We start from the raw sequence: 54,880 nt of genomic DNA, 5'->3' as shown, positions 1-54,880 counted from the left end.
TGGAAACACCTATAACCAACTGATTAACAAGGAGTTTTAAGATCAGGCCGCGCCGGAAGTGGCGCGAATTATAGGCATACAAATCAATCCGTCAACTCTCTTCGTGACATCTCCCACCTTCACGAATTGCGCACTCACCACCAGACCTGGGTAGAAACGCCCCCCCTGTAGGCACTTTTACCGCTTAATCAGGTCACACCGCAAACATGAAACAAGCACCCAGTTAGCTGAAGGGATAGATCCATGCGCTACTCGGAAGATCACAAGGCCAAGACTCATCAACGCATCATTGAAGAAGCGGCACGCCTCTTTCGACAAAAAGGTGTCGGCGCAACCGGATTGCAACCCCTGATGAAAACTCTCGGCCTGACTCATGGCGGCTTCTATGCCCACTTCAAGTCCAAGGACGAACTTGTCGAAACCGCATTACGCTACTCCGCAGACCAAGCCGGAACGAGCTTCTTCAAAGACGCGCCACTAGCCGAATACATCCACAGCTATCTATCAGCGACTCACAGAGAAGATGCCGGGACAGGATGCCCCCTGACAACACTGTCAGTAGAACTTGGACAACGCGGCACGCCCAGCCCGGTTACCGACGAGATGATCGACAAACGACTGCAGGCTATAGAAAAGAGACTGGATTGCGATAACGCTGACGAGCAAAGCGTGCTCATGCTCTGCGCCATGGTCGGCGCACTGATGCTGTCACGCAGCGTAAACGATAAAGGACTGTCGGACAGGCTTTTGCAGACAACCCGCGATGCACTCATGGAACAGATAGAAGAAGCGCAATACGCCTGATTCCCTCAGGCAACGATCAGAGGCGCGGTGGAACACCGCTATGAAAACGGAACTCCGCATCAGAACTCTCGATCAACTCACGCTCGCTTGCGCGAACCCGCTCTATCGCCCGATCCACATCTTGCGCATCACCGTATTGATAGGCAAAGCGCAGATAATTCTGGAAGTGACGCGCCTCGGACTTCAGTAGCCCGAAATAGAATCGAGACAACTCCTCATCCAGATGTGGCACCACCGCCTCGAAACGCTCGCACGAACGCGCCTCGATGAACGCCCCGACCACCAGGGTGTCAATCAGCTTATGCGGCTCATGGGTTCGTACGACTGACCTCAAACCCGACGCATAACGGCTTGCGGAAATCGGACGCAAGCCGATCTTGCGCTTCTTGAGGATACGCAACACCTGCTCATGATGGACAAGCTCCTCACGAGCAAGGCGCGACATGTAATTGATCAGGTCGACATGCTGCCCATACTTGGCAATGAGGCTGAGAGCAGTGGAAGCGGCCTTGAACTCACAGTTCTTATGATCCAGAAGCATGACATCCTGCTGTCGCAGCGCTTCCTGCACCCATGCGTCGGGTGTTCGGCATCCAAGAAAATCGTGTATTTCAGGAAAGCTCACTTCCCGTCCCCAACAGTGACCATTGAACCAGCACAGAGTCGACGAGATAAGAATGAGGGCATGATCGGTGCGATATATGAGGTAAAGCGCGGCATTATACGGTGACATCCTTTCCATGCCAGCCTGCTGAAAAGCTGCAAAGAATCAGACTCGAAGCTCCATCCCCTCACGTAGAAAACGAGGTGCGATATAACGTTCGTAATGAGCCTCTGAGAGCAGGAAGAATTCACGCTCGATAGCCTCTCTCAGGACAGGCAATTCCCACTCACGAAATTCGGGAAGTAACGCAATACCATAGGCATCCAATCGATTGATCATGCGCGACGCTCTCGCGATCAGTTGGTAAGCCCAGCAATATGGGGATTGCTCCAAAACGAAACGAACCTGACGTTGCTCAAGCTGAAGGCGCAAACGCTCAGCATCGAAGACTTCAAGCTTCGCTTGCATGACCTGGCTAAGCAGAACCTCGAGCCGTCGCCAAACTGCCTGCTTCTCCTGGTCTTCGTACAGATTCCAATTGACGATCTCATGGTGGAATCGCTTACAGCCCCGGCAGACCGTGTCGCCGAATACCGTCGAGCAGAGTCCTACGCAAGGCGTTTTGATTCGCTGATTAGACATGGCGAATGGAAACACTAAAGTAAAATACAGGTGAGCCATCTTAACGACTCAGGCGCCCAGGGTCACCCTGAATGACCGAAGCGGCTTCGCATGACCATTAGCGTATAGTCGCAGACCATATAGTCATTTGCTTCGGGCATGTCACTTAACTTTGTGCCCCTTCTCCGGTAGACTCAGCTCGCCTTTTTAGGCATCGATGTCCGTTAGAAGCTGTTTTCAAAGCGTCACGAGCACAGTTCATCCGCCCGGAACGACGTTGGCTCGGATCACCGCAAAGGTATCCGCGCCAACCCCCTCATCAGCCCGTCCGGCGGCGTAAAACTTTGAAAGCAGCTTCTGTTATGGAGTTACCGACACACCGGCCCAAGCGCTCAAAAAGCGCCGAAGCGCAGTGTGCGGCAGCTTTCTGGATGAGCATCGCGGGGCCACCCCGTGATCACTGATGAGGGTAATAACTGTGCTTGAAGCCTATCGCAAACACGTAGAAGAGCGTGCCGCCCTGGGAATCGTTCCCCAGCCGCTGAACGCCGAGCAAACCGCAGGTCTGGTCGAACTGCTGAAGAACCCGCCCGTTGGCGAAGAGGAATTTCTCCTCGACCTGATTACCAACCGCGTTCCGCCAGGCGTTGACGAGGCCGCCTACGTCAAGGCTGGCTTCCTGTCTGCCATCGCCAAGGGTGAAGCAAGCTCCCCATTGCTGAACAAGACACGCGCCGTCGAGTTGCTCGGCACCATGCAGGGCGGCTACAACATCGCCACGCTGGTCGAGTTGCTGGACGACGCCAAGTTGTCCAGCATCGCAGCAGAACAGCTCAAACAAACCCTGCTGATGTTCGACGCCTTCCACGACGTTGCCGAGCGTGCCAAGAACGGTAATGCCAATGCCAAGGCCGTGATGCAATCCTGGGCCGATGGCGAATGGTTCGTGAATCGCCCAGCGGTGCCGGAGAAAGTCACCCTGACCGTGTTCAAGGTGCCGGGTGAAACCAACACTGACGACCTCTCCCCTGCGCCGGATGCCTGGTCGCGCCCGGATATCCCGCTGCACGCCCTGGCCATGCTGAAGATGGCCCGCGACGGCATCGAGCCCCAGCAACCCGGCTCCGTCGGCCCGCTGCAACAGATCGAGGACGTCAAGGCCAAGGGCTTCCCGGTCGCCTATGTCGGTGACGTGGTCGGTACCGGTTCGTCGCGCAAGTCCGCGACCAACTCCGTGCTGTGGTTCTTCGGTGATGACATTCCGCATGTACCGAACAAGCGCGCCGGTGGTTTCTGCTTCGGCACCAAGATCGCGCCGATCTTCTACAACACCATGGAAGACGCCGGCGCCCTGCCGATCGAATTCGACTGCAGCAACCTGGGCATGGGCGATGTCATCGACGTCTACCCGATCAAGGGCGAAGTCCGCCGCCACGACAACGATGAGCTGATCACCACCTTCAGCCTGAAGACCGATGTGCTGCTGGACGAAGTCCGCGCCGGTGGTCGTATCCCGCTGATCGTCGGCCGTGGCCTGACCGAAAAAGCCCGTGCCGAGCTCGGCCTGGCTCCGTCCACCCTGTTCAAGAAGCCAGAAGCTCCAGCCGACAGCGGCAAGGGCTTCACCCTGGCGCAGAAGATGGTCGGCCGTGCCTGCGGTCTGCCGGAAGGCCAAGGCGTACGTCCTGGTACCTACTGCGAACCGAGGATGACCACCGTCGGTTCCCAGGACACTACCGGCCCGATGACTCGCGACGAGCTGAAAGACCTGGCCTGCCTGGGCTTCTCCGCCGACCTGGTGATGCAGTCCTTCTGCCACACCGCCGCCTATCCGAAGCCGATCGACGTCACCACGCACCACACCCTGCCGGACTTCATCATGACCCGTGGCGGTGTCTCCCTGCGTCCCGGCGACGGCATCATCCACAGTTGGCTGAACCGCATGCTGCTGCCTGACACCGTCGGCACCGGCGGCGACTCGCACACCCGCTTCCCGATCGGTATTTCCTTCCCGGCCGGTTCTGGCCTGGTGGCCTTCGCCGCCGCCACTGGCGTCATGCCGCTGGACATGCCGGAATCTGTGCTGGTTCGCTTCAAGGGCAAGCTGCAACCAGGCATCACCCTGCGCGACCTGGTCCATGCCATTCCTTACTACGCGATCCAGCAGGGCCTGCTGACCGTCGAGAAGAAAGGCAAGAAGAACATCTTCTCTGGCCGCATCCTCGAGATCGAAGGCCTCAATGACCTGACCGTCGAGCAAGCCTTCGAGCTGTCCGACGCCTCTGCCGAACGCTCTGCAGCCGGTTGCACCATCAAGCTGCCGGAAGAAGCGATCGCCGAGTACCTGAAGTCCAACATCACCCTGCTGCGCTGGATGATCGGCGAAGGTTATGGTGACGCTCGTACCATGGAGCGCCGTGCCCAGGCGATGGAAGCGTGGCTGGCCAAGCCTGAACTGCTGCAAGGTGATGCCGATGCCGAGTATGCGGCGGTAATCGATATCGACCTGGCCGACGTCAAGGAGCCCGTACTTTGCGCACCGAACGACCCGGACGATGCCCGCCTGCTGTCCAGCGTCCAAGGCCGCAAGATCGATGAAGTATTCATCGGTTCCTGCATGACCAACATCGGTCACTTCCGCGCTGCCGGCAAGCTGCTGGACAAGGTCAAGGGTGGCATCCCGACTCGCCTGTGGCTGGCTCCGCCAACCAAGATGGACCAGCATCAGTTGACCGAGGAAGGCTACTACGGCATCTACGGCAAGGCCGGTGCGCGCATGGAAATGCCAGGCTGCTCGCTGTGCATGGGTAACCAGGCTCGCGTACAGACCGGCTCCACCGTGGTGTCGACCTCGACCCGTAACTTCCCCAACCGCCTGGGCGATGCAACCGATGTGTTCCTGGCATCGGCTGAGCTGGCTGCGGTCTCCTCCATCCTCGGCAAGCTGCCTACCGTCGAGGAATACATGGAATACGCGAAGAACATCGACAGCATGTCTGCCGATATCTATCGCTACCTCAGCTTCGACCAGATCGCCGAATACAAGGATGCGGCTGCGAACGCCAAGATCCCGGTGATCCAGGCCTAAGCCTTAGCATTGAAGAGAGCCCCGCCCCGTGCGGGGCTTTTCTTTTTCAGGGCCCTTGCTGGGCACATGGCTTGCTAGAACAAAACATGCATGTGCCCATCAATGGCGACGGGCATGGATCGACAACGGCGTCGTTCTCGGCGATCAACCAAGGTTGATGGCTGGAACGACGTTTTCGTTCTTGGAATGACCATGAGCAAAGACAACCCAACTCGCAGTGACAACCTGGCCTGGATCACCGGATCGGACGCGCCGGAAAAGCGCGTCCTCGACCTGGGGTTCATGCCTCTGACCGACGCCGCGCCGCTGATAGTCGCCGCGACGCAGGGCTTCGCCCAGCCTTATGGGCTGACGCTGAACCTGAAGCGCCAGGCATCCTGGGCAGGTTTGCGCGACAAGCTGATCGTCGGGCAACTGGATGCTGCTCATGCCCTCTACGGACAGGTCTATGGCAGCCACTTGGGTATCGCCAGCACGGCCACGCCCATGGCAATCCTCATGGGAATCTGCCAGAACGGCCAGGCCATCAACCTGTCAGAGCCGCTGAAACGGGCCGGCGTGACCACTATCGAAGCACTTCGCACAAGAGTGCACCAGAAAGGCGCAAAACTCATCTTCGCCCAGACATTCCCTACCGGCACCCATGCCATGTGGCTGAACTACTGGTTGGCCGCGCATGGCATCGACCCGCTACGGGATGTCAGCAGCGTGGTGCTTCCACCGTCACTGATGGTCGAGCACATGGCTTCCGGGCGTATCGACGGTTTCTGCGCTGGCGGCCCCTGGGGGGCCCTGGCTGTCGATGAGCAACAAGGATTTACCTTGGCCACCAGTCAGATGATCTGGCCTGACCACCCGGAAAAGGTCTTGGCAACAACAGCAGACTTCGCCGAGCAGTACCCGAACACCGCCAGGGCCTTGTGTATGGCGGTGTTGGAAGCGAGCCACTTCATCGAAGAGAACGAGGAAAACAAGCGAAGTACCGCAAAACTCATCAGCGGCCGCGACTATGTGGACGCCCCGCTCTCCGCCATCGAGCCACGCTTCCTCGGGCATTATCAGGATGGCCTGGGCAATGCCTGGCTCGACGAGCATCCACTGCGCTTCTTCGACCATGGCTCGGTCAACATGCCTTGGCTGTCGGATGGCATGTGGTTCATGACCCAGTTCCTCCGCTGGGGCCTGCTCAAGGATGATCCCGACTATCTGGGTGTAGCCAGGACGGTACAGCGTCTGGACATCTATCGGGACGCAGCCGGCGCGTTGGGGATCGATGTTCCCGAGAACAGCATGCGCAGTGCCAGGCTAATCGACGGCAGCATCTGGGATGGCAGCGCTCCAGCCGACTATGCGCGGAGCTTCGCCATCCATGCCATCGATCCGCTACGTCGAAGCACGCCTTGAGGAAGTCGCCATGTTACGCATCCTCCTGATCGACGACACACCGAAGAAAGTCGGGCGCTTGAAACACGCGCTGATCGAGGCCGGTTTCGAGGTGATCGAAGAGTCCGGCCTGACCATCGACCTCCCTACCCGGGTCGAAACCGTGCGACCGGATGTGGTGCTGATCGACACCGAGTCGCCAGGCCGCGACGTCATGGAACAAGTGGTCATGGTCACCCGAGACCGGCCACGCCCCATCGTCATGTTCACCGACGAACATGACCCCAGGATCATGCGCCAGGCGATCCAGTCGGGGGTCAGCGCCTACATCGTCGAAGGCATTCATGCACAACGCCTGCAACCGATCCTGGACGTGGCCATGGCGCGTTTCGAGAGCGATCAGGCGTTGCGCGCCCAATTGCATGCACGCGAGGCCCAGTTGGCTGAGCGCAAGCGGGTCGAGCTGGCCAAGGGCCTGCTGATGAAGATGAAAAAGTGCAATGAAGAAGAGGCATACACCCTGATGCGACGCCAGGCCATGAGTCGTCAGCAGAAGCTGATCCAGGTCGCCGAACAGGTGATCGCCATGCATGACATGCTCGGCCAATCCTGACCTTCGGTCGTGTGAATCCCGGATCGGAGAACCTTCCGTGCATTGTGCCAGTCAGTGAAAGGCTCGCCACGCGGCGGGTACATACCAGCCATTGGGAAGGCACGCCCACCTCGAAGGAGCGCAGTCTTGAGCGAAAACGTGCAATCCGCGACAAGGAATAGAGACCTATGCATACACGCGTCACCACTCGCTGGCTTGGACTATTCGGCTGCCTGCTACTGACCGACGCGAGCGCCGAGCTCTACAAAGGCGTTGCGCCTGGCGGCAACTTCGCTCTGGAAAACTGGAACATCACCGTGCCCCAGGACGAAGATGGCGGCACAGCCGGCAAAGCGATCACCGTACGTCCGGACCAATTGAGTGGCCCGGAGGGCTACCAGTCGCGCTGGTTCCGCAGCGACCCGGGCGATGGAGCCATGACCTTCTGGACGCCCGTGAACGGTGCAACCGCAGGTGGTTCCAGCAGCCCGCGCGCCGAGCTACGCGAAATGCTCGACCCCAGCAACCTGGCGCTGACCTGGAACGGTGCCGGAGAATCGGTCCAGGATGCCCTGCTCAAGGTTCTGCAAGTTCCCAGCGATGGCCTGGTCATCGTAGGCCAAGTCCATGGGTACGGCAGTGCGCCGTTGATTCTCCTGTATTACCGCTACGACGCGAACAAACAGACTGGCCAGGTCATCGCCAAGCTGCAGGGACTGCCGGAACAGGGGCTACCCTATACCACCCACGTACTGGCCAGCGATATCGAGCTCGGCGAAACCTTCAGCTACCAGATGAAGGTCAGCGACAATGTGGCCATGGCTTCCGCCAATGGCGGCCCGGTGGCACGCATGGAAATGGATCCGGCGTGGAACAGTGAAACCTTCTATTTCAAGGCCGGCGCCTACTTGCATATGCATGGCGACAGCGCAACCGAAGGGGCTCGTGTGAAGTTCTATCGCCTGGCCGCCAGCCATCCCAATGACAACCTGAAGATCAGCACCGCGGCGGCCCTGCCCAATGCCCGTGCCGGACAGGATTACCAGGCACGCCTGAGCAGCGGCGGCGGACTGGGCGGCGCGACCTGGAGCCTGGTAAGCGGCCACCCGCCGGCGGGCTTGCAACTGGATCGCGATGGCGTGCTCGGGGGTACGCCACAAGACACGACCGTATCGGCAACCGCGCACTGGTTCGTTGCCCAGGTACGCGACAGCAATGGCAGTACCGCAGCGAAGAAATTCTCCATCCTGATCAGCCAGTAGACTCGAAAGCCAGGGAAGGCATCAGGCAGTTCTCGACAACCATCCACCGCTGCGTTTATCTTCGCCGCCTGGCCACAACAGTGGCCAACGTCGCTCGGACGGTTCCGGGCGCTTACGTATTCGAGGACAGCATGGCTGATCAAGCTAAGCGCCGCTTTGCGCGCATCGATCGTCTCCCCCCCTACGTTTTCAATATCACCGCTGAACTGAAGATGGCTGCGCGCCGTCGTGGCGAAGACATCATCGACTTCAGCATGGGCAACCCCGATGGGGCGACACCTCCCCACATCGTCGAAAAGCTCTGCACCACCGCCAAGCGCGAAGATACCCACGGCTACTCCACCTCACGAGGTATCCCGCGTCTGCGCCGCGCCATTTCCCGCTGGTATGCCGACCGCTATGACGTGGAGATCGACCCCGAGGACGAGGCCATCGTCACCATCGGCTCCAAGGAAGGCCTGGCCCATCTGATGTTGGCCACCCTGGATCATGGCGACACAGTGCTGGTGCCCAACCCCAGCTACCCGATCCACATCTATGGCGCAGTCATCGCTGGCGCCCAGGTGCGTTCAGTCCCTCTGGTGCCTGGCATGGACTTCTTCGCCGAACTGGAGCGAGCGATCCGGGAAAGCATTCCAAAACCGAAGATGGTGATCATCGGCTTCCCCTCCAACCCCACGGCCCAGTGCGTGGAGCTGGACTTCTTCGAACGCGTGGTCGCCCTGGCCAAGCAATACGACATCCTCGTGGTACATGACCTGGCCTATGCCGACATCGTCTACGACGGCTGGAAGGCACCGTCGATCATGCAGGTACCCGGTGCCAAGGATGTCGCGGTGGAGTTCTTCACCCTGTCCAAGAGCTACAACATGGCCGGATGGCGTATCGGCTTCATGGTCGGCAACAAGGAACTGGTCAGCGCCCTGGCGCGAATCAAGAGCTATCACGACTACGGCACCTTCACTCCCTTGCAGGTCGCGGCTATTGCTGCGCTCGAAGGTGACCAACAGTGCGTGCTGGACATTGCCGAGCAGTATCGCCAACGCCGCAACATGCTGGTGAAAGGCTTGCACGAGGCCGGCTGGATGGTCGAAGTCCCCAAGGCATCCATGTACATCTGGGCGAAGATCCCCGAGCCCTATGCCCATATGGGTTCACTGGAGTTCGCCAAGAAACTGCTCAGTGAGGCCAAGGTCTGCGTATCACCTGGACTGGGGTTTGGTGACTACGGTGACGATCACGTACGTTTCGCCCTGATCGAAAACCAGGATCGTACTCGCCAGGCGATACGGGGCATCAAAGCCATGTTCCGCGCTGATGGATTGGTCCAGCCAGCCGCCCCCAAAGGCCGTAAGGCCTGATTCCCGCCAGCCGCCCGGACAAACTATCCGGGCGGTCCTCATCCCGAATAATCCAGCGCCGTCCAGATGCGGCTCAGCCCATTGGCGATCACGCAGCCTGGCCGAACCAGCTCTCTGTTGTAGTCCAACGACAACCGTGTGATCTCGCCCTGCCCCTCCTCCCGGCGCTCGGTCAGCCATTGCACTCTGCCGCAGTTGGGCGTGTCGATGACATAGCTGGCAGCGATACTTGAATGCTGTCCAGGCAACTTGATCACATCTAGCACCTCGCCGTGCTCCTCCACCCGCTTGCCGTCGGAAACCAGCACTGCCCAGGCTTCGCGCCCATCTATGACCAGATATGCACCATTTGCCAGCGGTTGGTCGATAGACGGCTGAGCACAGCCGGCCAAGAACAGGAACAGGAACAGGAACAGGAACAGGAACAGGAACAGGAACAGGAACAGCACAATTGTCATCAGTTTATGGTGCATATGAGTCGGCTCCCGCTGGCGGTTGGATGCGTTTCGGCATGCTGCCGAAAACAGGGTGAGTCGAACTATCAATCAATACTGTTTATTTGTACAGTATTTTTCGTTTACCCTGATCACCCGTGCACAGGAGCCGAATGATGCTGGACGTATTGCAACTCAAGGAGAAGGTCAACCGGATGCCACTCGACAACGTGCGTAGCGTAGTCGAGGAACTGCACCTTGAAGGTTTGGTGACGGGCAGTCGCACACCGTTCGGGCGTATCCACTTCAATACCTGTTTCGCCGAGATAGAAGCTCTGCTGCAGCGCGCCGGTTACCATCGCCAGGTGGACGTGGTCGGCTATCAAGGCCAGGCCTACGCCCTGTTCGATCCGACGCGCTGGGATGCTGTCACCGTCCTGCGCGGCCTGAGGGACTATGTCGAAGCATTGGAGACCAGTAGTGCCGTCGTGTAATAGGTGAAACGAGAAGAGCAGCCATGCTGTCAAACAGGCATGATGGGAGAAGGCAAGAATCCCGCTCATGACCATGACAAGGCGAGCATTCGCGGTTATGGTCAGTCCATTCGCAAAGGAGACTGCCATGCCTTGGTACGCTTGGCTCATCATCGTTATCGCCATCGGCTCGATCGTCGCAAGCTTGCTACTCCTGCGCGATAGCGCACGCAAGCTGCCACTGACCGAGGAACAGCTCAAACGCATCCATGAGCGCAACGTCGAGCAGGATGCCAAGGACGCCCAAGATCGCTGATCACCAGTCCGTCATGACGACGTGAATGCCCATGGGCTCGAACATCGCCTACCAAGACGCCCTTGCTACACAACCCGTCAATGAGTGCGCTACGCCCAGGGCTGATCGATACAGCAGACCCAGTTCGAGCGCAGGCTCTCGAAAAGTGCAATGTGGCAGCTCGTCGAAACGCCAACTTAGGTAGGACGAAACAATAGCCAGCCTGTTAGCGGTTGAGCGCATCGACCAGACTGCGCAGCAGACCAGACTGTTCCTGTTTTTCCAGCCTCACGACATACTGCCACGACTAGCACATCCTCTACCCTATGAGCCTTCACCACTGGTAGCAGTGACACGTGCCCCACAGGCAATCACCTCGCGAGTTCAGGCGCCTGGCTGAAGCATCAACTTAAGTCCGGTTTGATAGGGGCAAGTCCAATTAGTAAGCGCTCTGGCGATGCGCATCTGTAGATGGGCAGACGTATTCGACTGGTGGATGGCACGACAGTGACCATGCCTGACCCCCATGCCAATCAAATGGCCTATCCGCAGTCTCACGAGCAGAAGCCAGGCCTCGGTTCTCCGCTGTGTCGGACTGTTGGAATCATTTGCCTATCCAGCGGTGCAGTACTCGATGCGGCCATAGGTCGATTTCGAGGAAAAGGTGGGATGAGCAAACGCTATTGCGCTCGATGCTCGATACATTGGACCGTGGAGATGTGTTACTCGGCGACGCGTACTACGCGACTTACTTTTTGCTGCACGAGCTGCAACACAGAAGCATCGACGCCGTGTTCGAGCAATATGGTGCACGTAGGCGAAACACCGATTTCAGACGAGGTAAAAGATTAGGTGAGCGTGATCATCTGATCGGCCTCGACAAGCCGCGAAACGTCCACGTTGGATGAGCCAGGAAGCTTACGAACAGGTGCCTGAGACACTGATGATTCGGGAGTTGAAAGCCGGAGGGAAAATCTTGGTAACGACGTTGTGCTGCGTGAAGAAAACGCCAAAATCTTCACTCAAAAATCTGTACAAAGATCGCCGGCACGTTGAACTGGATCTGCGCAACCTTAAAAGCACGATGGGTCTGAATACGCTCAGTTGCAAGACACCCGAGATGGCGATCAAAGAGCTGTGAGTTTACGTGCTGGCACACAACTTGATCCGCTTGCTTATGGCTAACTCCGCAGCAGTAGCTGACTGTCTGCCGAGGCAATTGAGCTTCAAGCACTGCGTTCAGCTATGGCTGGCATGGCGCCAACCTGATGGATTCAGTGGGGATAACGATCTGCTAGAACTGTTTGCGCTGGTTGCCCAGCAGAAAGTGGGAAAACGGCCAGGGAGAATAGAGCCACGAGCCGTCAAGAGAAGGAATAAACCTTATCCGCTGCTGATGCGAAAACGCTCAGCAGCTCGTAAGGAGATCAAGAAAAATAGCCACCCGAGAAAGCTAAAATAAGTGCCATTCAGGTCTGGGCCAATGGCGTAAAAGTTAAGTACTCCTACAACTACGGAGAGCCGAGGCTCCATGTACTGAAGAGCACAACGCCTCGCGAAATATACAGAGAGGCATCCAGTGCTTAATACATTGCCTATGGAGTATCATCCTTTCACGAGCCGAGCATCACGAAGAACTAGCCATCTTCAATATCGAATAGCGAAAATTGTATAAGCGACTGGATCACGGCTTACCGCAATGAAGTCGGAGAGAATGCCTCGGTTAATCGCGAACAACTTGACCAGTGGGATGACTGGTGCAAAGAAGGTAAAGCACCTTAATAATGCATAAAAAGGGAGGAGGCTTCGAGCTCCCTCATGAGAACTTTTCTTTTCCCTGTATACTCCCATTTGGGTTGACCTGGATAAAGTTAGTGCCAAAGAGCAATCGTATATCTGGATATGGATCGTATTTTCTTAAATAACTGATCAGCCGCAGGAGCTGAGTGCTCGGTTACTGGAGTGAAGCAGGTGCCTCAGAGACTCTCGGTCAACGATAGAGCACTTGAAGCCGAAGCGCTTGGCCGGATGTCCAGTTCGTAGGCAATCACACCCAATTGCTACTTGTCTATACACCAACAAACCTACCCCTTGGATAGACACTGACGGGATCAGACTTTTGATAGAGCATCTTAAATGAGCACATACAGCAGAAAATCACTATTTCTAATAGCAGGTACACTCCTCACATTACTTTGCATAGTACATTGAGATCATCATAGGCAAAGTGAGCGTACGTCCGTTCAAATAGCTGAAACGCCCAATCCATCTCAGCAGCATGCTGCCCTTGATCAAAAAAAGCTTGAATAATTTCATCTGGACGATGAAATCTAGGCTTGTCCAACAGGTGCTTTTGTGTGACCTCATGCCCCTTCACATAGTGAACCTGGCCATTTTGCAAAAGATTTCGAAACAGGTTCCACTCATAAAAATAAACACCCTCGACCTCGTAAAAATTCAGAAACGGCACATTGTGCAGCAAGATAAAGTGGCTATTCTCAACCTGAGCACCATTGATCCCTAGCCTCTTTAGCTTCTGTCGAATACTCGGCTCAGCCATGTTGTGTTTAAGCCGCAGTAGCTGCTTATCGAAGCCTTTTCGGAAGTTCTCATCCGACATCAGTCGGCACTGTTCGGAAAAATAAACCGGCAGGTCGAATGACTTATATTTTACCTGAACAAAATAATAGAGATTGTCCTCCACATCCTGAAGCACGAAGTCAATGTCATACCCGTCAATGGCTGCATTGTTCCCTGCCTGGAATCCTTTATGCAATACAAAGCGAGGGTCTTCGAGTCTTCGTACATAATTTACAATGTAGTCCTTTTCGAAGAACTCACCTAGTTGGCCGGCGAAATCCTTGTGTAAAACCCGTCTTATAAGTTGCTTAAGCCCATACTTCAGCTTTACCGGCCCTCGGTGATAAGCATCACCAAGACGCTCTACAAAGCTGTTAACGCAATCAAGCGTCGGCGACTGACCTTGCAGACAATCGTCAATCATGGCGAGCGTTGCAGAGCTAACATAACAGCGCATCTGTTCCACTGGCACAACCGACTGGCGAAGCATGCTGGCTAGTTCAAGGTACAGAGAAAAGCATACAAGTTCACGCAAGAGCTGGTACTGGGGATTGGAAAGCATCTTCGCCGGCACGTAGTCAACGTGAATCGAGAGGCATTTATCCATCAGGTTATTGATCAACAACTCCTCAACTAGTGCTGGCAGCTTGCTTTTCCGTTGAAACTCTCCCAAGAACGTCAGCATCACGTTCATATCGCTAAGCTTTGTACTTTCCTCGCTAATCTCTGCCAACCAATAAGCTTTCAGCCGCTGCGAAAACGCCTCCGACGGAAAAATGTAGAGGGTTCCCCTAACAAAGCGGACATCCATCACTCCTTTTACAATCAGAAAATAGGTCTCCACAAGATAGTAGCTCAGCCAGAGGTACTTATTACTGACAATGGCGAGGTTATGTTCAGCCCGCAGCTTGAGGCTCTCGCTTATTCTATTGTTGGTGTATTCAAAATTGGTAAATATTTGTCGCTTACGAAAATTCTCAAGCTGCTCAGATTGCTCCTTAGTGAGCAGGCGATGATCAACGCCAATATGAACAATCGAGAAATAGCTATCAAGCGCTCCGAGATAACTATCTACCGTATTTTCATCCAGGGGTGCCCACTCCTCGAAGAGAGTTCTAGGCAAGGCCTCCCTCTCGCGCGCCAAACCTAGAAGGATCTTTTCCAAAAGCAGGTGCCTCACTTGATCCTCGGATATCAAATGGCGAAGCCTAGGGATTCGGTATAATAATCGGCTTGTCCGACTCAGTTTGGGCAGTGCCTGTTGCATAGACTCCAGGCTGGCCATGGGGTTGAGCAAAAACCTCAAAAGCTGCGGATCAACATTTTCGTATATCATTTATCTACCACTGGACAGTATCATTGTTGCGGTCCCGGACACTAGATTGTGTCCGACTGTGTTCTGCAATATTCGCAGGAGCCGCTTAAATAAAAGTCATGTGCGTAGCATACTCAAATACTACTCACCTCAGACTTCAAGTACTTGTTTTAAACAATTTAACCGGAGGCGGCGACTGGTTTAAATGGTCGAGTTTAATAGGTCATCCCAATCCGCTATGGATTTTCCGCCGGAACCGGCCATGACTTCGGATGGATGCTTCTTCAACTCGGAGAAGCTGACCACCAGGTCGACAAAAATGCTCTGCATATTCAGCCCCTCAAATTTGGCCTCTATGTTGATATTCAGGGACGATACAAACAAGCTCCCATGCTGGGCGGCGCCTCCCATTACCCAGCATGGAAAACACCATGCAATACCGTCATGTTTGAATCAGAAAACCCGCCCTTTACGCAGACACCTAGTCCCCTGCGGCCTCAGCAGAAGCAACTGATCATCCTTGCCCAGATAGCGCACGCCTGCCTATCGAAGTCATCGAATGCGTGCTCGGCCCACAATCGGGCTCGGGCTACCGCGAAGTAGAACAGGTCGATCCTGACCACCGTAACGATCGAGCACGAAATCAACATAATAGATGGTTCCATTTTCCTGCTGCCTGACCTGGTAGCGATGGTCATCCTTCCTGCGGTGATCAGGGTTCTCGAATCAACTGGCGGATCCGGGCGACCAAGACGTTCATGCTACGGTGGTGATCCAGGTAGGCAGTTCCCTCCTCGTCCAGGCAGACAGGGCCACCAGGGTTTGGTCTGTCCCGGAGCCAGTGGACACTGACTTAAGGTGGATAATGTCCGCCGCTAGGAGTGTTCATGACCAGATTCCCGAATCTTTCAAACGTGAAGCGGTAGACCAAATGCTTGCCGGTACGCCACTCCGTCATGTGGCCGAGACGCTCGGCATCGCCTGGGCAAATGGAAGCGCTAGTACGAACAGCAAGGTGACGACGCCTTTCCTGGCAATGGCAAGCAGCGCGGTGAGAATGCCGAGCTTCGCCGGCTACGCCAGCAACTGGCCCAAGTCACCATGGAGCGCGAATCGCCATCTTCTCGCAGCCCACGAAGTGAGATTCCGTGCCATTGAGGCATTGGCCGGTCGTTATCCCGTAGCACCGATGTGCCGGCTGTAAAAAATCCAACCGCCGCTAAGTGGTTGGATTTTTGGTCGGGACGGAGTGACTCTAACACTCTACCCCTTGCACCCCATGCTCTTATTTGGTGGATTTCCATGGAAGTCCATGGACGCTACAGGAACGCCTACAGCCTAGTAAATACGGGGTATGCAGGCTATATTGGCGTCCATCACAATCCACCAGCATCCACCGACAGCCAAGCGATTCGGTGGGGCAAAAGTGGGGCAAAATTCCAGGACGACCGAATCAGGCAAGGGGTAGGAAGTGGCAAAACTGACGGCGAAGCAATTGGAAGCGCTCACCTCGGCCGATGACGGCAAGACATTGCGCGAAGACGGCGGCCTGGTCGCCAAGGTGCGTGCGGGTGTACGCGGCGTCACCGTCCTGTTTCGCTACGAGTTCAAACTCGATGGAGCCAAGCGCGATCACCGCCTGGGCAGCTGGCCCAAGAAATCGCTGGCGCAGATCCGCGCCGAGCGCGACGAAGTCAGAGCGACCGTCACCAAAGGCATTGATCCCACCACTGCCCGCAAGGCCGCCAAGATCGAAGCCCAGGCCGCCATCGCCGCCACCATCGCTGAGGCCGAACGCCAAGCCGCGGAGAACAAGACGGTCGCCGACCTCTTCGAAGAATGGATGCACGACGGCGTATCCCGCCAGGACGGCAACGCCGAACTGCGCCGCAGCTTCACCAAGGACGTGCTGCCCCTCATTGGCAAGAAGCCGCTGCGCAACCTCACCGAGAAAGACCTGCTCGCCGTCCTGCGCTCGGTCAAGGCCCGCGGCCTGAACCGCACCGTCGTGATCCGCAACAACGACATCGGCCAGATGCTGCGCTGGGCCGAGAAGCGCAAACCCTGGCGCGGCCTGATGGCCGACGGCAACCCAGCCGACCTGGTGGACGTCAACAAACTCCTCGACCACGACTACCAGGAACAACGCGACCGCCTCCTCTCCCCCGACGAAATCCGCGAACTACGCGACATCTTCGCCCGCCTCGAACGCGACTACGACACCCTCCCCGCCGGCCAGAAATACTCCGGCATCCGCCCGGTCAATCCACGCGTGCAATGCGCCGTGTGGATCTGCCTGAGTACCCTCTGCCGCATCGGCGAGCTGCTCAAGTCCGAGTGGCGCCACGTCGATCTGGAAAAAGGCACCTGGTTCATCCCAGCCGAGGCCACCAAAGGGCACAAAGGCAAGCGCCAGGATCACCACGTGTTCCTGGCGCCTTTCGCATTGAACCAGTTCAAGCGCCTGAAAGATGAAACCGGCCATACACCGTTCTGCTTCCCCAGCAAGGACGAGAGCAGCCACGTCGACACCAAGACAGTCAGCAAGCTGATCGGTGACCGGCAGTGCCGCTTCAAAAACCGCAGCAAGCCGCTTACTGGTCGCCACAATGACGATTCTCTAGTGCTGAGCAAGGGCACCAAAGGGGAATGGACGCCACATGACTTGCGGCGCACTGGTGCCACCATGATGCAGGAGCTCGGCGTAACACTGGAGATTATCGACCGCTGCCAGAACCACTTGTTAGGTGGCTCAAAAGTTCGACGACACTACCTGCACCATGATTACGCGAAAGAAAAAACTGATGCATGGAAACTACTAGGTGAGCGTATCGAAGCAATCCTAAGTACCGCGAACGATCAGACGTCCCTCGACACCACTAGAATTGCACCTCCCAATCTGCCACCATCCAAAACACAAAAATTCTCCGATGTCTACTAATAAAGCTCTTACGCCATTCCAGCTCTGAAAATTTACACCTAAGCTTTCATCGCTCCACGAAAGTTTGAGATAGGCACGATCAGACTTTCATATTCAAAATCAGCTACCATCCGAAGGAAGATCTAGATGCGGCAGGCAAGTGAGCGAAACGATGACATTACGCTCCAGGTGAACGGCCTAGTCGACAAGTTCAAAAATGATAGCTGCGCCTCGAGCCTTATGAAACAGGGAAAGTTGCGTATGAAACAGAAAGAAGATAGCTCCACCCTCTCTACTACAGTAAACACCTCCGCACATCCCACCCCAAATTTAGAAATCGATCACATCAGAAGCCTAGACAGCTGTATTAAAAGAAACATCCCCAACGACGCCATAGCCAGGAAAATATTCTTAGCCTACCCAACCGCAGCATTTAAAAACATAGAAGACACTCAATTCGACATACTTGAAGAAATTAAAAATTTCTTCAAGATACCGTTTTTGTCCATACAAATTGTCGGCTCATCAAAGACAAGACACAGCCTGCACAAAGAAAACATTTTTACACCCGGCACATCCGACCTAGACATAGCAATAATCAATCAAGAGCTTTTCTTGAGATATATGGAGATATCAGCAGAAGCCACAAATTACTACTCGGACCTTACCCGCTTCCCCAGAGCACACGGACAACCAACCTACAACTCATTCTACAAATACATGGCAAAAGGTATATTCCGCCCCGATCTTATGCCCAAGTGCTCAGAAAAAACCAATTGGAATAATTTTTTTGGAAGACTAAGCTCAAAGCACCTCCACCTCTTCAAATCAATAAATGCAGGAATATATTCCAGTGAATATATTTTTGAATTAAAGCAATCCCAGCTAATAGAAAAATATAAAGAACTAAAAGGGAAGACTATATGATCGACTACAGAGTAAGATCCATATCACTCCTAACTCTCGTTAACGAAGTAAAATCCAAGAGACTGATACCTGACGCATATTTTCAACGAAATCTGGTCTGGCGCGAAATTCACAAAAAAGACTTTGTCAAGACAATTCTTCTCGGCCTACCTTTTCCACAAATTTTTATATCAAAAGGCAAGGTGGACGTAGAAAACATGTCGGCAACGTCATGCATTGTTGACGGACAGCAGCGTACAAACGCGATTGTAGATTTCATTGATGGAGTATTCGAGATAGAAGGCAGCCACTATCAGGATCTGAAGGACGAGGAAAAATCTGAGTTCCTAAAATATGAAATAGCCGTCATTGAGCTAGACCTAGAAAATGACGATCCGAAAATCATTGAGATATTCCAGCGAATCAACAGAACCTCAAACTCCCTCACCTCTATAGAAAAGGCCTCCACCCAGTACTCCTCTTCTGAGTTTATGTGTGTAGGAAAGCTTCTTACGGACGAGCTATATTTTCCTGACGAAGCCGAGTCAGAACTTCATATCGACCCCAACATTCCAGATTCATTTATAAAATGGGCGACCCCCAAGAAAGTCCAAAAATATAGAAAGTTAATTCTTGACAAAAGAATATTCACTGCCAGGGAGCTTTCAAGAAAGGTTCACCTGATGCACACACTAAATATAATGTCCACACTAATAGCCGGATATTTCAACAGAAATGAAAAAACAAACGATCTGCTAGACGACTATGCATACGAATTCAACGAAAAAGACAAGATCGTAGACCTCATTGAAAATGCGGCAAAATTAATACTAGCCACAAAACCATCCGGAAAAACATATTGGCTAAACAAAGCGAATATTTTCACCTTAATAGTTTGCCTTTGCCAAGCCATTCAAGAAAACAAAAAGATAGCACCAGAAAAACTTTCAGAAAAACTGAAAGAATTTGAAAAAAACCTTCCCACAGATTACAAGTTGGCCGCAACAGAGGCTGTAAATGGAACTCGAGCCAGAGCCCTCAGAGGTGACTATATAAACAAAATAATCCAAGAGTGCGAAATATAAAAAAGGGGGCTCTCAGCCCCTCTCATCAGATTCAGCCAGATCGAGTGCTCTCTTCCTCTTTCCGAGCTTGAGCCTGCCTTCAACTCTACGAGAAAATTTCCTTGGCATTCTAGACACCAAGCTAAAAACAATCGAAGCAATTTTATTGGCCAATAAGGGAGGAACTGCGTTACCTACCTGCTGAAACTGTTGAGACCTGTTCCCTTCAAAAAAATAATTATCTGGAAACGTCTGCAAACGGGCTGCTTCGCGCACAGTCAGACTGCGACACTGACTTGGATCATAATGAATGAAATAATGACCATCCTTGGAAAGATGACTTGTTATAGTTGTCGCAGGCTGCCCCTCAAGCTGCACCCGGAATCTATCACTAAACTTTCCGGACTCCCAATTTTTATGCGCAGGCGCGAGCCCCGACAGAAAAAATTGCAGATGTCCTTTTGGCGAGGTTTTATGTGCTTGAGCGTATGTGGAAGCAAATACATATCTACGCAGATCAGAAGGCATATGTCCGCGAGCATCATGATTCAACCAGTACTCGAGCTTCTCATCGAGATACCACGCATCCAAGGGCCCAATACCGGTCTGGCCATCATTATTTGTTCGAGCCACACGTAGCGCCCCAACGTCTAGCCTCCTAGATGATAGAGCACTTAGAGCAATATCCATTCTCGGCGCGAGTTTTTTTTCCGATTCTTTATTTATCTCACTTCTAAGCTCGCCAAGCTGGCGAATTACCTCATCATACCAAGCGTCTGTATCGTCCCCCCCACGACTCAGTCTGCTACGAATTTTTGGTAGCCCCCCTAATACCTCTCCAGCACTCACGCGACCATCAATTTCATTAAGCAAGTCATGCTTAGGTATTTTTCCCTTCTCATCAAGAGCAATACCCAGCAGAATTACCCTATGCCTAGCTTGCGGAATACCGTATTTTTCAGATCTGATTACAAATGCGTGAGGATCAATTTTTTCAATATCCTCTGTAGGCCCGAACGATTGTGGATCTACTAGGGAACAAATACGGTATCGCCGACCAGATTCGGGCTCACCAAGAGCTCTATGAGGATCAGAAAGATCCTTCAGAATCTGGGAAAAGATTCTCTCTTCCCCCACCTTTGAAGAAAGTATTCCTTTGACGTTTTCCATTACGAAAACAGTGGGCTGATACTCTTTGAGTATTCTAAGATACTCTCGATAGAGAAAGTGTCGATCATCATCTTCAGCCTTGTAATCCGCCTTGGATTGATTGCGTGCTCGACCCGCCATAGAGTACGCCTGACAGGGCGGCCCCCCGATCAGCACCCAAGGATGATCTCTATCAAGATGCTCCTTTAGAACATCGTCAAGCTCTTTGTCTCCTGCTTGAGAGCCCAGCTTTATCTGTCGAGCCTCACGATCCGCTTCGTCCCACTGGGCTTCACTTTTATCCGAGTAAGGTTTATTGGTCTTACCATTACAATAATTGTAGTAGTCCTGAAGGCAGTCAGGGTTTTCACGCTTGAGTAGGCGATAGAAAGCTCGCAGCTTCAGCGTCTCTCGTGCCAAGGGTTCGGCCTCCGCGGACACAAGAATCCGGAATCGATCGCCATCTCCGGAGGAGGCAAAACCCTCTCCAAGCCCGCCCGGGCCAGCGAACAGGTCGACGACCTGAATGGGGCGATCTATTGTCACGCTATCATTAAGATCAGTTTCTTCAGGAGGCAGCAGTGGAATCTGGGTTTCAGTCATGGACATAGTCAGCAGTGAAGTCAGGTCTCGCATGATGGCTGGCATCCGCGGCAGCAATACATCCCCGGAGATGAAGGTTCGAAGGTTTCTGCATCGGCATGGCTTCAGGTATCGCTTGCACCAGCAAAATCTTCCAGGGAAACCAGATGTGGTACTTCGCCGCTATCGGGTCTGCATCTTCATTCATGGTTGCTTCTGGCATAGGCACCCTGGCTGCAGGTACGCCACCACCCCGAAAACTCGCGCCGAATTCTGGAAGCAGAAATTCGACCAGAACGTTGAGCGGGATCTCAGAACCCGCAACGATTTGCTACAGCGGGGCTGGCGTGTCTTCGAGCTATGGGAATGCGGGATACGCGGACCGGAAATGGACATGAATTGGCTGCTGGAAACGGTGCGGGATTGTAATCAAAAATTCGTCTCCTGGCCCGCCTTTCCTGACTCCCGTCGCCTTGAACCATGACTCTCCAAAAGCTCAATTAGTGTTGGATATCCAAACGCTCCAGAAGGTGCTTCAGCGCCCCCTTCTCCCCTTTTGAAAGGTTCATCCGGCCAGCGGCGAGCTTGCTCAGAGCGTCCATGTTTTTGGGAGATGCGATGCCGCTCTGCTTGGCTAGGGCCATGATGTCCTTAGCTTTGGAGGACAAGCCAGCGAGTGCAACATCAAAATCTAGCTCTTGGTTCAGTGCGCTTTCCTTGGCTCCCAGCTTGGTGTCGTTGACGTACTCCTGCATCGAAACGCCAAACTGCTTGACGGAGGCATCGGGGATGCCGACGCGCCCTTTGATGTGCTGTTCCCAGCAAAATTCACGCTTGGCAAACTCGGAGACGTTCCTGACATTATCCGGTGGAGACTTCAGTACTTCCGCTACCCGCCAAGCCTCTGTGAACATCCATCCTAGCAAGCCCTCCGGCACGCTTTGCTCCCGCCAGATCCTATCTAAATCGATTTGCATACCAGAATCACGGAAACCCTGAGCGCAAGCAGCAACCGTATAAGTAACGATTTGAGCCTTGTAACCACGATCACTCTGATACCAACCTGACTTCAGCACCTCTTCGTCAAGCCTGATGAACAGCAAAGCTTTGGCAACGGTTCTGCGGTACCAGGTTTCGCTAGCCTTGGAACCGTCACCGAACCCCACCAGCACCGTATTGGTGAATCGGGTGAAGCACTTCTGAGCCCCTTCGCTCACATGGTGCGGGCGTCCTTCAAAGGAAAGCTCATACTTGGCCAGGTCTGTCTTGGTAAGCACCTGCGCCTTTGGATAGATAAGCTGTAGCTTGTTACGCTCCGAAGTGGACTTGTACGCAAAGAGATTCTTGTATTGACCACGCGCTCGCTCATAGAACCATTTGCTGCTGTGCAATGCACCCGCCAGTTGAGGCGCTGAAATTTCCTTGGACAATCGCTCGATTCTGATCTGTACGGGGCTGTTGGACGCCAGGTCGGCTAGGGATACCTTGTTCTGCGTATTCGCATACTCGGAGATTCGCGGCACCACCGCCTCCAGGCGCTTCTCATCGACCACGGAGAGCTTGACCTGGACATATACATGGCTCAGATCCCTTCCCTGCCCGTCTCGCGCATAGAGCAAAGATGCAGTGGTTTGCCCGCCGTTGACAATCTGGAAGTCCTTGATCTGAGAAATTACCAACGCTCCACTTTCCAGCCTATGCGTACCAACCGACGATGCCGTCGCGGTAAGCCCATTGTTGTAAGCGAAAAACATGCCTGGCTCTTCGGCAATTGTTTTCAGAATCCCCTTGTTAACCCCTGTCCGGGCTTGGAGGTACGTCCGCACATTCTGCTCAAGAAGTCGATTTCCATATATGGCAAATACCTTGGCTAGGACGACTCCTGGAATAGCGAAAAGATAACTCTGGTAGTTGTCTGCCCCTGTCGACGCCGGCAGACACTCGATGGCGCCATCAAAATCCTCAGCGAAATCGATTTCCACAGGCTCAGAGCCCGTCGACGAAATCTTCACATACCGCTCAAGATCCAAGACGTTGGTATGCAACGTTACCGTCGCTAGCGACCTAGTCTCGAAGGCGCTCTTTTTCACTCTCAGATGCGCGTTGGTGAAAACAATCACCCGCAAGCGTCTGATGCGATTCCCATATTGCTGAATGAGAATGGCCAACTGGAAGGCCGGGCTCGCTTCTTCCAGCCCCTGAAGAAACTTGCTATCCAAAGCCAATTGAAAGAAGCGTTCAACCCCGCTGACAGCCTTCTCGACGTCTCGGCTGTTGATCGAAGTCAGGCTATAATCCTGACGGTAGTCGCAGACCGCCAGATACAAATCACCAGATTCATCAATCCCCTCCCCCTGCAGATCCAGCGCATATCCGTCGACTCGATAGCCTCCCTGCCCCTCCTTGAGTATCGGGCAGTATTCCAAATCGGGTGTGTCGCCATTTTCTGCAGCAAGCGCGGCATAGATTCGAAAGAACTCGGTTATCTGTAGCTCATGATCAGCAACACTGCCTATGCGAACCTCTTCCAACAGTTCGTCATACTCGACTTGGAGATCAGCCATGCACCAGAGCCTCCAGCTCCATTTGCTCTATTCGATATTCGTCGATGACATCGCAAGCGATGTCGTACTGTGCCCTGACAACTCCCTCAGGCACCGTTGACGGGACCAACCGAGGGAAACCCTCGCCAACTCGATAGAATCTGGTGCTATCCAGATTGAAGGTCTCGTCTACGTATGCTGCGTCCTGTTGGTATCCGAGCAAGAGCAGCTTCCGCTGAAACTCCATCAATCCGGCATAATTACCAGCAAGCCCAAACACAATCTCGTCGACCAGCGACTTCAAGCTGATACCACTCCCGGCTGCCACGAAGCGATGCAGAGCAATAGATAGCTCACGCCCATCACTGTCCAACTGGTTAAGCGAAGAAATCCGAATAAGGCCAGCTTGGGTTGATAGCTGCGACTTCACCTCAATGCGAATATGGTTGAGACCAATATCGTTGGTATCTCCGTCTGGGCCACGCCACCCTCGCACGGCAACCACCGGATCGACCCCACAATTGTCGATAACCCAGAGCACCATGCAAAGCTCGCCCATTAATCCCAAGCGCTCTTTGAATGACAGTTGGCGTGACAGTCCACGCCGAAGCAGATCTGCCCATCGGCCAAGCCGAAGGCCAAATACCCCGGCAGCTCCTGCGGGAGTTTCAGCTCTTGAAGAAGCCTCTGCCAGATCGCAGCAAATGATGGAGAAGAGATCCTTCAGTTGATGGTCAGTGAGGCATAGCGTGAGACTTCGAACGCCGGAAGACTCTTGCTGAGTCACATAGATATTCTCGAATTCAGGCAATACAGCTTCGTCAAGAGCAGCGACGGAAGACTCCAGAGTGAACTCTCGTTCGCCTGCACTGGTATAGCCGATGAAGAGGTCTAGATGATGGTCGGGGCAGACCCGAAAGCGCCCTGCTCCCCTTCCAAGGTGAGCAACTTCATCCCACTTGGCGTTAAAATCACTCATCGCTGTCAAAATCCTCATCCGATTCAAGTTCTTCGCGCTGCCGTTGCATCAATTCAGTTAAGCGTCTAGTCGCAAAATACTCTCGCGGCTTTGCAGAAATTTCCGTTTTTGGAAACGCCAAACTAAGAGAAACAACTGGTGCATCTTGATCGAATTTGAGATCTTTCTTGCTACTTGAATCCCTAGACGTAGTCTCCTTGAGACCAAACGCGATGACATGAATCAAAAGCAAAGGTCGAGTTCGCGCCATCAAATGCAATTTCTCGGGGCTGGCCTTTGGGTTTTTCTCCTTCAGCTCGCTAAGAGCATCCCCAATGCGCTGCCTTTCTCCGTAGGGTAAATCGAACTCTGCAGCATCTGCCACAACATGATTAGCGGTAATTTTTATCACATCTGGATCATCAGACTTTGTCACACCAGACTTACGATTCCGGCAGTATATTTTTTTCCCTTCACTCGCTTTAAATGGGAAATTCAATCCGATCTCGCCAGTTCGGCGAAACGGGATCGCAACGTCCCAGCATGCAAGCTCTCCAGATGCACGATCAGCGATATAATCAAGTACTAGGCTAGAATCGCCTTGGCCATGTGCAAACTCAAGCTGAGGCAACTCAAACCTCTTGAGAAGATCTTGAACCAAGGAAACACTAACTCTGGTCCACACAAGAGCCCCATCGTCAAAGTCACGACTCTCGCTATACTCAGCCTCGAGACGCTCTACCAGAGACTCAACTGCAGAAACATTCTTCTGATTTGTGCCTTTATCATTAAAAAGCTCGTAGGCCTGCAAATGTCGACTCGACAAGTCCACAGCCATGACCACAGACCTTGCAGCGCGCATCTTATTTGCTGCCGTGATTGCTATCCCCGTGGGACTTTGCCTAACCTTAAGTCCAAATTCATTCGGAGTGACCTTCATACGCTCCATACGAACGAGGTCATTTCTCAGTTCCTCAACTGCCTCACTAACTTCACGAAAATCGCCCAACATTTCCTCAGTTGCATGGATCCGGCAGATTTTCGCGTACCCATCCCTGTATCCAAACCAGCGCCCCATTTGCAAGAGAGTGTCAGCGGCACCCACATTTCTCAAGACATAGGAAATGATAAGACCTTCCAAGGTCAGGCCACGCGCCAATGCAAGTCCACCAACAGCAATTACATGAATGCCCGATGCCGGCGGCTTATTATAATCCAACCCACCTCCTTTCATGTTAACAAGCTTTACTTCAATAGGTGCCAACCCTCTCTTCAAGGCACCCCGTATATCATCCCAACCAAAGTCAACCTGATTCGAGAACTCTGCAAGCCAAATATTGTACAACTGCACCATAGTCGGAGAACTAGGCCATGCTGCGCTTGATGCCCATGCATCAACTGCCGCAGTCACGTCTTGCAAAAGGATATACAACAAGTCATGGACCTGCTTCTGAATCGCGTTGAATCTGCTCACATTCACTAGCATGGACGAGTGCTTATGCCCCTCACCATCCAAAACTCTTATCCCTCTAGCGAGAACATACTGATACAACGCATCTTTGAGGCTTTGAGGCAATTCCAGAACCACATCACCAGACTTGTGTTTAAGAGGGAGATAATCAATATAATCTGCCGGAATCTCTCGAACGCAGGACTCAAAATACTCGGCTTTTTCTGAAAATAGCTTTTCAGCACCTACGTAATTCTCCGGAGGCTCAAGGGATTTTATAAAATGCTCTGGAAAAAGATCACTATTGAGCATCTCATGTTCAGTATCTGGATCAATGAAAATATTAGCGAAGGGAGTAGCCGTATAGCCAACATACGATGAGCGACGAGAGCATTTGAGTAGCTCGCGAATCCTAGAGTTTATGCGCGTGGTTTTTTTCGGATCTTTCGACGTATTGACAGAAGCATTGTCTGCCTCATCATCAATGAGGAGCATAGGGCCATCAAGAGGGCTTCCTGGCTTGAGATCCCCCAACCAAGAGGCCAAACTTTCCAATACTTTTTCATGTTTCTTGGTTACAAAAAGAATGGGGCCAGCAAAATTACCTTCTTCAGCAGTAATCCCTCGGATAATATTGACACTAAAATCACCACTCTGCGTGGTTCCACAAAATGGCTGACGCTGCTTTAGACTTTCGTCATCCATCCCCTTCAACACATTTGAGATCGGATAAATCTCAGAAACCAACTTGTCACCCAGAGAGGATTTTCCCACAAAGGCCTGATCTAGCCTTACCTGGGTCTGATACCGAAGCGAACTTGTCAAGCCAGCAAGCACAACAATAATGCGATAGCCAGCATCAGCTGCCTTGGCTATCAGAGCCGAGTAATTCGTGGTTTTCCCAGACTGAACATGCCCCATCACCAAGCCACGACGGCGCCAGCTTGCTTCCTCTTGCGGATCCCCGAGATACCCCAGAATCTCATCAGTCACTTTATCGATAGATTTGACAACCTGCACAGGCAGGACAGAATAATCAACCCAGTACTTGTTTAGTCTGCGCCAATAATAGGACTGAATATCCGCCTTTCTATTTGGATACCACTCCTGAAAGTCAGTTTTCAGCACATGACCGGTACCTTGCTGAGTACCATAAATCGTTTCCAGATGCCGGATTAGTCGCGCCTTGAGATCGTCACTCAATAGAACCCTTATGCCAGAAACATTGCGAACATGATCATCCAAAAACCCTTGAGGAACAGGAAGTCGTCCATTTGTCCTCTTATCTATCTCGACACGGAGATAGTTCAGGCTGGCATCAAACTCCATTTTTTACCCCCCATTTCTTGACTGTATTTGTTCGGACATAGCTTTCCGTGTAAGCCCACTGATTCGAGAACGGTTCGACTCGCGCAATGAAATTCAAGAAACCATCTACTTCCGGAGCGCCATCACATTCCTGCAAGTAATTGATCATGCACTGATCCAGTAGAGCATCGAAATCCTCTGTAGAAGTTGAACACTGGCTCACCCCAGTCGCAGCATCCTTGAGAAACAGATCAGTAGGAAAATAGGACTCCAACAAACGGAGTACCCCATCAAATTCTTCAGCAACACTCGAAACTCCGAGCAGCTGCGCTACCATCGGATGGTCTCTATTTACTAAATAACGGACTTGCCCATTTTTTACGTAGCGGCGCCAAACAGGCTGAACAGCCGTACGATCCAAGGAAATCCCCTTGTTCCTGTGAACGCGCACAGAGCGTTGATTGAACCGCCTGACAACCTCCTGCAGACGGCGTTTAAGCACAGGGGGCAACTGTGCGTCCGACTTATCAACTGTGATTCGCCAATCAGCATCCAACGAGTTTGGCAAATCAACTCTTACACGCGTCAGCTGAGTAAGCTCACCATGAGGCACAATCCGAAACCAAGTTCCGTAGATAATCAGACGTCGATTCCGATAAACGTAGAAGCCCTGATTCCGAACCATACCTTCCGGGCCACCGAGCAGCGCCTGCTCCTCCGTTGAGAGCTTGGAAAAATGCGGAAGTACATACGGCTGAATACTGATCTGCTCGCCATTCGGCATAGGAATGCTCTCAGCATCCAACGTTTGCGTAGCGTCATGAGCGGTCATGAAGGGGTCGACCGGACTTAGCGGGCGACCGTTTACAAGGATGAGCAGCCTCCGACCCCCTTCACCGGCAAGATAACGGTGAAAGATCAGAGAGAGCTTTTGCATCGCATGAGCAATGCTGGGAGTGAGCGACTCGTCGACCGAATGGCAGTTGTCCCAATCCAGCAACCTATCCGAGCGAGTCCAAATCACCTCTGTCCCTGACTGCGTATCCACAGGCCACTCCAGAAGGGGCAACGCGTCGCTCCCTTCATGGACCTCCATGCTCCAGTCATCGATATCGTCGATATCCCATCGAGCAGCCGTCAGGGAGCCTGCCTGCCACGACACGACGGTCAGAACCCGAGCCTGGGATAGAGACGCCGATTTCAGCCCCCAACCAAATCGGCCAAGGTCATCGGGCTCACGCTCGGCTTGTGGATTGGCACTCGCAGGTCGCATGGCAGCCATCAGCGCTTGCCTGTTCATTCCAAGGCCGTCATCCCTGATTCTTACAATCACGTCGTCTTGCAAAGGGAAAAAGCTGATTTCAACCCGTTTTGCCTTGGCCTTGATGCTGTTGTCTATGAGATCAGCCAGAGCAGCCGCCAGATCATAACTACCAAAGCTTCTGGCGGTGGCCATCAGATCCTTTGCCAAAGGCGGATTCGGGACCTTCATCTACCCTCCTAGATTAGAACTACATCCTAAGACTACAAATCGACTGCAACACTAGCCGGAACACACTGGCCTATAAACATGCTTAAGAGCAAAGTGCCATCACATCAAGCCGATTGCTCCCTAAGAGAGCTGTCGATTCTGCAGCGATAAGAGATGTCTAGGCTCTATAAGCGACTTAGTCCTCAGGTTGGCCCAGCTTTCCGATACTTCTGCGCGGGACTACGCGGTGACGCAGAGTCGGTCATCTCGATCAAGCCAGCTGCCAGGGCAGGCTTGAGGTAGTTGTTGCTGAAAGTCGGACGATGCGCCAGCCCCAAACGCTGCATCAATTCGCTGGCTTTGAGAGTCTCACCTGGCGCTAGCGCTTGCAGCAAGCGTGCTACTTGATCGCTTACTTGATCGCTTACTTGATCGCCTACAACACCTTCAAGTAACGCCTGCCGCAAGGTTGCCAGCATGAATTCAACGAAGGGCGTCGCCTCTGCTGCCTTGTCAGAAATAGCCAATGCTTCGTAATAAGCATCCTGTTGCTCACGAATCACACTCTCGACTGGCAAATATGCAAGAACCGCTCGCCATTGGCTGAGTATCAAGGTTTGCCATAGGCGCCCCATCCGCCCATTGCCATCTGCAAAGGGGTGGATGAACTCAAACTCGTAATGAAACACACAGCTAGCGATCAGTGGATGTAGTTCGCAACGGCTCAGCCATGCCAGCAAGTCATCCATCAACTGCGGAACCCGGTTAGCCGGTGGCGCCATGTGCAGCAAACGCTCCCCTCGATAGATGCCTACACCACCGCGCCGATAGCTACCGGCATCATCGATCAGCCCATGCATCAGCAGCGCATGGGCTGACAGCAAATGATCACGCGAACTCGGTTGCCACTCGGGCATCGCCTCGTAGGCTGAAAAGGCATTACGCACTTCCTGAATTTCACGCGGCAAACCGAGCACGCGTTTGCCACCCAACACCGCAGTGACCTGCTCGACGCTTAACGTGTTGTTCTCGATAGCGAGGGACGCTTGGATAGTACGGATGCGGTTACCACGCCGCAGTTGCGGCGTCAACGCGCCTTCATGCAAAGCGGACAAAAGCCCGACACGCTCGCCGATCTCTGTCGCCAACGTCAACATATGTGGCGTCATCGTCAACGGTGGTTGGTATTGGCTCATTTCCTAGCTGATCGTAGTTTGAAGGATAGGATCGCACTATGTAGCACATTGCGGTCACATTGTTCAGCTAGCACATAAATCTTGCCACGACGCTCATTTGAGTAGCCTTTAGCGGTCTTAGCGAAATGCTGGCGAAGCCATTCGATTCGAAAAATTCTCAGCCCTACATCACTGCAATGACATCCCCACCCTGGAGTCTCAAACCATGTCATTGCAGTGCCCTCGCTGTCACTCCCCCAAAGTCGCTTCACTCCACCATGCAATGAAGATCACCGCAGCGGTCGGTGCTGTAGGTGGTGCCGCTCGTGGCGCCAGTGCAGCCCTGGCCGGTGGTCAGGCCGGCGCAGCGATTGGTGCTGTTGCTGGCCCGCTGGGCATCACCCTCGGCTCTGTATCGGGGGCAATCCTTGGCGGCCTCGTTGGCGGTGTCGGTGGCTGTGCCCTTGGTGCCCAGCTCGGTGACAAGCTGGATCGTCACGTGCTCGCCAACAACCTCTGCTTGATCTGCGGGCACCGCTTCAACCTGCCGGCCTGATCCGACTCACCCTCCTCCTCCGTCCCCCTACTACTCCCGGTTAGCGCTGCGCTCCTGCGCAGTGCTTTATGCCGACTATTGCTCAAAGGAAATTCACCATGGCTCATCAAATCGAACACATGGCCTATGTCGGCCAAACTCCTTGGCATGGCCTGGGCAACAATCTACCGCGCAAGCAGCCCATCGAGGTCTGGCAGCGTGAAGCCGGCATGGACTGGCAAATCCTGGAAAGCCCCGTTCACTTCAAGTCCGATGCCGTCGGCCACCTGGGCGCTATTCATTCCTTCCCCGAGCAGAAGGTGCTCTTCCGCTCGGACACCAAAGCACCACTCTCCGTGGTTTCACAACGCTACCAAGTGGTGCAACCACGGGACGTCCTGGAGTTCTACCGCGATCTCACCGAGGTCTCCGGCTACGAGCTGGAGACTGCAGGGGTACTCAAGGGCGGTCGCAAGTTCTGGGCGCTCGCGCGTACCGGTCAAGGTGCTGCGCTCAAGGGTAACGATCAGGTCAACGGCTACCTGCTGCTGGCCACCTCCTGCGACGGCACCCTGGCAACAACGGCAACCCCGACCACGGTGCGCGTAGTGTGCAACAACACCCTGACCGTCGCCTTGGACGGCACTACTCGGGCGATCAAGGTGCCGCACAACACCCGCTTCGATGCCAAGGTAGTGAAGAAACAACTCGGCATTGCCGTATCGCAATGGGACGACTTCATGTATCGCATGCGTGCGTTGGCCGAACGCAAGGTGCAGTGGCATGAGGCCCTGGGCTTCTTCATGAATGTGTTGTGCGAAACCTCGCCGACCGGCGCCCTGCCGGAAGTGCTACCGAACGAACGCGCCCTGCGCAAGGTACAGGAGCGGTACGAAGGCCGGGGTCGTGGCTCGAACCTGGAGTCGGCTCGCGGCACCGCTTGGGGACTGCTCAACGCCGTGACCGAGTTCGTCGATCACGAGCGCCGGGCGCGCAGCACCGAATATCGCCTGGACTCGGCCTGGTTCGGCCAGGGGGCGCAGATCAAGCAGCGTGCTCTGGATGCTGCGTTGCGTCTTGCTGCTTGATAACGGCCTTGAAAACCAAGCGCCCGAGCATCCTTCCGGTGACCGGGCGCTGTTCAGAGACTCCGCGTTGGTCGGGCGTTTTCACTCAGGTGCTTGCCCAATCCTCAACACGCAATCCGGGTACCCGCTCGAACTCACGAAGGTTGTTGGTCACCAGAATCAATCCCTGGGAGCGGGCGTGCCCTGCAATCATCTGATCGTACGGGCCTATTGGTTTGCCAACACGGGCCAGTTCAGCACGCAGTTGACCCGAATGAGCAGCTGCCTGTTTGTCGTATGGCAGGATCTCCAACCGCGCTGCGAAACCTTCAACGTCAGCCAGATTACGCTCAGGGTTAGAGGATTTCTCCGCGCCATAGATGAGTTCCATCAGGGTTACGGTACTGATGCTCAACTGTCCCGAATAGCGCTTGAAGGATTCACGTACCTGCTCGGGGCGATTCTTGATCGTGAAAATGCAGATGTTGGTATCGAGCATGAACTTCAGCATCAGAACGCTTCCCGCTCCTGATCTACAGGCTGCTCGCGTTCCGCCATGTAGTCAGCGGTCACGCCCTCGCCATCGAACCAGCTATCCCACGCCTCGCCTGCCGGCGTGATGATTCGAGCACGCCCCACCGCCACCACATCCACCCGCTTCACATCCTCGGGCAGCGCTACTGCCTTGGGCAGACGCACCGCCTGGCTGCGGTTGCTCTGAAAAACGGCACCTTGTTCCATGGAACACCTCCAAGGGATATGTCTTATGTATATCCCACAATAGCGACAACAAGGGATATGTCAATGACATATCCCAAACTCCCCATCTGACTACCACCCTAGAAAGCCCGGTCAGCCTTGTGCTGGCTGGGCCTTTTTATGTCCGCAGGAGAAACATGATGAAAGCCTCCTCATTGAACAGCAGTACCCGCAAAAAACGCCCTGCCCTGCGCCTGATCAGCACCAAGGAACTGCCCCGCGAAGACTGGCTGGCCGTGCGCAAGCAAGGCATCGGCAGTTCTGACGCCTCGGCCGCAGTCGGCCTCAATCCCTATAAATCGCAACTGGAACTGTGGATGGAGAAAACCGGCCGCGACGCCAAGCTGCCGAAAGCCGACCCTCATGACGAGGAAAGCCCGATGTACTGGGGCAACGTGCTGGAACCCATCGTGGCTTGGCACTACAGCAAGCGCACGAAGCACAAGGTACGTCGCATCAACGCCGTGCTGCAGCATCCCGATCCGGAGTTGCCCTGGATGCTGGCCAACATTGATCGCGAGGTTATTGGCGCGGATGAGGTGCAGATCCTGGAATGCAAAACAGTTGGCATAAACGGGGCACGCCTCTGGAAAGAAGGCGTCCCCGAGTATGTGCAGTTGCAAGTGATGCACCAGCTCGCCGTCACCGGCAAACAGGCAGCGGACGTGGCGGTGCTGCTCGGTGGCCAGACGCTGGAAATCCACCGTATCAAGCGGGACGAGCAGATGATCGCGCGCCTGATCGAGCTGGAACGTCGCTTCTGGCAGTACGTGGAAACGGATACACCGCCACCCGCCGACGGCAGCGCCTCGGCCGAGCTCGCCCTGCGCGCCCTCTATCCCGAGGACAACGGCCAGGTCGTCGACTTCAGCAGCCATGCAGGGCTGATCGCTGCCTTCATTGAGCTCAAGACCGTGCGCCAGTCGATTACCGACAAGGAAAAACGCGAGGCCGAGCTCAAGCAGATGCTACAGCAGGCCATGGGCGATGCCAGTCGGGCGGAGTTCTCCAGCGGCTACGTCAGTTGGCGCAAAGCCAAGGACAGTATCGGTCTCGACGTCGCTCAACTGCTCCAGGACAAACCCTACCTGCAAGCCAAATACCCGCTGCTGAAGCCCGGTGCGCGGCGCTTCCTGGTCGGCTGAATCCAATACCTCGCAACCATTCCCCCTTGGTCAGTCCATGCAGTTCGCGCTGCATGGCTGGCCTTTTTTCATTTCCAGGAGAACCACCATGCTCAAAGGTCTGGCTATCACTCCGCCGATACTCGGACGGATTGCCATCGGCAAAGTCATCGAGAAAAACGGCAAGCGTCTGCCGGAGAAAGACGACCAGTTCACCATCACCTCTCAGGTACAGGGCAAGGATGGCTGGCTGCTGCACCCGCTCAACGACGAGTTGCGCAAATCCCAGGAGGACAAGCTGCGCAGCATCCCGGTACGCCTGCTGTTCAACGAACCCGAGCTGAATTTTCGCGCCGACTACACGCTGTTCGACCGCCAGTCCGGACGGCCGCTGTGCGTGGGCAATGGCGAGACCTGCAAACGGGTCACTCAGGATGGCATGCAGTCGTTGCCCTGTCCCTCGCCGGACGCCTGCCCGTTAGCCAAAGGCAATGCCTGCAAGCCCTACGGTCGGCTGAACGTAGTCATTGGCGATGACGATCCGCTGGGTAGCTTCGTGTTCCGCACGACTGGCTTCAACAGCATCCGCACCCTGGCAGCTCGCCTGCATTACCTCCAGGCCATCTCCGGCAACCGCCTGGCGTGCCTGCCGCTGGAGCTGCGCCTGCGCGGCAAGTCCACCCGGCAAAGCCACGGCACGCCGATCTTCTACGTCGACCTCACGCTACGCGGTGGCCTGGACATGGCCGAAGCGCTGCAAGCCGCCAGTGAGCTCGATGCACAGCGGCAAGCAACTGGCTTCGATCAGGTCGCACTGGATGAGGCGGCACAGCGTGGCTTCGGCAATGGCGCCTTCGAGGACAGCGAGGAAGACGCTGGTGCCATTGCCGAGGAGTTCTATCCCACCGAAGAAGCCCCATCTCCCACCATCCAGACTCGCCAGCGCTCCGCGAAAACCAGCCTGGCCGAGAAGCTGGACGCGCAAGCCCAACGCCACATCCCTCCGACCGATCACCCTCAAGGAGCTCATCATGCGCCTGCACAAACTGAAGGCCACTGAACCGACCGGGACCTACGTGGTCGAGTCACCGGTCAGCGAAACCGATATCCTGCTGATGGCCCGGCAGTTGGCGAATCTGCGTCTGCGCCGGGGGCGAGCATTGAGCTCGCCGAAGGAAGTATTCAGCCACCTGCAGGCGCTGCTGGCTGATTACGAGCATGAGGTATTCGCCCTGCTTCTGCTCGACAACCGGAATCGGGTGATCGTCTTTCACGAGCTGTTCCGGGGCACCCTCGACGGCACCAGCGTCTATCCACGCGAAGTGGTCAAGGTCGCTCTGGCGCACAACGCCGCAGCCGCCATCCTGGTTCACAACCACCCATCTGGCGATCCCGAACCTAGCCAGGCAGACCGCAACCTGACGCACAGGCTGAAGGAAGCGCTGAACCTGGTCGGGGTACGAACCCTGGATCACATCATCGTCGGCCGCGAAGGCTGCATCTCACTGGCCGAACAGGGCGATCTCTGAGGAGAAACGCAGATGACGTTACTACGGATCTTGGCTGCGGCTTTTATGTTCTTCGGCCTACTCGCCGGCTGTCTGGCAATTCTGCTGCTGGTGATACTGATGGTGCGCTTCCCGCTGCTGCCGATTGCCGTGCTGCTGGCACTGCTGTTCCAGCGTTTCATTGGCCGGGCCGGCATCAGCCTCTACCGCCGCACCTGAGACAACATAAACAGGAGCCCAAAGGGCTCCGGTAACTTTCTATTCCAACTTCGCTATCGCCCGATGCGGTCACGCATCGGTTCGGAGTCTCTATGTCTGCAAATCCCTTCTTGCGTGGTTTCGACAAACTGTCGATTCAACTGATCGTGCATGAGTTGCAACCTGGCAGCTCATTGCGCGAGGTGTCCTACGTGATTCATGCCCAAGACCAGGGGCAGTCGCTTGTGCTCGGCGTGCAGCCCACGCTGGAACAAGCCCAACACATCGTACAGCGTCTGCGTTTCGAGACCGGCCAATTCAGTCGGTGCTGGGAAATCAGCACCGGCCATCTGCCTGAAGAGGTGGTGAATCGGTTGTTTCTCATGCCGACCGAATTGCCCGAACCACAACTGGAGTTCTTCGAGACGACGGCCCAGAGCGTGATTGGCTGCAAGCTGCGCAACACGCCCTGGACGCAGAAGCATCTGGACCTGCTCAACACCAGCCCGGCAGCACTGCGTCAGCGGCAACTGGAGTTCGGGCTGGCCCCTGAGTTCGTGGAGATCCTGCACCTGGCCGGGCAGGCCGATGTGCGCTTCTTGCTGTTCGATCCGGATGCCGCACTGCTGGACGGCTTGCCCTGCTTCCAGCACGTCGAGTAATCCACCGTCATAACCCCGCATCCACCAACAGGTCGGAGGGCTTACACCCGATGGCCGCCGCAATTCGGCAAATGTTGAGGAAGGTGACGTTGCGTTCACCTCGTTCGATTTTGCCCATGTGAGATCGATCTATCGAGGCGGCATCTGCCAGCGCCTCTTGCGAAAACTCCAGCGCCGTACGGCGAGCCCGTATCGCTGTTCCCAGCTTCACGAGATCGCGGTCTTTGTCCTGATATGCGGAGATTCTTGCCATGACAAAAATCGTCCCGTTATGATGGCAAAACGACCACGGCATTTACGACCCATCTTTTAAGGACCGACACGCCTGATCGGCATCGCTGCCCATCAACAAGCTCTCAGCACAAGGAAAAAGCACAATGCCCAAGAAACTGATCCTGCTCCCGCTACTGGGCTGGATAACCGCTAATGCCGCACACGCCGGCACCTACGAATGGACTACCGGCTACACCCAGGGGGTCGAGGAACACCTGGTCGATGACGGCAACGGCAACCAACTGAACATCTCCTGCCCGGACGATGACGAAAGCCCGGTTAGCGCCTACGCCACCATCGCCGGAGAGGACTACTCCTCCGAAGGGAACGGCTTCGACGTCATCATAGACGGCACCACCTTCAGCAATCCCTTCTACACCAACTGTCACGCCTGTGGAGCGAGCTTCCCCAGCTTCTGGGCGGCGCTGCGCAAGGCCAACAACCTGCAGCTCAGCGCAAACGGCAGAACGGTGAAGCTCCCGACCCAGAACCTCTCGCAGGTTCTTCAGCCCTTGGACAGTCAGCAGAACCTCTGCCGCAGCGCCTGGTAACCCGACTCACACGACTATAGAGAGGACGCAATGGAGCAAGAACACGAATCGACGGAAGGGCTGGATGGCCCATCCGTCAGTCTGGAGGTGGTCGGCTGGGGCGTCGCGTCGCTCGTCCTCACCATCATTTTTCTTACCGTCAACACCTCAGCCATGGTGCTGGGCGCCAGCTTCATGCTGAAGCTGCTGGCCGGACTCGTTGGCCTGGTCACAGGCTGGATCGGCGCGCTGCTCGGCAACGCCATCCGCAAGTTTGCCCAACCCGATGCGATCTACACCAACGGCGGCGCGCTTCACCTGATCTGGCTGAAAGTGTTCTGGATGATCGGCCCACAGGTCATTGGCCTGGTTGTCGGGATCGGCCTCGGCTGCTCCCTGGTACTGCGATAAGGAAGACAGACAAATGAAGAACACGTTCTATCTGCTGTTGAGCCTGCTGATTCTGGCGGGCTGCTCGGATGACAAGTCCAAGCTGCGTGGAGAGTTTCTCTCAGGCTGTATACAAGGCGGCTCTCCCAAGCCGATTTGCACATGCGTCTACGACAAGTTGGAAGAGACCTATTCGACCGAGCAGTTGAAGCAGATCCAGGCAGGGCGAGGCCCGCTGGTGTCGAACTTCATGCAGGACAGCATCACGTATGCAAAAGCCTGTATAGCGGAGCAGTGACAGCAACAATGCCGTTCCCGATCAACGCGGAACAGTGAGCACCAGCTAACAAGCATCACGTCCTGAACATAACCAACCTGCACACGGCCATGACTGGCCGTGTGCAGGAGAGGGGCTCTTTTGTTTTTGAAACCTGAGCCCCCCCTTCGCCAACTCCCCAAGAGAAACCCCTGTCACACACCTTCAAGGACTGGAATTCCATGAACCCCACATACCGCAAGACCCTGCTCGCCCTGGCGATTTCCGCCAGTACTCTGCCTCTCGCAGCTCATGCTCTGACGCTGACCAATAGCGGTCTGGACAGCGAAGGCAACACCTACACCGACACCACCGAAGTCACCGGCAGTTTCAGCAATCAGAACGTGCAACCGGTCCAGTTCTACAGCGACACCTTCAACCACGACCTGGTGCTCAACGCTCAGATACAAGCCACTGGCGATGACCTCAACGGCGTCGACCTGTCTTACGCCGGAGACGATGACAATCCCTCGTCCATCGGCTCGCCGACCGAGGTGTTCGGTAACCTGCAGAACACAGGCAGCATCACGGTGAACGGCGCGGGCGTCACTGGCCTGCTGATCGACCCGGCCACCATCCACGGCAACCTGATCAATGAAGGCACCCTGCAGGTGGCTGGCGGTGTGCTTGAGGGTGACGGCATCCGTGGCCTCAAGTTCGCTGGCCAGTCAGTGTTGCAGGGCGACCTGGTCAATGCTGCGAGCGGCAAGATTCTCGCCGATGGCGAAGAGGCTACAGGCATCCAGCTCAAGGGCGGCACCATCGTTGGCAAGCTGATCAACAACGGCCTGATCCAGGTCAGCGGCACTGGCTCGACGGCAGTTCTCGCCACCTATGACATTGATGGTCCGGATCGGGTGGATCTCGGCGGAATCGAGAACCACGGTAGCATCCTGGCCAGCGGCGATGATGCAACCGCGCTGCGTCTCGATGGCGTGAGCTTTGCCGATGCGCTGGTCCAGGTGCTCAATACGGGCACGATCCAGGCTGACGATACCGCCATCGAGATCGGTGCTTTCGATATCGACGGCGCGAATGCCAGCAATAGCCTGGTCATTCAGAACAGCGGCGACCTGATTGCCGGGGACGAAGCCATCGATGCCTCACAGGCCAGTGGCGATGTGAACCTGGTCTGGGACGCTGGCAACATCGACGGCAACCTGATCGGCCTGTCCGCTATCGCGATCAATGGCGACGTGACCTTCAGTGGCACCGACGCCAGCGTCGACGGCGTCAACATCCGCCTGAAGGACTCGGGCTGGATCGATGTCGGCAGCGATGCCAACGCCACACCGGCGCACCTGACATTCGAGCAACCACACACCACCATCGACGGCAATCTCGCTGTAGCAGGCAACTCGTCGCTGGGGCTCAACCTGAGCACGGCCACGGACTCCAGCACGGCCGTGGTCAGCGTCTCCGGCACGGCGCAATTCGCCGCGGGCTCGCAGATTCAACTGACGGCCCAGGGCGACGACTTCAAGGCTGTGGGCGCCAGCTATACCCTGGTCCAGGCCGGCACTCTGCTGGATGAAGGTGTGACAGTGAGCAGCAGTTCGGTCCTGCTGAATGTCGACACCTACGCTACGGACGACAACCGGATCATCGCCACGGTCAGCACCAAGGGCCAAGAGGAAGTCGGTGACGTCATCGGTCAGATCGGCGGCTCGGCCAACGCACAGCATGCTGGCGCAGCATTCAGCCAGGTCGTCACGGGCCTGGCGCAAAACAATCCCAACGATCCGCTCTTCCTGGCCTACGTGAATGCCTCGCAGGATTCTGCAGCCCTGAAGACACTCACCGAGCAGCTCGCACCGGAAGTGAACGGCGGCGCGACGCAAGCCGCCACCAGTGGCCAGACGCTGGTCAGCAACGTCACCGGCAATCGCACCGGCAGCCTGCGCGGCGCGTCCTCGGGCGATGTCCTGCAGCACACCGGCATCTGGGCCCAGGCCTTGTACAGCGATGCCAACCAGGACCTGCGTGACGGCGTGGCCGGCTTCAATGCCTATAGCCGCGGCATCGCCATCGGCGCCGATGGCCAGCTCAGTGACCAGTTGACCCTGGGTCTGGCCTACAGCTTTCTGCATACCGGCGTGAACAGCGACAACGGCAACACCACGGAGGTCGACGGCAATGCCCTCACCCTGTACAGCGGCTTCGAGCAGGGCAACTACTTCGTTGACGCCAATCTGAGCTATGGGATCAACGACAACGAGAGCAAGCGCCGTATCGCCGGCACCACCGCCAAGGGGAGCTACGATAGCCAGGTCCTGGGCGCCAACGTAGTGGGTGGCTACACCTACCGTCTGAACGACCAGGTACTGATCGAACCCCGCCTGGCCGCCCGCTATGCCCGTGTCGATATCGAAAGCTACCGCGAGAAAGACTCGTCGGCGGCGCTCAAGGTGGATAGCCAGCGTTACGAGGTGGCAGAGATCGGTGCTGGCCTTCGGGTGGCAGGCAACTTCCTGGTCGGCAATGGCAACCTGCAGCCACAGGCCAAGCTGATGGCCTACCATGACTTTGCTGCCGACGAAGCCAAGAGCACTTCGACCTTCACGCTGGGTGGCACGCCCTTCGTCAGCCAAGGTGCCAAGGCCGTACGCAACAGCTACGAAGCCGGCATCGGTGCGGATTACCATCTGGGCGCGGTCACGGTTGGGGTCAGCTACGACTACACCGGCAAGACCGACTTCAACGCCGATACCTTCACTGCCAAGGTCCGTTACGACTTCTGATGAGCCACTACCTTTCCGGCCCACGGCTGTGGGCCGGTTTCTTTCGAATCCTGATGGCGCTGCTGGCCGGCGCCTTGCTCGCCGGCTGCCAGTCGCCCCGTGAGGCGTTGCAGCAGTTGGCGGATGCGCATGGGCGGCAGTTGGAGATCCTGTCGGGGCAGCCGTTCCCGCTGGCCGTGCTGGCACCACAAGGCACCACGAACCCCGCTCGCCTGCGCGTCTACCTGGAAGGCGATGGCCATGCCTGGGCGACGGCGACGCAGCCGAGCCTGGACCCGAGTCCACACAACCTGCTGGTGGCGCGGCTGGCCGTGGACGACCCGACGCCGAATGCCTACCTGGCGCGGCCCTGTCAGTTCGTCATGGCACCAGCCTGCCAACCTACCCACTGGACCCATCGGCGTTTTTCCCAGGAGGTGATCACCAGCCTCAGCCAGGCGCTGGATCAGTTGAAGCAGCGCCATGGCAACCGGGAATTCGAGCTGGTGGGCTATTCGGGAGGCGCGGCACTGGCACTGCTGCTGGCGGCACAACGGGATGACGTCAGCCTCGTCCAGACCATCGCCGGCAATCTCAGCCCGCGGCTATGGGCGCAGATGCAGGGACTTTCGCCACTCAGTGGCTCGCTGGATCCCCTGGATTACCGAGATCGACTCGCGGCACTGCCCCAACGCCACTTGCTTGGAGAACAAGACCGTGTCGTACCGGCACGGCTGGCTGAGCTATACCGGCAGGGACTCATCGAGCCCTCCTGCTTGCAGATTATCCGGATACCGAAAGCAAGCCACGACGAGGAATGGGAGACCGCCTGGAAGCAATGGAGCTCTCGACCGTCCATGAGCGCCGGGTGTCCTTTTTAGCGCTTCTTGGCCGATTGATAGACCTCGCCTCGTTCGCGCTTGCCCACTGAAACCACCACCACGACCACCCGCTCATCCTCGACGCGATAGACCAGACGGTAACCGGAAGCCTTCAGCTTGATCTTGTAGTGACCCGGCAGGTCGCGCAGTGCGTCGGCCTGCACGCGAGGCATCTCCAAACGCTCCCTGAGCTTCTTCTTGATCTGCTCGCGCACCGTATGACCAAGCTTCTCCCACTCCTTCAGGGCGGAAGGCAGGAACTCCAGCTTATAGGTCATCCAGGCTCACCGGGATGGCTTTCTCCCCAGCGCGAGCCTTGGCGATCTCGACCAGTTCCAGGTCTTCCAGGCGCTCCATCATCGACTCGTACAACTCGGCCGGAACCATGTAGCCCATGACACGATTGTGGTTGAGCACCGCGACCGGCATTCCGTCCGCATTAGCCATGACCCCGGATGGATTCTTCTTCAGTTCGGACACGCTGACTGCGATGTCGGCGAAAATACTTTGCATATAAAGACCCTCTAATTTGGTCTTTATTTTGGTCATAAAAGACGACTCAGGCAAGCATCCATACTGGGCAGCTCACCGCATTGCCCAGTATGGAAAATACGTGGCAACAACGCCCATCAGAAAATCTGCCCCTTACGCAGGCACCTTGCCCGCTGCGGTCTCAGCAGCAGCCGCTGATCATCCTTGACCAAATAGCGCATGGCTTGGTGGACGTTGGCGCGAGCCTTTCGATCATTTCGGCGAAGAGTGCCGACCCCGCACTGCTCCCCATAGCGTGCCTTGTCATGGTTGCAGCTATGAAAGCATCCCTGGCCACAAGTGATGTGCTCCCACAACTCGCCGATCTGCTGGGCCTTGTAGAGGTCGCCGCGTACCTCGGCGCCGTTGAAGAAGAAAGCGGCATGGATGTGGTAGCCCCGGCTCGCCCCTTGCTCCACTGCACAGATGTAGCCCGTTAGATGCTCGAAAATCGGGTTGCGCATGCGTTCGACCATCAGCCTGTCCAGATCAGCGAAGACATGCTCCACACGCAGCCTCGCTTGAGCCTCTGACCGATAATACAGATCAACCCTGACCACGCAGGTGCGGGCGTAGCGATCCAGCACAGCATCAACGTAGCGACCGACCGTGATCTCTTGCCGAGTCGCCTGGTAGCGCTGGTCGTGCTCCTGGCGGGTATATCGCTTTTGGGTAAGGCGAGCGCGGATGGCCTTGGTCAACTCGTTCAGCGTCTCGCGGGTACTCAGGTAACGCGTTTCATCCCCGCTCAAACAGGTAATACCAAAAGGGCTGCGCTCTATCCCAATGGACTGACAGGCTTCCTGGAAAAGGCTCAGGTGCCAGTTGTACTGGTAGTCCACATCCCCTTCGAACAACGCGATCATCTGCATGACTCCATCGAAGTATTTCGACAGCCTGGTCTCACTGACCCGCTCTTCTCCATGCTTCGAGCATGTGATTCGGTAGGCTTGTCTATCGGTACGCTGAATGGCGTTTATAAGGCGCTCAATCTGGATAGCGGTATCGGACTGGGATTGAAGGGTGTTGCTGTTTCGTCTGGTCATGGTTGTGTACCTGGTTAGCGGTATCGCATACCAAGTACCGGCTGTGTATTTATTAACCGATGACTTACTCCATCGACAGGAAGTGGTGGTGATGTAGCTATCAGTGAATTGGTTATTGGATAGGTAGAGATTGATAGTCTAGAGCTATATAACTAGATCCCGCTCCAGCCCCCATTGGCCATCCCCAGGCTGACCAGGCAATGGGAAGCAACATTGCCGAGTCAACTGAGAGATTCACCCAATCGCAGCTTAAGAGAGTTAGCTGAGAACGCCTCCCCCCAGGCGGCATAAGCGCCATGACCAGCCTTAGCCAGTCATGGCGCAAATGATCGTTTCTAGCTAGCCATACTCAGGTGGCCGGTGGAGCGTACCGCAGCACCCTCAGCCAGATCGCGCTCCTCGATCCTTGCCAGAATCCAGTCTTGCACCTCGCTTTCGACCCAGGCGACGCAACGCTCCCCCAGAGAGACTGGCTTGGGAAAGGTGCCTTCCCCGATGTACTTGTAGATGGTCGACCGGGCCAGGCCGGTCGAATCGATGACTTCTTTCAGGCGGATGATCCTCATGAGCAGGCTCCTCTGTTAGCTCAGAGGATCTGCATGCAGAGTTTTTTTTACTGCGCCCAAGCCTTCGTCACCTTGTCCGGCAACGTGATCAGCCCATACTCCCAGCGCCTCTGCAAACTCAGATCGGCTTCACTCCTCTCAGGGCAAATCGTCACACAATCCAAGCCCACATCGTCAAAAGCGATGAATTTTCCTAGCCCATGTGAAATGGCAACAGTCCCTAGCCTTCGAGGGGCAGATCGAAGTAGGACGGTGATAGCTTCGTATCCACGATTCTCGACGGCTGGCAGAATGCGAATATCAACCGAGGCGAAGTCGACCCAGTTCGCCTGACCAAACCGGCCTCGGTACTCTCGGGCAACATCGATAGCTAGCGAGTAGAAATACTCGCAAACCTCATTAAAACTCCCGCCAGGCACCAACTCTGAAGAGGGACACCTAAAGCAAGACCCGATGAGACACACCACCTCAGGATCTTCAACCAAGACTTCAGAGCCTAAAGCGTCCCAGTGACGTGAAAGAAGCTGAGAGGCATATCCATTGAGCAGGTGCTGCAGAAGAGGGAAAACTTCCGGGCGTTCTCCTCTCAAAAAGATCAGAACGCTCTTAGGCGCTTTTGAGTTCCTGAAACGTCCCGTCTTAGAAAAATGAGAAACGCTCCCACATAAGAGATCCATGTGGGTATGCCGTTTTTCCTCTCGGTAAAAATCCACATGAACTGCAACAGCGCCTCCCGCTCCGAAAATTTCAAGGTTCAAGAAGTAGGTGCTACTGATCCTACCCGCTTTAAAGATTAAGCTCGAAAGGCCTGGCACGCATCGCCGAATCAGCCCCACAGCCATCAGCCGTGCTAACCGATTCTTCACCCGCTCGGCAGGCATCCCTGCGCATAGGGCAAGCTCTGAGAGGCTGATCTGGACTTCACCGAACCGATCCGAGCGCGAAAGCAAAACCGCCAAAAGCAAGCGATTGCGAATGCTCAGCCGCCCGCGGCCACCGGGAGGCGGTCGCTTTCTCGACTTCGGTTTTGCAGCGCCCCCCTCCTCACCTGGCTCATCTGACTCTTCCGGTTTGCCTGCCCTGCCCAGTTCGCTTCCGAGCACAGCAAACGCCATGTCCGCTCCTGAGAACAGTGCCTGCAACAACTCTGCATGCAGGGGATACGAGCGGAACCGTAATTCAGCCTCATTACCCTGAGACAGTTTGTAGGTAACGGCAGCCCGCCCTCCACGCCCGACTCGAGTCGCGACAAGACGTTCCAAGGTGCCAGCGGCGACCAACTCGCTCAACGCGGCGGAGACAACGCTCTCATCCAGATGTAGGTGCTTCGCAAACGACTTCACGCCGAACTCTCGCCATGTCTCACGCCTGTGCTCCGCCTCGGTAGCAATCACCTCCAGCAGGAAACGGGCGTCCGGGCCGCACGCGTCAATCGCACCTAGAAAGCTTTCAAAATGCAAAGTCATCGTGCCCCCACAAATTCCAAAGCAGGTATTTTACACCCTGAAATTAATCTTATCTCTATTTATTATGTTACTGATAACATACACGCGTAACAGATTACGAAACCAGAGCATCCCGAAAACCGCTCACGCCTCTGAGTGGCGCTTTCATGGGGAAACGGAGAGCTACCGTGCCTACAGCAGACAAGATTCGCTGGCTGAAAAAAGAGAACGCCGAATGGCAGTGGGTGTGCGACTACATAGAGGGTAACGCCATCCCGGCGATTGCCGAGGACATCAGAAATATCCTCAAGAACAGAGAGCCCAGCCATGAGGTCATCGAGGAGATCATTCGACACCTCACAAGGACTGAGTGCGGTCGTGACTTTATAAAGCGCCTCAGAAATGCCCTGCGCCAGCACAGGTATCGTTCATCTGAGAAGGACAAGATAATCTGCACCTTTGCCCTACCAACCAACACCAAGAAGGCCCTGCGCAAAAATGCAGAAAGGCTGGGCAAGAGCGAGAGCGACCTCGTTGACGAAGCCCTCAATCAGTCCGAGAGGCTGATTGAGGAACACTGGCAGCGGGAACAACGGCTTGAGAAAGCGCGCGAGCTTGAGCGCAAGCGAGCGAAGCAGCGCATCGAGCTACTCAGGGTCAAACACCACGAAGCGATGAGGCAAATCCAGATGCTCGCGACACGCCTCTCCATCTGGGAACTGGCTCTTGGGGCGGAGCATCCCGATATCAGCGTCGATCAAGCCATGCTGGCCGATACAGCGAAGGAAAAGACCAATGCCGTCAAGAAAGCCATCAAAACCGCTGTGGCCAGGTGGGACTTTCTCCAGGCGAGGGTATGACAGCCGAGGTATCCACGCCCACGTAACGCCCCGTAGTGACCGAGCCCTGATTTCAAATTCAGGATGAAGTTCTTCGGGTGGTCGTCGCGGTTACCACCGCAGAACACCAGATGGTTTACGGGACACTCCATGCCCAGCAAGGTGCGCAAGGCATCCGTGACGTGGATATCCTTCTCCAGGATGCTGGCAGCCAGCAGGCCGACATCGAGTTCGCCAATACCGCCTCGATCAGTTCGAACTGGTCAGGCGTGATGGCTTTCATAAGCTACCGTCTGCTTGCCGAAGCCCAGCTTGCGAGTAATCCGGCGGCATCCGATGTCCAGCACAATGCCCGCAGCCAATTGCTGAGAAGTACCCGAGTTGTAATCCCCCACTAACCTTGAAGTCTTTACCTTGACCCCAAGTTTTTGCAGAACCAGCGGCGCCAACACCACGAGGGGTTGTGCAGGGATGGGGTTGCCGGTCAACGCACTGGGCTTAGCTTTGGCAAACACACCCAGCCCGAGCTTAACCAGCACACCTTCAGCAATGAGCTGCCTCAAGGCTCGGGAGAGCTGGGCTGGGCTGCCAAAGCGAGCGAACTCGGAACGCAGGAACACATCGTCCTTGCGCAACGCGATAGCCCTTTTCAAGCGTTCCTCGACAACCATGCTGTTTCTCACCTATCCATACAAAACAGATAATATTTTGTTTATAAAAGGATTTTTATCAAAAATCATGCTCATGACGTAGCAGAGTACGCCACTCAAGATGCCACTTGAGTACCATCGCTCCTGCAGAGGATTCGATCAGTTGTTGATTGTCAGCGACCGCGGGCAGACTGACCATCACCAGTCGCATGAGCCATGCTATCGATCATGCACGCAACGATGGCAAGATGATCCCAATTGGAGAAATGTCGGCATTCGATGTTCGGCGTGAGGCGCGGCAGGATGTCGTATGCATACGGATAAGGGATGTATGGTTTCGATTCAGGTGTGTGGTGAGGACAAGACCACCGAGATCACCAAATGGTCGATCTGGAACGACAAGCACGAAGGCCTGCAACTGAAGTGCTCTTACAAAAATGGGAGGAAGGACGCACACGCACTCAACGAGTGCGTTATTTCACCCACCCGCGAGCTGGGCGAGCTGTTGCTGACTAAACCCGGTAGCACGATCATCACGCCAATCGCTAAGGCAACGATTTACGGCGAGCGATATGCAGTCGTGTTCTACCCAGGCGCTGACAAGCCCTATCTCTACAAAATGGACAGCATCGGCTTGGCCGCGCCGACGGCGATGAAGGACACGCCAGTCTTCCACTACTTCTCGGCCGTGGCGAATGCCCGGCAGGATAGCGCCACTTCGAAAACCGACCGTGAGATCGCCGCCAATGTCGTGCGCCAACTGGAAAAATTGCCTGCCAGTGCCGATACCGCCATGCAGGCCTACTGCACCGGGCGCAACGGTACGCTGGCGCCGGGCCAGGGGCTGATCTATCCGTTTGGTCTGAACGAGAGCCAGCTCGCGGCAGTCGAGCAAGCGTTCCGTGCGCAGGTCAGCGTAATCGAGGGCCCACCGGGAACCGGTAAGACCCAGACCATCCTCAACATCCTCGCCAATATCCTGCTGCATGGAAAGACGGTAGCGGTGCTGTCCAACAACAATGCGGCGGTGGAAAACGTCTACGAGAAGCTGGAGAAATGCGGCCTGGGCCACCTGATTGCCAAGCTCGGCAACCAGGACAACCGCAAGGACTTCTTCGCCGACCTGCCGCCCTGGCCATTGAGCGAGCCCGAGCCCGCACCGACGCTGGACGAGATTCAGGCCCTGCTGGCCCGCGTGAAGCAGCACTTGCACGATCAAAATCGGGCGGCTCAACTGCAGGTCGAACTCGATGAGCTGACCATCGAGCGACGCTACCTGCAGCAATGGCAGGCAGAAAGCGGCGTGCAAACCGCCGCCTCACTGGACAGATACGGACTGTCGCCGCGCAAGACCGCTGACCTGATGGCCTACCTAAGCTATCTGGGTGAGCAGCGCATCCGCCTCAAGGATCGCATCGAGCTACTTTTCAACTTCAGGATCTTCCGCGCCAAGCCGTTTGCCCAAGGCAATGCGCGCCTGGCCGTTTTCCATGCCCTGCAGATGCACTATTACGACGAGGCGCTGCGAGACAAGGACGCGGAGTTGCAGGCGTGCCGCGAATCGTTGGCGCGCGGGAACTTCGAAGCCTCCCTGGAGGTGTTGAGGACGGCGTCGATGCGCCACCTGAAGCAGCATCTGCAACGTCAGGCACGACCGTCGGACAACTTCGATGCCCAGACGTACCGGCATCCGCAACAGTTCGATGCCTTCGTGCAGCGTTTTCCGATCCTGGGCAGCGGCACGCACTCCATCGTCAACTCGATCGCGCCGGGAGCGATCCTCGACTACGTGATCATCGACGAGGCCTCGTTGCAGGACATCGTGCCGGGCATTCTGGCGCTGGGCTGCGCGAAGAACCTGATCGTCGTCGGCGACAACCGCCAGTTGGCGCACATTCCCGTGAAGCTAGGCCTACAGGCGCCCGCCGAGGCCTACGATTGCGAGCGCTACAGCCTGCTCGATTCGTGCATCGGCGTATTCAAGGGGGCGCTGCCCAGAACCCTGCTGAAAGAGCATTACCGCTGCCATCCGAGGATCATCCAGTTCTGCAACCAGCAATTCTACGACAACGCGCTGGTGCCCATGACCGAGGATAAGGGCGAAGCGCCGCTGCGCCTGGTGGTGACCGCCAAGGGCAATCACACCCGCCAGAACAGCAACTTGCGCGAGCTGGACTCCCTGCTCAAGCTGCTCGACGACGAGGGCGAGCCAATCGGCGTGGATGGCGACGGACGCGGGTTCATCGCGCCGTTCCGCGACCAGGTCAACCTCTCCGGCACGCGCCTGCCAGCGGATTTCGCCAAGGACACCGTGCACAAGTTCCAGGGCCGGGAGTGCGACGAGATCGTCTTCTCCACCGTATTGGACAATAAACGCTACAACCAGGAGCGCAAGCGCCTGGACTTCGTCGATGACCCACGCATGATCAACGTGGCAGTATCGCGGGCCAAACACCGCTTCACCCTGGTTACGGGCGACGAGGTGTTCACCGCTAATAACCGCCACATCGCGGCGCTGATGCGCTACGTCACCTATTACGCGCAGGACGAACAGGTCGTACTCGCGCCCGTGGTATCGGCTTTCGACCTGCTGTATCGCGAGTACGACCAATCCCTGGCGCGCTTGAACGCCCGCTTGCGGCCCAAGGATTCACGCTACAAGTCCGAGCAGATCGTGGCGCAGCTGCTGCGCGAGACGCTGTCCGATCCATCGTGTCAGGCGTTGATGTATCACGACCAGGTCAAGCTGGATCAGGTCGCATCACCGAGCAACCCGGATTTAACGCAACCCGAGCGAACCTTCATGAAGCGCGCCAGTTGCGACTTCGTGATCTATTTCAAAGTGGGCAAGACGCCAGTAGGAGTGATCGAAGTTGATGGCGGCACCCATGATCGACCCGATCAGGCAGCGCGGGACGCGTTAAAGAATGACATCCTGGCGAAGAGTCGTATTCCCATCCTGCGTCTACGCACGGTCGAGAGCCGCATCGAGGAGAGAATCGGCGAGTTCATCGCCCAGTGGGCCAGCGCGACACCAGCTTATGAGGCGGGAGCTGTCTAAAGAGGGCCTCGCTAGGGGATGATTCTTCCAAAAAGGAAGTCGGTGATCCGGCAGGGCAGGAGTTCAAGCTTTATAAGTCATCCAGACTCACTGGAATGCCCTGCTCGCCAGAGCGTGCCTTGATCACGTCAATCAAGTCCAAGTCTTCCAGGCGCTCCATAATTTGCTCGTATAGCCTGGCAGGCACTAAGTAGCCCATCACACGGTTATGGTTGAGAATGGCCACTGGCGTACCATCTGCTTCAGCGATGACTGCTGACGGATCCTTCTTGAACTCTGAAATACTGACCATAACGTTGGCTAAGACATTTTGCACAATAAAGCCCTTTTTATAGCCGAACGCTGATCACTTCATATCAAGGCTGCGTGGAGAATTAACAGCGCCTCCCCCGGCTGACAAGTATCAATGGAGTGACAGGCTTGACCATCATCATAGAGACTTTCGAACCCTGACGCGCAAGGATTCGAAGTAGTCGCCATCCACAGGAGCAGTGGGGGCCGATTCAGCCCCAGCCAGCAGCAGACCACGCAGGTGCTGCCGATCCTGATCCTTGCGAATCAGCTCCCGCACATATTCGCTGCTGGTGCTGTAGCCTCGCTGGCTGACTTGGTCATCGACGAAGCTCTTGAGGGCATCCGGTAGGGAGATGTTCATGGTACTCATGGTCTCGTCCGCCTTTGACAAAACTTGCCAAAGTATACAGCTCTTGCTCTGCCTCGCCAGGTCACAACACAGTGTCGAATTGCGACAATAAGAAACAGCCGTAATAAGCAGAGATCGACCCAGAGCTGCAGCTCGCCACCGGCCGCAACCGGCCAGAGGCGACGTTTCGAGTAGGGAAAGTGAATTCGTCCCCATTTGCTTCGCACTGAAACCAAACGACTTGCCATGCCTCAACTCTGTGCGTTTGTCGGCACATCCACTTCGGTTCTATCCTAGGCGCACCGATCAGGATTAAGGGCGGAGCGCTGGTGTGGAAGACAAAGAGCAGCTGTACACACTGCTGGCCCAAAAAGACTGGGAGGCGATAAAATCATTTACAAGAACAAGAAAGCCAGGACGCAAGCCCCCTTCTTGGCCCAGGTCACTACGTTCTTTGAGGCTGAGCTCTTTACCTTCGCAGAGCCTTTGCAGGCTGCTCAGCGCGCAAAGCAGTTTGAGTTCACTAACTTGATCATCGCACTAGGTCAGCACGGTTTTAGCCAGGGCTTCGTGGATCGTTTTGTGGATGAGCGACTGAAGCTGATGCAAGAAACCAAGCACTCTGCACTCCTCAACTACGCCCAGTCGTATCAACACCGCCCCTGGCCAAGCAGATCATCCAGTCTTTTGCAGACAAAGCCAGAAGTGGGGACCGGCAAGGCAAAAACCATTCACCTCTTCAAATCTAAGCAGCAAGAAAACTTCTATGAGGTGATACCTCGGTTTTTTCCGACCTATCACTTCTACCCTAACGTCGCCTTGAGTAGTGTATTGAATTACCCGGACATCAAAGATCAGTTGTCCGAAAAGTCTAAGTCATACTTCTTCCAGACCATCATTGACAGTGTGGTGTTTGATGTGAGTAGTGGGCATGAGCCTAGATACTTCATTGAGCTGGACAGCAGCTTCCATGATGAGACTAAGGCCCAGGCCAATGACCAGCTAAAGGACTCTGTTTTCCGAGCTGCAAACACCAAGCTCATTCGCGTCCGACTCTTGAATGCTAGGGCCTCGTCGGTCGAAGAGTTTGAAAAACTGGTGCGTGAAGTGATGCGTCAGCTTTCTACCCCTCAGGCCAGCCTAGAGCAGCCATAAATTGTGCCCTAACAGGGCCATTATGCATATCCCGAACAAATGATAGAAGCAGTTTGAATTGCTGAAAACGCACCCACTGCTCCGTTTTTTGTCCTGAGCCCTCTTGACCTTCGGTGTACACGTCGGCAAAAAAGTCTGCAGCCACTTGAGCTACACGCTCAATTACTTGCTCCGGATATCCTCGATCAAATATTTCGCCGGCACGAGGGTGAAAGTTTGCGTAATCGGGCACCATACCCCCTGAGCACTCATCGAGAGCGCGATCCAAGTCGTCAAGCAACTCTGTGGCCATGCGCTCATAATACTGCGCATGCTCTTGCGGGGAGTTGAGGATCGCCAGGATATTGTTGAAAATGCTTTCGATGCCAACAGCAATTGTCGATAAGCCAAGCCAAGACTCGTTATCAACACAGCGACGGCGAATAGCGTTACGGATATAAACCAATCGGTCGGCAGCCGGGGGATGGCTATCGCTAAAATCGATTCCGATTTTCTCAAGGCATTGATAAATCTGTAGCACGAATTCGATACCGGCGTACCTGAATTTCAGGTCTATGGGGTCGGTTGAAGAGTCATCATCTTCTCTCGCCCCCAATACAAACATCGATCCAAAAAAATCGGCGATATACTCGTCGAGGTGCGCTGCAAGCTCCACCCCATACATGTCATCCAACAGCTCTTCCAGCATGCCTGGCGTATCCGAGGCGATATGCCCGATTTCGTGGCATAGCAGAAACGCCTCAGCCTCCATAGCCAGCGTGTTTGCTACCTGTAGCTGCGCATCGTTGATCGCATAGCTGGGGCCATGGGCAACGTTCGTTTCCTGAAACCACCAGAACACTTCTGCCACCAGCCTGGCAGTTTCGTGCAACTCCATTCCAACAGCTTGCTCGGCGATCGTGAAGCGAGTCGCCATAATCCGTGCCAGCCTGTACACGAACTCTCTCATGCCCGTGCTGAAAAGGATGGCGTAGCCGTCCTTCAAGCTAGTGATGCTGGTATTAGGGAAAGGATTGTCGATTGTACCTATCGCGATAGTGTCGGATTCCAATAGCGAAATAAGCGCTGGATGAAGCCGTGGGCTCAAGTAGCTGACCAGAAATCTTGCCCAATTCTGCTCATTAATCTCGACGAGCAGATCGGACAGTTTCATTCCTGCAGCCTGACAAGCCCTGACAACGTCAGACGGAATATCGTTCTCTGTATAGACGCGACGACTCACGCTTGCCGTCATGGATTCGATGTATTCCTTGGGTGTCATTGCTTAGTTCGCTTGAACTTCACCTTGATACCTGCTTGCATGCCAGCCTCAAGTTTTCCGATCAGCGCGATACTACCTTTAGCAGTGACGCCGAGCGACACCTCAATTTCATCGACGCAGTATCCGGCCTTCGCTACCGGCTGTTCGTCCAGTACCGCTTGGAACCGGGAAAGCACTGCTTTTAAGTTTTCACTCAGGGTTTCTAGGTCCACTTCGGTAGTACTGGTCCTCTGCCGTCCCAGAGAAGGTAAAGCGTTGCGCGTTGCTGTTTCAGCCGTTTCGATATCCCAAACTTCGATGGTGCCTAATCCGCTAGTCATAATACTTTCCTGATATTGATGCAAAGTGGGAGGTTTATAGTAGTGCTTTGACTTTATGTCGCGGCGAGCGGATCTCGCGTAAACGCTTTTTTCGCCAATACAATCCACGTTTATGTCTGCTCTCGGCCAAAAGTGGAAGTAGGTAGATAAATCTGAACCCTGCTCGCTTAAGCCATCATCTTCTCGTAGTGCTGCTCAAAACCAGTGCGTACGAACACCTGCCTGAATCGTTCAACATAATGACCAGGCTCGATCTCACCAAAATCTGTAAGATTTATGGCATCGGAGTGCGATTCACGATTGACATAGCGATAAAGCGCCTTGAACTCAATATCCTCCTCAGCCAACTCCTGCAATGCCTTTGCGAGCTCATCCTGCCTATGCACAAAATTGAAATAGTGCTCGAGGATGTTCCGCATCATGTTGGGGATGACAGATACTGAGGTTCGACCTGCCTGGGCGTCTTTAATCGCCTGCCAGAAGGATTGGTAATCGTTCTGCACATCAGTTGCCTTCATTGGGACGACACTACTGTATTGCGCCTTGGTGATTCTGAATAACGAACAATCATCAGCCTTCTTCAGATGCTTGAGCATCTCATGAAAGAAAAAAAGATTGTGGGTCAGGATGAAAACCTGCTTGAACCGATCCTTTGGGCTTAACACCCTCCGATAGATCAACGATGCGATATCGTAAACATAGTTGTGCGACAGGCTGGAGATTGGATCATCAATAACGATGACGCGATTTGTCTTGAGCTTACCGCTCTTGCTATCGAGGTCTCCATTGCAAACCTCTAGAAAGTACAGGAACGAAATCAACGTCTTCTCGCCCTCGCTCAGGGTCTTGAAGACGCCCTGCTGCTGAACCGGTCTTTCCAAGCGGTAACGGGGCAAATCGCCTTCCTCCCGCACCACCAAGAAACCTTTGAGACCCAGCGTACTGAGCGACGCGTTGATGCTGTCTATCGACTGGTCAATATTGGTTATCTTTGCCCTGTTCTCAGTGATAATTTTCTTCTGTTCTTGAGCTTGGCTTTTGATCAATTCAATTGCCTGACGCTTAGCTTTAAGCTGTGTATCGAGGTCGTCCCGCACTGCTTTGGCTCTAGAAAGCATGGAGTCACTCGCAACTCTGAAACAATTCCAGAATCGAGACTTGATCTTCTCTAGGTGAGTCTTTTTGTCTTTTACCTTGAGATTGAAGGCGGTGGTCTTATCCTGCTCAACCTTCACTAAAGAGTTCAGGCTATCCATTATTTCGGTCGACGCCTCTAAGGCGACTGGGACTGAGGGGGTAGCAAGCTTTTCAGCTAGCAAACGGCAATTTTTCAGCAGCAGCACCCCAAGTGCGGCGATGCTTGTCGCGAACTCTGGCATTTGATAATCAGGTCGTAGGTACTGTGCCTTCAGCCGGGCTGCACCTGCTTCATACCTCTCTTTCAACGCAACCAGATCCTCCATTCTTCTCTGGTAGGTCTGATCGAAAACTTTGCCGAGCTCTTCGTAGAAATCAGCCTGGAGCTTCTGCTGGCAAAAAGGGCACGTATCGTCATTTTTATCAACGAAACTAAAGGCCTGTTTTATCCAGTCGGAGTTCCCAAGGTCGTTGATTATTTCGCTGAGGTAAGAATTATTAGAGCCACTTATAGCCTCCTCTAACAATGGGCTGAGCTCAACATCCCGCTCCGGAAAACTGAATGAGGGAAGAACTGGGCGCTCTTGATCACTTGCAGACTGTAGCTCACCTGCCTCCAGAGCTAATGTCTCGAATGTATCTGACACAGGCTCTAGGTTCAGGCTTTCGACCTTTTCCGCCAAGCGCTCCTTAGTATTTAAGGCTGTGAAACAGAACTTCAAATCTGAGCTATCGTGCTGCTTTCTCAAGACCCATAGATCATCTAGAAACGTTTCTCTGTTCGCTTTTTGGGTCGCAGCTAGGGCCTTACCAGCATCCACCTCGACTTGCCGCTGATCGGCCAGTTTCTTTAGGGATGGTCTGAAATAGCCCGGCATTTCCCGCCAAGTTCAGCCTTCGCCGATTTTGAAAGCAGGCAGTCGAT

General features: G+C 55.0%; 51 protein-coding genes and 1 pseudogene. 28 read left to right on the top strand and 24 right to left on the bottom strand.

The features are described 5' to 3' along the window. Positions 1-243 precede the first annotated feature (243 nt). On the top strand, positions 244-804 hold the full coding sequence (locus ACSZPK_RS25795; RefSeq protein ID WP_437884477.1) for a TetR/AcrR family transcriptional regulator: 561 nt from the start codon (positions 244-246) through the stop codon (positions 802-804). A 16-nt stretch (positions 805-820) separates the two neighbouring features. Here ACSZPK_RS25795 and ACSZPK_RS25790 read toward each other — a convergent pair whose 3' ends face one another. Further along, positions 821-1,429, bottom strand: coding sequence for a tRNA-(ms[2]io[6]A)-hydroxylase (locus tag ACSZPK_RS25790; protein ID WP_437884476.1), 609 nt, complete (start codon positions 1,427-1,429; stop codon positions 821-823). Between the two features lie 144 nt (positions 1,430-1,573). Then, positions 1,574-2,050 (bottom strand): DUF1289 domain-containing protein, encoded by a 477-nt coding sequence (locus ACSZPK_RS25785; protein ID WP_437884481.1) that lies wholly within the window; start codon positions 2,048-2,050, stop codon positions 1,574-1,576. Between the two features lie 457 nt (positions 2,051-2,507). Here ACSZPK_RS25785 and acnB point away from each other — a divergent pair, with 457 nt between their 5' ends. The 5 genes from acnB to alaC all read left to right on the top strand — a co-directional run bounded on the left by acnB (position 2,508) and on the right by alaC (position 9,715). Beyond that, positions 2,508-5,117: a bifunctional aconitate hydratase 2/2-methylisocitrate dehydratase gene (gene acnB, locus ACSZPK_RS25780; RefSeq protein WP_437884480.1), complete on the top strand. Its 2,610-nt coding sequence runs from the start codon at positions 2,508-2,510 to the stop codon at positions 5,115-5,117. A 192-nt stretch (positions 5,118-5,309) separates the two neighbouring features. After that, on the top strand, positions 5,310-6,521 hold the full coding sequence (locus ACSZPK_RS25775; RefSeq protein WP_437884475.1) for a CmpA/NrtA family ABC transporter substrate-binding protein: 1,212 nt from the start codon (positions 5,310-5,312) through the stop codon (positions 6,519-6,521). Between the two features lie 10 nt (positions 6,522-6,531). Continuing rightward, the gene (locus tag ACSZPK_RS25770; protein ID WP_437884474.1) at positions 6,532-7,113 is read left to right on the top strand and encodes an ANTAR domain-containing response regulator; all 582 of its coding nucleotides are present in this window, start codon (positions 6,532-6,534) and stop codon (positions 7,111-7,113) included. A 167-nt stretch (positions 7,114-7,280) separates the two neighbouring features. Beyond that, the gene (locus tag ACSZPK_RS25765; protein ID WP_437884473.1) at positions 7,281-8,354 is read left to right on the top strand and encodes a polysaccharide lyase family 7 protein; all 1,074 of its coding nucleotides are present in this window, start codon (positions 7,281-7,283) and stop codon (positions 8,352-8,354) included. Between the two features lie 131 nt (positions 8,355-8,485). Then, entirely contained in the window at positions 8,486-9,715 is a 1,230-nt protein-coding gene (alaC, locus tag ACSZPK_RS25760) for an alanine transaminase (protein ID WP_437884472.1), read from the top strand. Between the two features lie 38 nt (positions 9,716-9,753). Here the strand turns inward: alaC and ACSZPK_RS25755 are convergent, their stop codons facing one another. Beyond that, positions 9,754-10,188 carry a hypothetical protein gene (locus ACSZPK_RS25755; RefSeq protein WP_437884471.1) on the bottom strand — a complete coding sequence of 145 codons (435 nt, stop codon included), beginning with the start codon at positions 10,186-10,188 and terminating at the stop codon, positions 9,754-9,756. A gap of 137 nt (positions 10,189-10,325) precedes the next feature. Here ACSZPK_RS25755 and ACSZPK_RS25750 point away from each other — a divergent pair, with 137 nt between their 5' ends. The 3 genes and pseudogenes from ACSZPK_RS25750 to ACSZPK_RS25740 all read left to right on the top strand — a co-directional run. Then, positions 10,326-10,643, top strand: coding sequence for a transcriptional regulator (locus tag ACSZPK_RS25750; protein ID WP_437884479.1), 318 nt, complete (start codon positions 10,326-10,328; stop codon positions 10,641-10,643). Positions 10,644-10,770: 127 nt separating this feature from the next. Next, positions 10,771-10,938 carry a DUF2897 family protein gene (locus ACSZPK_RS25745; protein ID WP_437884470.1) on the top strand — a complete coding sequence of 56 codons (168 nt, stop codon included), beginning with the start codon at positions 10,771-10,773 and terminating at the stop codon, positions 10,936-10,938. 453 nt (positions 10,939-11,391) lie between these two features. Beyond that, positions 11,392-12,379: pseudogene (locus ACSZPK_RS25740) on the top strand (IS4 family transposase); the annotation flags it as partial. Between the two features lie 723 nt (positions 12,380-13,102). On the opposite strand, the gene ACSZPK_RS25735 reads toward ACSZPK_RS25740, so the two are convergent. Beyond that, entirely contained in the window at positions 13,103-14,833 is a 1,731-nt protein-coding gene (locus ACSZPK_RS25735; RefSeq protein ID WP_437884469.1) for a hypothetical protein, read from the bottom strand. Positions 14,834-16,283: 1,450 nt separating this feature from the next. Between ACSZPK_RS25735 and ACSZPK_RS25730 the strand changes: the two genes are divergently transcribed. The 3 genes from ACSZPK_RS25730 (at position 16,284) to ACSZPK_RS25720 (ending at position 19,723) form a co-directional block, all read left to right on the top strand. Beyond that, entirely contained in the window at positions 16,284-17,753 is a 1,470-nt protein-coding gene (locus ACSZPK_RS25730) for a tyrosine-type recombinase/integrase (protein ID WP_437884468.1), read from the top strand. 240 nt (positions 17,754-17,993) lie between these two features. Beyond that, positions 17,994-18,659, top strand: a complete 666-nt coding sequence (locus ACSZPK_RS25725; RefSeq protein ID WP_437884467.1) for a hypothetical protein — start codon at positions 17,994-17,996, stop codon at positions 18,657-18,659. Continuing rightward, the gene (locus ACSZPK_RS25720; RefSeq protein ID WP_437884466.1) at positions 18,656-19,723 is read left to right on the top strand and encodes a DUF262 domain-containing protein; all 1,068 of its coding nucleotides are present in this window, start codon (positions 18,656-18,658) and stop codon (positions 19,721-19,723) included. Before ACSZPK_RS25725 ends, ACSZPK_RS25720 begins: the two co-directional genes overlap by 4 nt. 12 nt (positions 19,724-19,735) lie before the next feature. Here ACSZPK_RS25720 and ACSZPK_RS25715 read toward each other — a convergent pair whose 3' ends face one another. Continuing rightward, complete coding sequence (locus ACSZPK_RS25715) at positions 19,736-21,454, bottom strand: DNA cytosine methyltransferase (protein WP_437884465.1); 1,719 nt, start codon at positions 21,452-21,454, stop codon at positions 19,736-19,738. Between ACSZPK_RS25715 and ACSZPK_RS25710 the strand changes: the two genes are divergently transcribed. Then, positions 21,378-21,917 carry a very short patch repair endonuclease gene (locus ACSZPK_RS25710; RefSeq protein ID WP_437884464.1) on the top strand — a complete coding sequence of 180 codons (540 nt, stop codon included), beginning with the start codon at positions 21,378-21,380 and terminating at the stop codon, positions 21,915-21,917. The genes ACSZPK_RS25715 and ACSZPK_RS25710 overlap by 77 nt on opposite strands. Before the next feature lie 16 nt (positions 21,918-21,933). Here the strand turns inward: ACSZPK_RS25710 and ACSZPK_RS25705 are convergent, their stop codons facing one another. The 5 genes from ACSZPK_RS25705 to ACSZPK_RS25685 form a co-directional block, all read right to left on the bottom strand. Then, positions 21,934-23,997 carry an AIPR family protein gene (locus ACSZPK_RS25705; RefSeq protein WP_437884463.1) on the bottom strand — a complete coding sequence of 688 codons (2,064 nt, stop codon included), beginning with the start codon at positions 23,995-23,997 and terminating at the stop codon, positions 21,934-21,936. Then, positions 23,990-24,955: a PD-(D/E)XK motif protein gene (locus ACSZPK_RS25700; protein WP_437884462.1), complete on the bottom strand. Its 966-nt coding sequence runs from the start codon at positions 24,953-24,955 to the stop codon at positions 23,990-23,992. The genes ACSZPK_RS25705 and ACSZPK_RS25700 overlap by 8 nt, the downstream gene beginning before the upstream one ends. Next, positions 24,948-27,713, bottom strand: coding sequence for a Z1 domain-containing protein (locus tag ACSZPK_RS25695; protein WP_437884461.1), 2,766 nt, complete (start codon positions 27,711-27,713; stop codon positions 24,948-24,950). Before ACSZPK_RS25695 ends, ACSZPK_RS25700 begins: the two co-directional genes overlap by 8 nt. Further along, on the bottom strand, positions 27,703-29,184 hold the full coding sequence (locus ACSZPK_RS25690; RefSeq protein WP_437884460.1) for an ATP-binding protein: 1,482 nt from the start codon (positions 29,182-29,184) through the stop codon (positions 27,703-27,705). Before ACSZPK_RS25690 ends, ACSZPK_RS25695 begins: the two co-directional genes overlap by 11 nt. Positions 29,185-29,366: 182 nt before the next feature. Further along, the gene (locus tag ACSZPK_RS25685; protein ID WP_437884459.1) at positions 29,367-30,359 is read right to left on the bottom strand and encodes a Fic family protein; all 993 of its coding nucleotides are present in this window, start codon (positions 30,357-30,359) and stop codon (positions 29,367-29,369) included. A 262-nt stretch (positions 30,360-30,621) separates the two neighbouring features. On the opposite strand from ACSZPK_RS25685, the gene ACSZPK_RS25680 reads away from it, so the two are divergent. Both ACSZPK_RS25680 and ACSZPK_RS25675 read left to right on the top strand, forming a co-directional pair. After that, positions 30,622-30,894 (top strand): hypothetical protein, encoded by a 273-nt coding sequence (locus ACSZPK_RS25680; protein ID WP_437884458.1) that lies wholly within the window; start codon positions 30,622-30,624, stop codon positions 30,892-30,894. Between the two features lie 98 nt (positions 30,895-30,992). Further along, a complete protein-coding gene (locus tag ACSZPK_RS25675; RefSeq protein WP_437884457.1) occupies positions 30,993-31,961 on the top strand; it encodes a DUF932 domain-containing protein in 969 nt (322 codons plus the stop codon). Between the two features lie 85 nt (positions 31,962-32,046). On the opposite strand, the gene vapC is transcribed toward ACSZPK_RS25675, so the two are convergent. Both vapC and vapB read right to left on the bottom strand, forming a co-directional pair. Further along, a complete protein-coding gene (vapC, locus tag ACSZPK_RS25670; RefSeq protein ID WP_437884456.1) occupies positions 32,047-32,451 on the bottom strand; it encodes a type II toxin-antitoxin system tRNA(fMet)-specific endonuclease VapC in 405 nt (134 codons plus the stop codon). Continuing rightward, a complete protein-coding gene (gene vapB / locus ACSZPK_RS25665; RefSeq protein WP_437884455.1) occupies positions 32,451-32,681 on the bottom strand; it encodes a type II toxin-antitoxin system VapB family antitoxin in 231 nt (76 codons plus the stop codon). Before vapB ends, vapC begins: the two co-directional genes overlap by 1 nt. 158 nt (positions 32,682-32,839) lie before the next feature. Here vapB and ACSZPK_RS25660 point away from each other — a divergent pair, with 158 nt between their 5' ends. From ACSZPK_RS25660 to ACSZPK_RS25640, 5 genes are all read left to right on the top strand, one after another. Further along, on the top strand, positions 32,840-33,844 hold the full coding sequence (locus ACSZPK_RS25660) for a YqaJ viral recombinase family protein (RefSeq protein WP_437884478.1): 1,005 nt from the start codon (positions 32,840-32,842) through the stop codon (positions 33,842-33,844). An 88-nt stretch (positions 33,845-33,932) separates the two neighbouring features. Continuing rightward, on the top strand, positions 33,933-34,883 hold the full coding sequence (locus ACSZPK_RS25655) for a recombination directionality factor (RefSeq protein WP_437884454.1): 951 nt from the start codon (positions 33,933-33,935) through the stop codon (positions 34,881-34,883). Further along, positions 34,855-35,352, top strand: a complete 498-nt coding sequence (radC, locus tag ACSZPK_RS25650) for a RadC family protein (RefSeq protein WP_437884453.1) — start codon at positions 34,855-34,857, stop codon at positions 35,350-35,352. The genes ACSZPK_RS25655 and radC overlap by 29 nt, the downstream gene beginning before the upstream one ends. Positions 35,353-35,364: 12 nt before the next feature. Then, positions 35,365-35,550: a hypothetical protein gene (locus tag ACSZPK_RS25645; RefSeq protein ID WP_437884452.1), complete on the top strand. Its 186-nt coding sequence runs from the start codon at positions 35,365-35,367 to the stop codon at positions 35,548-35,550. A gap of 92 nt (positions 35,551-35,642) precedes the next feature. Next, positions 35,643-36,191, top strand: coding sequence for a hypothetical protein (locus tag ACSZPK_RS25640; RefSeq protein WP_437884451.1), 549 nt, complete (start codon positions 35,643-35,645; stop codon positions 36,189-36,191). 7 nt (positions 36,192-36,198) lie between these two features. Here the strand turns inward: ACSZPK_RS25640 and ACSZPK_RS25635 are convergent, their stop codons facing one another. Further along, the gene (locus ACSZPK_RS25635; protein ID WP_437884450.1) at positions 36,199-36,444 is read right to left on the bottom strand and encodes a helix-turn-helix domain-containing protein; all 246 of its coding nucleotides are present in this window, start codon (positions 36,442-36,444) and stop codon (positions 36,199-36,201) included. Between the two features lie 124 nt (positions 36,445-36,568). Between ACSZPK_RS25635 and ACSZPK_RS25630 the strand changes: the two genes are divergently transcribed. The 5 genes from ACSZPK_RS25630 to ACSZPK_RS25610 all read left to right on the top strand — a co-directional run bounded on the left by ACSZPK_RS25630 (position 36,569) and on the right by ACSZPK_RS25610 (position 41,301). Continuing rightward, positions 36,569-37,015, top strand: coding sequence for a hypothetical protein (locus tag ACSZPK_RS25630; RefSeq protein ID WP_437884449.1), 447 nt, complete (start codon positions 36,569-36,571; stop codon positions 37,013-37,015). Positions 37,016-37,045: 30 nt separating this feature from the next. Further along, on the top strand, positions 37,046-37,405 hold the full coding sequence (locus ACSZPK_RS25625) for a hypothetical protein (protein WP_437884448.1): 360 nt from the start codon (positions 37,046-37,048) through the stop codon (positions 37,403-37,405). Positions 37,406-37,418: 13 nt separating this feature from the next. Next, entirely contained in the window at positions 37,419-37,682 is a 264-nt protein-coding gene (locus tag ACSZPK_RS25620; RefSeq protein WP_437884447.1) for a hypothetical protein, read from the top strand. 200 nt (positions 37,683-37,882) lie between these two features. Next, positions 37,883-40,441: an autotransporter domain-containing protein gene (locus ACSZPK_RS25615; RefSeq protein ID WP_437884446.1), complete on the top strand. Its 2,559-nt coding sequence runs from the start codon at positions 37,883-37,885 to the stop codon at positions 40,439-40,441. Next, complete coding sequence (locus ACSZPK_RS25610) at positions 40,441-41,301, top strand: alpha/beta hydrolase (protein WP_437884445.1); 861 nt, start codon at positions 40,441-40,443, stop codon at positions 41,299-41,301. The genes ACSZPK_RS25615 and ACSZPK_RS25610 overlap by 1 nt, the downstream gene beginning before the upstream one ends. Here ACSZPK_RS25610 and ACSZPK_RS25605 read toward each other — a convergent pair. The 5 genes from ACSZPK_RS25605 to ACSZPK_RS25585 form a co-directional block, all read right to left on the bottom strand. After that, positions 41,298-41,579 carry a type II toxin-antitoxin system RelE family toxin gene (locus ACSZPK_RS25605; RefSeq protein WP_437884444.1) on the bottom strand — a complete coding sequence of 94 codons (282 nt, stop codon included), beginning with the start codon at positions 41,577-41,579 and terminating at the stop codon, positions 41,298-41,300. The two genes, ACSZPK_RS25610 and ACSZPK_RS25605, sit on opposite strands and share 4 nt — an antisense overlap. After that, a complete protein-coding gene (locus ACSZPK_RS25600) occupies positions 41,569-41,814 on the bottom strand; it encodes a type II toxin-antitoxin system Phd/YefM family antitoxin (protein WP_437884443.1) in 246 nt (81 codons plus the stop codon). The genes ACSZPK_RS25605 and ACSZPK_RS25600 overlap by 11 nt, the downstream gene beginning before the upstream one ends. 116 nt (positions 41,815-41,930) lie before the next feature. Next, a complete protein-coding gene (locus ACSZPK_RS25595; protein WP_437884442.1) occupies positions 41,931-42,878 on the bottom strand; it encodes a YagK/YfjJ domain-containing protein in 948 nt (315 codons plus the stop codon). 335 nt (positions 42,879-43,213) lie between these two features. After that, positions 43,214-43,444, bottom strand: coding sequence for a helix-turn-helix transcriptional regulator (locus ACSZPK_RS25590; RefSeq protein WP_437884441.1), 231 nt, complete (start codon positions 43,442-43,444; stop codon positions 43,214-43,216). Between the two features lie 47 nt (positions 43,445-43,491). Then, positions 43,492-44,910 carry a hypothetical protein gene (locus tag ACSZPK_RS25585; protein ID WP_437884440.1) on the bottom strand — a complete coding sequence of 473 codons (1,419 nt, stop codon included), beginning with the start codon at positions 44,908-44,910 and terminating at the stop codon, positions 43,492-43,494. 167 nt (positions 44,911-45,077) lie between these two features. Here ACSZPK_RS25585 and ACSZPK_RS25580 point away from each other — a divergent pair, with 167 nt between their 5' ends. Then, entirely contained in the window at positions 45,078-45,749 is a 672-nt protein-coding gene (locus tag ACSZPK_RS25580) for a hypothetical protein (RefSeq protein ID WP_437884439.1), read from the top strand. Between the two features lie 242 nt (positions 45,750-45,991). Here ACSZPK_RS25580 and ACSZPK_RS25575 read toward each other — a convergent pair whose 3' ends face one another. Next, complete coding sequence (locus ACSZPK_RS25575) at positions 45,992-46,399, bottom strand: S-adenosylhomocysteine hydrolase (protein ID WP_437884438.1); 408 nt, start codon at positions 46,397-46,399, stop codon at positions 45,992-45,994. A gap of 310 nt (positions 46,400-46,709) precedes the next feature. On the opposite strand from ACSZPK_RS25575, the gene ACSZPK_RS25570 reads away from it, so the two are divergent. Continuing rightward, entirely contained in the window at positions 46,710-49,439 is a 2,730-nt protein-coding gene (locus tag ACSZPK_RS25570; protein ID WP_437884437.1) for an AAA domain-containing protein, read from the top strand. Between the two features lie 70 nt (positions 49,440-49,509). Here the strand turns inward: ACSZPK_RS25570 and ACSZPK_RS25565 are convergent, their stop codons facing one another. Next, the gene (locus ACSZPK_RS25565; protein ID WP_437884436.1) at positions 49,510-49,755 is read right to left on the bottom strand and encodes a type II toxin-antitoxin system Phd/YefM family antitoxin; all 246 of its coding nucleotides are present in this window, start codon (positions 49,753-49,755) and stop codon (positions 49,510-49,512) included. A gap of 114 nt (positions 49,756-49,869) precedes the next feature. Next, positions 49,870-50,103 carry a type II toxin-antitoxin system ParD family antitoxin gene (locus ACSZPK_RS25560; RefSeq protein WP_437884435.1) on the bottom strand — a complete coding sequence of 78 codons (234 nt, stop codon included), beginning with the start codon at positions 50,101-50,103 and terminating at the stop codon, positions 49,870-49,872. 411 nt (positions 50,104-50,514) lie between these two features. On the opposite strand from ACSZPK_RS25560, the gene ACSZPK_RS25555 reads away from it, so the two are divergent. Further along, entirely contained in the window at positions 50,515-51,237 is a 723-nt protein-coding gene (locus ACSZPK_RS25555; protein ID WP_437884434.1) for a DUF2726 domain-containing protein, read from the top strand. Here ACSZPK_RS25555 and ACSZPK_RS25550 read toward each other — a convergent pair. The 3 genes from ACSZPK_RS25550 to ACSZPK_RS25540 form a co-directional block, all read right to left on the bottom strand. Beyond that, positions 51,206-52,498, bottom strand: coding sequence for a hypothetical protein (locus ACSZPK_RS25550; RefSeq protein WP_437884433.1), 1,293 nt, complete (start codon positions 52,496-52,498; stop codon positions 51,206-51,208). The genes ACSZPK_RS25555 and ACSZPK_RS25550 overlap by 32 nt on opposite strands. Beyond that, positions 52,495-52,818 carry a Pepco domain-containing protein gene (locus ACSZPK_RS25545; RefSeq protein ID WP_437884432.1) on the bottom strand — a complete coding sequence of 108 codons (324 nt, stop codon included), beginning with the start codon at positions 52,816-52,818 and terminating at the stop codon, positions 52,495-52,497. The genes ACSZPK_RS25550 and ACSZPK_RS25545 overlap by 4 nt, the downstream gene beginning before the upstream one ends. 167 nt (positions 52,819-52,985) lie before the next feature. Then, a complete protein-coding gene (locus tag ACSZPK_RS25540) occupies positions 52,986-54,833 on the bottom strand; it encodes an AAA family ATPase (RefSeq protein WP_437884431.1) in 1,848 nt (615 codons plus the stop codon). Positions 54,834-54,880 lie beyond the last annotated feature (47 nt).

This window comes from Pseudomonas sp. LRF_L74, from assembly GCF_965644255.1.
Lineage (GTDB): Bacteria > Pseudomonadota > Gammaproteobacteria > Pseudomonadales > Pseudomonadaceae > Aquipseudomonas.
Note: the sequence above shows the minus strand (reverse complement) of the source record. Positions and strands in the feature narration are given on the sequence as shown.

Coding starts and splice junctions, on each gene's coding strand:
- ACSZPK_RS25720 (WP_437884466.1), top strand. CDS start 18,656: ATGATCGACTACAGAGTAAGATCCATATCACTCCTAACTCTCGTTAAC.
- ACSZPK_RS25685 (WP_437884459.1), bottom strand. CDS start 30,359: ATGAGCCAATACCAACCACCGTTGACGATGACGCCACATATGTTGACG.
- ACSZPK_RS25615 (WP_437884446.1), top strand. CDS start 37,883: ATGAACCCCACATACCGCAAGACCCTGCTCGCCCTGGCGATTTCCGCC.
- ACSZPK_RS25660 (WP_437884478.1), top strand. CDS start 32,840: ATGAAAGCCTCCTCATTGAACAGCAGTACCCGCAAAAAACGCCCTGCC.
- ACSZPK_RS25775 (WP_437884475.1), top strand. CDS start 5,310: ATGAGCAAAGACAACCCAACTCGCAGTGACAACCTGGCCTGGATCACC.
- alaC (WP_437884472.1), top strand. CDS start 8,486: ATGGCTGATCAAGCTAAGCGCCGCTTTGCGCGCATCGATCGTCTCCCC.
- ACSZPK_RS25570 (WP_437884437.1), top strand. CDS start 46,710: ATGGTTTCGATTCAGGTGTGTGGTGAGGACAAGACCACCGAGATCACC.
- ACSZPK_RS25655 (WP_437884454.1), top strand. CDS start 33,933: ATGCTCAAAGGTCTGGCTATCACTCCGCCGATACTCGGACGGATTGCC.
- ACSZPK_RS25545 (WP_437884432.1), bottom strand. CDS start 52,818: ATGACTAGCGGATTAGGCACCATCGAAGTTTGGGATATCGAAACGGCT.
- ACSZPK_RS25735 (WP_437884469.1), bottom strand. CDS start 14,833: ATGATATACGAAAATGTTGATCCGCAGCTTTTGAGGTTTTTGCTCAAC.
- ACSZPK_RS25575 (WP_437884438.1), bottom strand. CDS start 46,399: ATGGTTGTCGAGGAACGCTTGAAAAGGGCTATCGCGTTGCGCAAGGAC.
- ACSZPK_RS25610 (WP_437884445.1), top strand. CDS start 40,441: ATGAGCCACTACCTTTCCGGCCCACGGCTGTGGGCCGGTTTCTTTCGA.
- ACSZPK_RS25585 (WP_437884440.1), bottom strand. CDS start 44,910: ATGACTTTGCATTTTGAAAGCTTTCTAGGTGCGATTGACGCGTGCGGC.
- ACSZPK_RS25675 (WP_437884457.1), top strand. CDS start 30,993: ATGGCTCATCAAATCGAACACATGGCCTATGTCGGCCAAACTCCTTGG.
- ACSZPK_RS25690 (WP_437884460.1), bottom strand. CDS start 29,184: ATGAAGGTCCCGAATCCGCCTTTGGCAAAGGATCTGATGGCCACCGCC.
- ACSZPK_RS25550 (WP_437884433.1), bottom strand. CDS start 52,498: ATGACACCCAAGGAATACATCGAATCCATGACGGCAAGCGTGAGTCGT.
- ACSZPK_RS25640 (WP_437884451.1), top strand. CDS start 35,643: ATGTCTGCAAATCCCTTCTTGCGTGGTTTCGACAAACTGTCGATTCAA.
- ACSZPK_RS25700 (WP_437884462.1), bottom strand. CDS start 24,955: ATGAGTGATTTTAACGCCAAGTGGGATGAAGTTGCTCACCTTGGAAGG.
- ACSZPK_RS25725 (WP_437884467.1), top strand. CDS start 17,994: ATGAAACAGAAAGAAGATAGCTCCACCCTCTCTACTACAGTAAACACC.
- vapB (WP_437884455.1), bottom strand. CDS start 32,681: ATGGAACAAGGTGCCGTTTTTCAGAGCAACCGCAGCCAGGCGGTGCGT.
- ACSZPK_RS25620 (WP_437884447.1), top strand. CDS start 37,419: ATGAAGAACACGTTCTATCTGCTGTTGAGCCTGCTGATTCTGGCGGGC.
- ACSZPK_RS25595 (WP_437884442.1), bottom strand. CDS start 42,878: ATGACCAGACGAAACAGCAACACCCTTCAATCCCAGTCCGATACCGCT.
- vapC (WP_437884456.1), bottom strand. CDS start 32,451: ATGCTGAAGTTCATGCTCGATACCAACATCTGCATTTTCACGATCAAG.
- radC (WP_437884453.1), top strand. CDS start 34,855: ATGCGCCTGCACAAACTGAAGGCCACTGAACCGACCGGGACCTACGTG.
- ACSZPK_RS25755 (WP_437884471.1), bottom strand. CDS start 10,188: ATGCACCATAAACTGATGACAATTGTGCTGTTCCTGTTCCTGTTCCTG.
- ACSZPK_RS25795 (WP_437884477.1), top strand. CDS start 244: ATGCGCTACTCGGAAGATCACAAGGCCAAGACTCATCAACGCATCATT.
- ACSZPK_RS25770 (WP_437884474.1), top strand. CDS start 6,532: ATGTTACGCATCCTCCTGATCGACGACACACCGAAGAAAGTCGGGCGC.
- ACSZPK_RS25710 (WP_437884464.1), top strand. CDS start 21,378: ATGGGGCGATCTATTGTCACGCTATCATTAAGATCAGTTTCTTCAGGA.
- ACSZPK_RS25560 (WP_437884435.1), bottom strand. CDS start 50,103: ATGAGTACCATGAACATCTCCCTACCGGATGCCCTCAAGAGCTTCGTC.
- ACSZPK_RS25605 (WP_437884444.1), bottom strand. CDS start 41,579: ATGACCTATAAGCTGGAGTTCCTGCCTTCCGCCCTGAAGGAGTGGGAG.
- ACSZPK_RS25785 (WP_437884481.1), bottom strand. CDS start 2,050: ATGTCTAATCAGCGAATCAAAACGCCTTGCGTAGGACTCTGCTCGACG.
- ACSZPK_RS25600 (WP_437884443.1), bottom strand. CDS start 41,814: ATGCAAAGTATTTTCGCCGACATCGCAGTCAGCGTGTCCGAACTGAAG.
- ACSZPK_RS25750 (WP_437884479.1), top strand. CDS start 10,326: ATGCTGGACGTATTGCAACTCAAGGAGAAGGTCAACCGGATGCCACTC.
- ACSZPK_RS25540 (WP_437884431.1), bottom strand. CDS start 54,833: ATGCCGGGCTATTTCAGACCATCCCTAAAGAAACTGGCCGATCAGCGG.
- ACSZPK_RS25645 (WP_437884452.1), top strand. CDS start 35,365: ATGACGTTACTACGGATCTTGGCTGCGGCTTTTATGTTCTTCGGCCTA.
- ACSZPK_RS25680 (WP_437884458.1), top strand. CDS start 30,622: ATGAAGATCACCGCAGCGGTCGGTGCTGTAGGTGGTGCCGCTCGTGGC.
- ACSZPK_RS25715 (WP_437884465.1), bottom strand. CDS start 21,454: ATGACTGAAACCCAGATTCCACTGCTGCCTCCTGAAGAAACTGATCTT.
- ACSZPK_RS25765 (WP_437884473.1), top strand. CDS start 7,281: ATGCATACACGCGTCACCACTCGCTGGCTTGGACTATTCGGCTGCCTG.
- ACSZPK_RS25695 (WP_437884461.1), bottom strand. CDS start 27,713: ATGGAGTTTGATGCCAGCCTGAACTATCTCCGTGTCGAGATAGATAAG.
- ACSZPK_RS25630 (WP_437884449.1), top strand. CDS start 36,569: ATGCCCAAGAAACTGATCCTGCTCCCGCTACTGGGCTGGATAACCGCT.
- ACSZPK_RS25705 (WP_437884463.1), bottom strand. CDS start 23,997: ATGGCTGATCTCCAAGTCGAGTATGACGAACTGTTGGAAGAGGTTCGC.
- ACSZPK_RS25635 (WP_437884450.1), bottom strand. CDS start 36,444: ATGGCAAGAATCTCCGCATATCAGGACAAAGACCGCGATCTCGTGAAG.
- ACSZPK_RS25745 (WP_437884470.1), top strand. CDS start 10,771: ATGCCTTGGTACGCTTGGCTCATCATCGTTATCGCCATCGGCTCGATC.
- ACSZPK_RS25590 (WP_437884441.1), bottom strand. CDS start 43,444: ATGAGGATCATCCGCCTGAAAGAAGTCATCGATTCGACCGGCCTGGCC.
- ACSZPK_RS25625 (WP_437884448.1), top strand. CDS start 37,046: ATGGAGCAAGAACACGAATCGACGGAAGGGCTGGATGGCCCATCCGTC.